The organism is Porphyrobacter sp. CACIAM 03H1 (assembly GCF_002215495.1).
GTDB lineage: Bacteria > Pseudomonadota > Alphaproteobacteria > Sphingomonadales > Sphingomonadaceae > Erythrobacter.
This window is the reverse complement of record NZ_CP021378.1, coordinates 3,178,659-3,234,785: the sequence shown is the minus strand read 5'-3', so window position 1 is coordinate 3,234,785 and position 56,127 is coordinate 3,178,659. Positions and strand designations below refer to the sequence as shown.

The 56,127-nt window shown below is 67.5% G+C and carries 50 protein-coding genes (1 of these 50 cut by a window edge); 28 read left to right on the top strand and 22 right to left on the bottom strand.

Going from position 1 to position 56,127, the window contains the following annotated elements; genetic code table 11:
• Positions 1 to 780, bottom strand: the 5' portion of a protein-coding gene (locus CBR61_RS15305; protein WP_088915661.1) for an IS110 family transposase. Its footprint begins 300 nt before the window's first position; the window shows 780 of its 1,080 coding nt (coding positions 1-780); its start codon is at positions 778 to 780; its stop codon lies off the left edge, out of view.
• A gap of 277 nt (positions 781 to 1,057) precedes the next feature.
• Here CBR61_RS15305 and CBR61_RS15300 point away from each other — a divergent pair, with 277 nt between their 5' ends.
• On the top strand, positions 1,058 to 1,624 hold the full coding sequence (locus CBR61_RS15300; protein ID WP_233996759.1) for a glycosyltransferase: 567 nt from the start codon (positions 1,058 to 1,060) through the stop codon (positions 1,622 to 1,624).
• A 58-nt stretch (positions 1,625 to 1,682) separates the two neighbouring features.
• On the opposite strand, the gene CBR61_RS15295 is transcribed toward CBR61_RS15300, so the two are convergent.
• Complete coding sequence (locus CBR61_RS15295; protein WP_157696634.1) at positions 1,683 to 2,162, bottom strand: hypothetical protein; 480 nt, start codon at positions 2,160 to 2,162, stop codon at positions 1,683 to 1,685.
• A 645-nt stretch (positions 2,163 to 2,807) separates the two neighbouring features.
• On the opposite strand from CBR61_RS15295, the gene CBR61_RS15290 reads away from it, so the two are divergent.
• From CBR61_RS15290 to CBR61_RS15270, 5 genes are all read left to right on the top strand, one after another.
• Positions 2,808 to 3,224, top strand: a complete 417-nt coding sequence (locus CBR61_RS15290) for a hypothetical protein (protein WP_088915154.1) — start codon at positions 2,808 to 2,810, stop codon at positions 3,222 to 3,224.
• Between the two features lie 35 nt (positions 3,225 to 3,259).
• Entirely contained in the window at positions 3,260 to 3,421 is a 162-nt protein-coding gene (locus tag CBR61_RS15285; RefSeq protein WP_157696633.1) for a hypothetical protein, read from the top strand.
• A 985-nt stretch (positions 3,422 to 4,406) separates the two neighbouring features.
• Positions 4,407 to 5,324, top strand: coding sequence for a sulfite exporter TauE/SafE family protein (locus CBR61_RS15280; protein WP_088915152.1), 918 nt, complete (start codon positions 4,407 to 4,409; stop codon positions 5,322 to 5,324).
• 23 nt (positions 5,325 to 5,347) lie between these two features.
• Complete coding sequence (locus tag CBR61_RS15275) at positions 5,348 to 6,103, top strand: TIGR02186 family protein (RefSeq protein WP_420705708.1); 756 nt, start codon at positions 5,348 to 5,350, stop codon at positions 6,101 to 6,103.
• Between the two features lie 93 nt (positions 6,104 to 6,196).
• Positions 6,197 to 7,894 carry an ATP-binding protein gene (locus tag CBR61_RS15270; RefSeq protein WP_088915150.1) on the top strand — a complete coding sequence of 566 codons (1,698 nt, stop codon included), beginning with the start codon at positions 6,197 to 6,199 and terminating at the stop codon, positions 7,892 to 7,894.
• Positions 7,895 to 8,011: 117 nt separating this feature from the next.
• On the opposite strand, the gene CBR61_RS15265 is transcribed toward CBR61_RS15270, so the two are convergent.
• The 3 genes from CBR61_RS15265 to CBR61_RS15255 form a co-directional block, all read right to left on the bottom strand.
• Positions 8,012 to 8,746 carry a 7-carboxy-7-deazaguanine synthase QueE gene (locus CBR61_RS15265; protein WP_088915149.1) on the bottom strand — a complete coding sequence of 245 codons (735 nt, stop codon included), beginning with the start codon at positions 8,744 to 8,746 and terminating at the stop codon, positions 8,012 to 8,014.
• A 46-nt stretch (positions 8,747 to 8,792) separates the two neighbouring features.
• Positions 8,793 to 9,419 carry a class I SAM-dependent methyltransferase gene (locus tag CBR61_RS15260; protein ID WP_088915148.1) on the bottom strand — a complete coding sequence of 209 codons (627 nt, stop codon included), beginning with the start codon at positions 9,417 to 9,419 and terminating at the stop codon, positions 8,793 to 8,795.
• Between the two features lie 111 nt (positions 9,420 to 9,530).
• Positions 9,531 to 12,359, bottom strand: a complete 2,829-nt coding sequence (locus CBR61_RS15255) for a valine--tRNA ligase (protein ID WP_420705671.1) — start codon at positions 12,357 to 12,359, stop codon at positions 9,531 to 9,533.
• A gap of 95 nt (positions 12,360 to 12,454) precedes the next feature.
• On the opposite strand from CBR61_RS15255, the gene CBR61_RS15250 reads away from it, so the two are divergent.
• Genes CBR61_RS15250 through CBR61_RS15235 form a run of 4 tightly spaced genes read left to right on the top strand, consistent with a single transcriptional unit; the run spans position 12,455 to position 16,012 of the window.
• Positions 12,455 to 13,567: an ABC transporter permease gene (locus tag CBR61_RS15250; protein WP_088915147.1), complete on the top strand. Its 1,113-nt coding sequence runs from the start codon at positions 12,455 to 12,457 to the stop codon at positions 13,565 to 13,567.
• A gap of 4 nt (positions 13,568 to 13,571) precedes the next feature.
• A complete protein-coding gene (locus CBR61_RS15245) occupies positions 13,572 to 14,381 on the top strand; it encodes an ABC transporter ATP-binding protein (RefSeq protein WP_088915146.1) in 810 nt (269 codons plus the stop codon).
• Positions 14,382 to 14,431: 50 nt separating this feature from the next.
• Positions 14,432 to 15,382, top strand: coding sequence for an MlaD family protein (locus tag CBR61_RS15240; protein WP_088915145.1), 951 nt, complete (start codon positions 14,432 to 14,434; stop codon positions 15,380 to 15,382).
• A 27-nt stretch (positions 15,383 to 15,409) separates the two neighbouring features.
• Entirely contained in the window at positions 15,410 to 16,012 is a 603-nt protein-coding gene (locus CBR61_RS15235) for an ABC-type transport auxiliary lipoprotein family protein (RefSeq protein ID WP_088915144.1), read from the top strand.
• On the opposite strand, the gene CBR61_RS15230 is transcribed toward CBR61_RS15235, so the two are convergent.
• From CBR61_RS15230 to crcB, 6 genes are read right to left on the bottom strand one after another with little or no spacing between them, the layout of a single operon-like run.
• Positions 16,009 to 16,713 (bottom strand): ATP12 family chaperone protein, encoded by a 705-nt coding sequence (locus tag CBR61_RS15230; protein WP_088915659.1) that lies wholly within the window; start codon positions 16,711 to 16,713, stop codon positions 16,009 to 16,011. The genes CBR61_RS15235 and CBR61_RS15230 overlap by 4 nt on opposite strands.
• Positions 16,713 to 16,952, bottom strand: coding sequence for a hypothetical protein (locus tag CBR61_RS15225; protein ID WP_088915143.1), 240 nt, complete (start codon positions 16,950 to 16,952; stop codon positions 16,713 to 16,715). The genes CBR61_RS15230 and CBR61_RS15225 overlap by 1 nt, the downstream gene beginning before the upstream one ends.
• On the bottom strand, positions 16,949 to 17,623 hold the full coding sequence (locus CBR61_RS15220; RefSeq protein WP_088915142.1) for an HAD-IA family hydrolase: 675 nt from the start codon (positions 17,621 to 17,623) through the stop codon (positions 16,949 to 16,951). The genes CBR61_RS15225 and CBR61_RS15220 overlap by 4 nt, the downstream gene beginning before the upstream one ends.
• Positions 17,620 to 18,219, bottom strand: coding sequence for an FMN-binding negative transcriptional regulator (locus tag CBR61_RS15215; protein WP_088915141.1), 600 nt, complete (start codon positions 18,217 to 18,219; stop codon positions 17,620 to 17,622). Before CBR61_RS15215 ends, CBR61_RS15220 begins: the two co-directional genes overlap by 4 nt.
• Entirely contained in the window at positions 18,219 to 19,430 is a 1,212-nt protein-coding gene (locus CBR61_RS15210; protein ID WP_088915140.1) for an RluA family pseudouridine synthase, read from the bottom strand. Before CBR61_RS15210 ends, CBR61_RS15215 begins: the two co-directional genes overlap by 1 nt.
• A complete protein-coding gene (crcB, locus tag CBR61_RS15205; protein ID WP_088915139.1) occupies positions 19,427 to 19,840 on the bottom strand; it encodes a fluoride efflux transporter CrcB in 414 nt (137 codons plus the stop codon). Before crcB ends, CBR61_RS15210 begins: the two co-directional genes overlap by 4 nt.
• Positions 19,841 to 20,060: 220 nt before the next feature.
• Between crcB and rpsU the strand changes: the two genes are divergently transcribed.
• From rpsU to CBR61_RS15165, 8 genes are all read left to right on the top strand, one after another.
• A complete protein-coding gene (gene rpsU, locus CBR61_RS15200; RefSeq protein ID WP_017664771.1) occupies positions 20,061 to 20,267 on the top strand; it encodes a 30S ribosomal protein S21 in 207 nt (68 codons plus the stop codon).
• 138 nt (positions 20,268 to 20,405) lie between these two features.
• The gene (locus CBR61_RS15195) at positions 20,406 to 21,005 is read left to right on the top strand and encodes an FKBP-type peptidyl-prolyl cis-trans isomerase (RefSeq protein WP_088915138.1); all 600 of its coding nucleotides are present in this window, start codon (positions 20,406 to 20,408) and stop codon (positions 21,003 to 21,005) included.
• A 14-nt stretch (positions 21,006 to 21,019) separates the two neighbouring features.
• Positions 21,020 to 21,322 carry an Asp-tRNA(Asn)/Glu-tRNA(Gln) amidotransferase subunit GatC gene (gene gatC, locus CBR61_RS15190; protein ID WP_088915137.1) on the top strand — a complete coding sequence of 101 codons (303 nt, stop codon included), beginning with the start codon at positions 21,020 to 21,022 and terminating at the stop codon, positions 21,320 to 21,322.
• Between the two features lie 120 nt (positions 21,323 to 21,442).
• Complete coding sequence (gene gatA, locus CBR61_RS15185) at positions 21,443 to 22,924, top strand: Asp-tRNA(Asn)/Glu-tRNA(Gln) amidotransferase subunit GatA (protein WP_088915136.1); 1,482 nt, start codon at positions 21,443 to 21,445, stop codon at positions 22,922 to 22,924.
• Positions 22,921 to 23,079: a glutamyl-tRNA amidotransferase gene (locus tag CBR61_RS15180; protein WP_233996758.1), complete on the top strand. Its 159-nt coding sequence runs from the start codon at positions 22,921 to 22,923 to the stop codon at positions 23,077 to 23,079. Before gatA ends, CBR61_RS15180 begins: the two co-directional genes overlap by 4 nt.
• Complete coding sequence (gene gatB / locus CBR61_RS15175) at positions 23,076 to 24,572, top strand: Asp-tRNA(Asn)/Glu-tRNA(Gln) amidotransferase subunit GatB (RefSeq protein WP_088915134.1); 1,497 nt, start codon at positions 23,076 to 23,078, stop codon at positions 24,570 to 24,572. The genes CBR61_RS15180 and gatB overlap by 4 nt, the downstream gene beginning before the upstream one ends.
• A gap of 73 nt (positions 24,573 to 24,645) precedes the next feature.
• Positions 24,646 to 25,296: a hypothetical protein gene (locus CBR61_RS15170; protein ID WP_088915133.1), complete on the top strand. Its 651-nt coding sequence runs from the start codon at positions 24,646 to 24,648 to the stop codon at positions 25,294 to 25,296.
• 13 nt (positions 25,297 to 25,309) lie between these two features.
• Positions 25,310 to 25,765 (top strand): tRNA (cytidine(34)-2'-O)-methyltransferase, encoded by a 456-nt coding sequence (locus CBR61_RS15165; RefSeq protein WP_088915132.1) that lies wholly within the window; start codon positions 25,310 to 25,312, stop codon positions 25,763 to 25,765.
• A gap of 7 nt (positions 25,766 to 25,772) precedes the next feature.
• Here CBR61_RS15165 and CBR61_RS15160 read toward each other — a convergent pair whose 3' ends face one another.
• The 3 genes from CBR61_RS15160 to CBR61_RS15150 are packed head-to-tail and all read right to left on the bottom strand — an operon-like array spanning position 25,773 to position 30,069.
• On the bottom strand, positions 25,773 to 27,284 hold the full coding sequence (locus CBR61_RS15160; RefSeq protein ID WP_088915131.1) for a TolC family protein: 1,512 nt from the start codon (positions 27,282 to 27,284) through the stop codon (positions 25,773 to 25,775).
• 2 nt (positions 27,285 to 27,286) lie between these two features.
• On the bottom strand, positions 27,287 to 28,321 hold the full coding sequence (locus CBR61_RS15155) for an HlyD family secretion protein (protein WP_172835979.1): 1,035 nt from the start codon (positions 28,319 to 28,321) through the stop codon (positions 27,287 to 27,289).
• Positions 28,322 to 28,323: 2 nt separating this feature from the next.
• Entirely contained in the window at positions 28,324 to 30,069 is a 1,746-nt protein-coding gene (locus CBR61_RS15150) for an ABC transporter transmembrane domain-containing protein (protein ID WP_088915129.1), read from the bottom strand.
• Between the two features lie 267 nt (positions 30,070 to 30,336).
• Between CBR61_RS15150 and CBR61_RS15145 the strand changes: the two genes are divergently transcribed.
• From CBR61_RS15145 to CBR61_RS15130, 4 genes are all read left to right on the top strand, one after another.
• Positions 30,337 to 31,473 (top strand): FAD-dependent oxidoreductase, encoded by a 1,137-nt coding sequence (locus CBR61_RS15145; protein ID WP_088915128.1) that lies wholly within the window; start codon positions 30,337 to 30,339, stop codon positions 31,471 to 31,473.
• A gap of 42 nt (positions 31,474 to 31,515) precedes the next feature.
• Positions 31,516 to 33,657 (top strand): FAD-dependent oxidoreductase, encoded by a 2,142-nt coding sequence (locus CBR61_RS15140; RefSeq protein WP_088915127.1) that lies wholly within the window; start codon positions 31,516 to 31,518, stop codon positions 33,655 to 33,657.
• 81 nt (positions 33,658 to 33,738) lie between these two features.
• Positions 33,739 to 35,010, top strand: a complete 1,272-nt coding sequence (locus CBR61_RS15135; RefSeq protein WP_088915126.1) for a NupC/NupG family nucleoside CNT transporter — start codon at positions 33,739 to 33,741, stop codon at positions 35,008 to 35,010.
• A gap of 10 nt (positions 35,011 to 35,020) precedes the next feature.
• Positions 35,021 to 35,626: a CDP-alcohol phosphatidyltransferase family protein gene (locus tag CBR61_RS15130; protein WP_088915125.1), complete on the top strand. Its 606-nt coding sequence runs from the start codon at positions 35,021 to 35,023 to the stop codon at positions 35,624 to 35,626.
• Here CBR61_RS15130 and CBR61_RS15125 read toward each other — a convergent pair.
• Positions 35,623 to 36,435, bottom strand: coding sequence for a DUF1499 domain-containing protein (locus tag CBR61_RS15125; protein ID WP_088915658.1), 813 nt, complete (start codon positions 36,433 to 36,435; stop codon positions 35,623 to 35,625). The two genes, CBR61_RS15130 and CBR61_RS15125, sit on opposite strands and share 4 nt — an antisense overlap.
• A 205-nt stretch (positions 36,436 to 36,640) precedes the next feature.
• Between CBR61_RS15125 and CBR61_RS15120 the strand changes: the two genes are divergently transcribed.
• Positions 36,641 to 37,150, top strand: coding sequence for a c-type cytochrome (locus CBR61_RS15120; protein ID WP_233996757.1), 510 nt, complete (start codon positions 36,641 to 36,643; stop codon positions 37,148 to 37,150).
• Between the two features lie 84 nt (positions 37,151 to 37,234).
• On the opposite strand, the gene CBR61_RS15115 is transcribed toward CBR61_RS15120, so the two are convergent.
• A complete protein-coding gene (locus CBR61_RS15115; protein WP_088915123.1) occupies positions 37,235 to 38,767 on the bottom strand; it encodes a tryptophan halogenase family protein in 1,533 nt (510 codons plus the stop codon).
• Positions 38,764 to 39,519 (bottom strand): DUF6445 family protein, encoded by a 756-nt coding sequence (locus CBR61_RS15110; protein WP_267890700.1) that lies wholly within the window; start codon positions 39,517 to 39,519, stop codon positions 38,764 to 38,766. Before CBR61_RS15110 ends, CBR61_RS15115 begins: the two co-directional genes overlap by 4 nt.
• Before the next feature lie 379 nt (positions 39,520 to 39,898).
• Here CBR61_RS15110 and CBR61_RS15105 point away from each other — a divergent pair, with 379 nt between their 5' ends.
• A complete protein-coding gene (locus CBR61_RS15105) occupies positions 39,899 to 42,670 on the top strand; it encodes a TonB-dependent receptor (RefSeq protein ID WP_088915121.1) in 2,772 nt (923 codons plus the stop codon).
• Between the two features lie 159 nt (positions 42,671 to 42,829).
• On the opposite strand, the gene CBR61_RS15100 is transcribed toward CBR61_RS15105, so the two are convergent.
• From CBR61_RS15100 to CBR61_RS15085, 4 genes are read right to left on the bottom strand one after another with little or no spacing between them, the layout of a single operon-like run.
• Complete coding sequence (locus CBR61_RS15100) at positions 42,830 to 44,350, bottom strand: tryptophan halogenase family protein (RefSeq protein ID WP_088915120.1); 1,521 nt, start codon at positions 44,348 to 44,350, stop codon at positions 42,830 to 42,832.
• Positions 44,347 to 45,378, bottom strand: coding sequence for a LacI family DNA-binding transcriptional regulator (locus tag CBR61_RS15095; protein WP_088915119.1), 1,032 nt, complete (start codon positions 45,376 to 45,378; stop codon positions 44,347 to 44,349). Before CBR61_RS15095 ends, CBR61_RS15100 begins: the two co-directional genes overlap by 4 nt.
• Before the next feature lie 10 nt (positions 45,379 to 45,388).
• A complete protein-coding gene (locus tag CBR61_RS15090) occupies positions 45,389 to 47,041 on the bottom strand; it encodes an alpha-glucosidase (RefSeq protein ID WP_088915118.1) in 1,653 nt (550 codons plus the stop codon).
• Entirely contained in the window at positions 47,041 to 48,882 is a 1,842-nt protein-coding gene (locus CBR61_RS15085) for an alpha-amylase family glycosyl hydrolase (protein WP_088915117.1), read from the bottom strand. Before CBR61_RS15085 ends, CBR61_RS15090 begins: the two co-directional genes overlap by 1 nt.
• A 310-nt stretch (positions 48,883 to 49,192) precedes the next feature.
• Between CBR61_RS15085 and CBR61_RS15080 the strand changes: the two genes are divergently transcribed.
• From CBR61_RS15080 to CBR61_RS15070, 3 genes are read left to right on the top strand one after another with little or no spacing between them, the layout of a single operon-like run.
• Positions 49,193 to 50,770: an MFS transporter gene (locus CBR61_RS15080; protein ID WP_088915116.1), complete on the top strand. Its 1,578-nt coding sequence runs from the start codon at positions 49,193 to 49,195 to the stop codon at positions 50,768 to 50,770.
• Entirely contained in the window at positions 50,770 to 52,131 is a 1,362-nt protein-coding gene (locus CBR61_RS15075) for an alpha-amylase family glycosyl hydrolase (protein WP_088915657.1), read from the top strand. The genes CBR61_RS15080 and CBR61_RS15075 overlap by 1 nt, the downstream gene beginning before the upstream one ends.
• A gap of 28 nt (positions 52,132 to 52,159) precedes the next feature.
• Positions 52,160 to 54,238: a glycoside hydrolase family 97 protein gene (locus tag CBR61_RS15070; RefSeq protein WP_088915115.1), complete on the top strand. Its 2,079-nt coding sequence runs from the start codon at positions 52,160 to 52,162 to the stop codon at positions 54,236 to 54,238.
• A gap of 449 nt (positions 54,239 to 54,687) precedes the next feature.
• Here the strand turns inward: CBR61_RS15070 and CBR61_RS15065 are convergent, their stop codons facing one another.
• A complete protein-coding gene (locus tag CBR61_RS15065) occupies positions 54,688 to 55,272 on the bottom strand; it encodes a hypothetical protein (RefSeq protein ID WP_088915114.1) in 585 nt (194 codons plus the stop codon).
• A 130-nt stretch (positions 55,273 to 55,402) separates the two neighbouring features.
• On the opposite strand from CBR61_RS15065, the gene CBR61_RS15060 reads away from it, so the two are divergent.
• On the top strand, positions 55,403 to 56,127 hold a 725-nt coding region (locus CBR61_RS15060), incomplete at its 3' end, for a transposase (RefSeq protein ID WP_172836020.1).

Below are 56,127 nucleotides of genomic sequence, written 5' to 3'. Positions count from 1 at the left end.
GTCGCGGCCTTTGCGGAACGTCTCGATCGGCGGCGCCAAGGCGATGATGGCAGTGGCTGCGATCGGACCGATGCCGGGGATCGCCATCAACCGCCGGGCAGCCTCGTCTTCCTTGGCCCGCCGCGCGATCTCGCGGTCGAGCGTGGCGATCTGCTCGTCGAGCTCAGCCAGCAGGTCGATCATCAGCTTGAACATCGGCCGCGCAGCTTCCGGCAAGCTTGATGCCATGTCGCCGTCTTCCAGAAGATCCGCCAGCATCGCCATGGACGCGGTGCCTCGCGGCGCGACCCAGCCATACTCGGCGAGGTGCCCACGGATCGCATTGATCAGCTGGGTGCGCTGGCGCACCACCAGATCGCGGGTGCGGAACACGAGGCCTGCAGCCTGCTGCTCCTCGGTCTTTACCGCAACGAAGCGCATGCCGGGGCGCTGTGCTGCCTCGCAGATCGCCTCGGCATCGACCGCATCATTCTTGTTCCGCTTCACGAACGGCTTCACGTAAGCTGGCGGGATCAGCCGGACATCATGCCCCAATGCCTGCAGCTGGCGTGCCCAGTGATGCGCGCCGCCGCAGGCTTCGAGTGCCACCGTGCACGGCGGCTGACCGGCGAAGAACTCGAGCAACTTGCCCCTGGTCAGCTTGCGACTGAACACCATCGCGCCGCGCTCATCAGCGCCGTGCGCATGAAAAACGTTCTTTGCGATATCCAGACCAATCGTGATAACCTTCGAGACGGACGCCTCCCTCAGAGGTGTTACAACACCTCCACTATGGCACATCGATGCCGTCGGGGGCGTCCACCCCATCAGCTTTACTGGGCGCCCGCAATTAAAACGATTTAAACCACTAAAAGAATCAAGAGTATTGGACTAAACGCCGTGTGAACGTAGGTTGACGCCTTACCTGGGGAAAGGGGTCGCCTAGTCCATCACAGAGCCTGGTCTGTGGCAGGGGCTTGCCCTGCTGCAGCACGAACTTCTGCTTTTCGCAGGCCTGTTCTTCCTGATCGGGGCGCTCGACGATCTGGCGGTCGATGCCGCTTACCTCTGGCTCAGAATGACGGTACGTGCGGTGACGCCGCGCCGCAGTCACGGGGCGTTGCTGCGCCGCCCGCTGTCGGGGCCGGTCGCGGTGCTGATCCCGGCCTGGCAGGAATCCGCGGTGATCGGCCAGACCATCCGCCATCTGCTCGAAACTTGGCCGCAGCCCGAGCTGCGCCTCTTCGTCGGCTGCTACCGCAACGATCCCGCCACACTCGGCGCGGCGATCGCCGGCGCGCGCGGCGACGTGCGCCTGCGGCTCGTGATCCACGGGCATGACGGGCCGACCACCAAGGCCGATTGCCTCAACCGCCTTCACGCCGCGATGGCGCTCGACGAGGCGCGCAGCGGCCGCAGCTTCGCGATGGTCGTCTTGCACGATGCCGAGGACATGGTCGACCCCGGCGCGCTCGGCCTGCTTGACGAGAGCGTGGCGGCGGGCGCGGATCTCGTGCAGCTCCCGGTCGAGCCGCTGGTGCCGCGCCATCGCCCGTGGCTCGCGCGGCACATCGGCGCGCATTACTGCGAAGAATTCGCCGAAGCGCCGCGATCTGCTTACCAGCCAGACCGCCCGTCACAATGATGGAGGCAGCTCCGCCCAAGTAACGGGAGTGGACATCCTGTCTCCTCCGCCAAACACGCTATGGCTGCATCGCAGGCGCTGAATCGGTGGCCACATCGATGAGATACCGACGCATCGTGGAGTGTCCTTGTGCAGACAAGGCAACGCCGATTTCCGGAACGTGTTCACTGTGATTGACAATCCTGACGATGCCTTCTTCGACAAGGACGTTCAGCCATCGCAGCGCTGTGCTCGGCGAGCAGTTCGCCGCGCCGGACAGCTCGCCGAGAGATGCGGAGCGAGCTTCGGCATCACCGATGAACAGGCACAGCAGGATGTCCCAACATAGATCGGTGAACATCGCTCTATTCGAGAAGTAGCTGAACCGCTTCTGCCGCTGCGCCTGTAGCATTTTGGCCGCCTCGAGGCAGGCGTCGTCGGCGTAGCTAGAATCGTTTACGGCCGCGTAGGAGCCAGAGCTTTGTGCTGCCCGGTGCAGATCGTTGATCATACCTGCAGAGAGATCATGATTTTCGGATGCCCTTTCCTGGTGTCCCATGCTAGGTCTCCCCCATTTTGAGCACCAAGTTCGTAGCGTGAACCTCCCCCTGTGCAATACTAAAGTATGATAGGAAAACACGACTCGACGCGTTTTCGCTCGTTGTCGCGGAACGGTTGCCTCCGCAAAGCGTTGGCAGCGACTAATCTTAGGGATCTGAGGGATCAGGATCTATGGGACGGGGCACCAACGACAATGGCGATTGCCGGCGCTTGCAGAAGATCGAAGCGGTGCTCCGCGAGCAGCTCGCTGCCCTCGACACGTGCGGAAGTTCCATAGCGGGCGCTCATCTCTCTCTGGCTCTCGAGGCCGTCAAGGAGGATCTGACCAACCGCTGCGGGACGCTGCCTGACGCGCGCTCGACGTCTCCAGGTCGTGTTACGCGCAAAATCTTCAGATTAAACTGACGACTGATCCTACGCAGCCAAAAACTCGGCTACCGCTCTCGGTGCGGTAATGGCGAGTGCGATGAGGCGCATGGAAAGGCGCTGGTGGTGCGCGATGCCCTGGGCGCGGCGATGACGGGCGGCTGATCGCCACCCGCGCCTTCTTTCCCCACTGCTTCGACACCGTGGTGCGGCAAAAGAGCCGCTGGGTGCTCGGCATCGCCTTGCAGGGCTGGGACTGCGTCGGCTGAGATGGGGGGTGAGCGAATACTGGATGCGCGCGCGAGACCGGCGCGGGCCGATGACGGCGCTGGTGCTGCTGGTGGGCTATGCGATGGTGGTGCTCACCGGCGCGATGGGGCTGATGGTGGTGACGGGCCTTGCCGAGCCGCTGCCGCTGATCCCGCTGCTGGCGACGGTGCTGGTCGCCAACGGGCTCGCCTTCGGCTGGCGGCTCGCGATGCGCTTTGCCTTCACCGCGCGCGAATACGGGTTCGGCGAGGGGCTGCGGGCGGTGCTGCGCCTGCCGCTCGTCAACGTCATTTCGATCATCGCCGGGCGGCGCGCGGTGATGGCCTACATCCGCACGCTGCGCGGAGCGGCGGCGGCCTCGGACAAAACCGAGCACGACTATCACCCGACCGAGGCGCGGCTGATCGGCCCGGTCCGTCGATGACCGGGGGCGGCCCGCCGCGCTCCGGGCCGCTGGTGATGCTCACGCTGCTGATCGGCGGCTGGGGCGCGGCGCGCGTGATGTGGTGGGAGCACCCCTTCGTGCCGGACGCAGGCGCGGTTGCCATCCCGGTCGCGAGGCGGCGCCCTGCGGCGGCATGGGACGGCTTGGTGTCGCCCCTGACGTCGCGGGAGACCTAGACCGGCATCCCGGGAGCCGGAGACCCGCCCCGCGAGCGGCGGGAGCCCCGCGCCGTCGCCGCGCCCGCGCACTCCACCCCGCGCGCACCCGCTGCCGCCGGGGGCCCGCCAAACGCCGCGGCGGCAGGCCTGCGACCGCCCGGATCCGCCCCGCTGCCCGCGCCTGCATCCGCGCCCTTTCTTCCCCCGCCCGCGCGCCGAGGCGCCGTCGCCGCCCCACCGCCGCAAGGCCGGGACGCTGGTCGCTCGATGCCTGAACCTTCTGGCGGCAGGGCTCCGACGCGGCTCCGGTCAGCCAGGGGCGCGTGCCGATCTACCGTGCGAGCCAGACGGGCGCGGTGCTGCAATACCGCCTCGCCCCATCCAGCCCGCGCGACCCGCGCCTACCGCACGCGGGTGCGGCGGGGGGAGAGCGAAGTCGCGGCCGGCGCCTCGCTTCGCCCGCGGCCGCGCGTGCCGGTACGGGTGGCGGGCGAGCTGCGCTACACCGACTCCGCCTTTTTCGAGGATCTGCGCCGGCCGCCTATGCCGTGACCGAGTTCCCCCCGCTGCCCCTGCCGCTCGGCGCGCGGCTCGAGGCCTGCGGGCAGGTGGGCTGGGTCGGCGGTCGGGGCGCGACCCCATTGCCGACGGCTTCGCCGCCATCACCCGCGAGGTGCCCAAGACGGCGCGGCTCGGCGACACGGCCCTGCGCGTCAGCCTCGGCCTTGCCGCATGGGGCGGGGCGCAGCGCGATGCGGAGCGGCTCGACATGGGCCCGACCCCCAGGCTCGACAACCGCATCGGCGAGGTGCCGGCGCGCCTCACGGTCGACTGGCGCGCGCGGGTGGCAGGGGATGCCTCCCCCGGGTCGGGCGTCGCAGCGACGCTTTCGGCGGGTTTCCGAAGGCCGGGCGGCCGGTCTTCAACAAGACGTCGGCGCGATCATGGAACAAGTGCCCGGCGCGGCTTTCAACGCCCCGCGGCCTCGGCTAGCCTGCCGCGCATGGACGTCTACCTGCCCATCGCGAATCTGTCGGTCAACGGGCTCTACATCGTCCTTCTGGGCGGGCTGACGGGCATCCTGTCGGGGCTGTTCGGCGTGGGCGGCGGGTTCCTGACGACCCCGCTGCTGATCTTCTACGGCATCCCGCCCACGGTCGCCGCCGCCTCTGCCGCCACGCAGGTGACGGGCGCGAGCGTTTCGGGCGTGCTCGCCCATTCGCGGCGCAAGGGGGTGGACTACCGCATGGGTGCGGTGATGGTCGGCGGCGGGATGATCGGCGCGCTGATCGGCGCGGCGCTGTTCAGCGCGCTTCAGGCGGTCGGCCAGATCGATGTGGTGATCTCGATCCTCTACGTGGTGATGCTCGGCTCGATCGGGACGCTGATGATGCGCGAGGCGATCGAGGCGCTGCGCCCCGGCCTGTTCGGCAAGAGCGGGCCGCAGGTCAGAAAGCGCCGCCACCATCCGCTCGTCGCCAGCCTGCCCTACCGCTGGCGCTTCTACGCCTCGGGGCTCTATATCTCGCCGCTCGCGCCGATGATCCTCGGCATGGCGGTGGGCGTGCTGACCATGCTGATGGGGGTGGGCGGCGGGTTCCTCCTCGTGCCGGCGATGCTCTACATCCTCGGCATGAGCGGCAACGTGGTGGTCGGCACCTCACTGTTCCAGATCCTGTTCGTGACGATGGTGACGACCATGACCCACGCGCTCACGACCAAGGCGGTCGATCTGGTGCTGGCGGCGCTGCTGCTGCTGGGATCGGTGCTGGGAGCGCAGTTCGGAACGCAGATCGCCCTCAAGGCGCGGCCCGAATACCTGCGCCTCGCTCTCGCCGCGCTGGTGCTCGTGATCGCGCTCCGGATGCTCTACGGCCTCGGCGTCCAGCCCGACGAGATCTACACCGTGGTGCCGCTTTGAGGCTCGCCGGGCGACTCGCCTGCCTGCTGCTCGTGTGGGGGGCGCTGACAGCCACCCCCGCGCTCGCCCAGCGCGAACCCGTCCTCGTGCCCGCCGTCAGCCAGTCGCGGATCGAGGTGCGGCAGGGCTTCACCGGGGCGCGGCTGCTGCTCTACGGCGCGGTGATCGACCCCGAGGGCACGGGCGGGCGCGGCACCGATTACGATATCGTGGTGGTGCTCAAGGGCCCGACCGAGCCGGTGCGGATCCGCGAGAAGGAGCGCATCGCCGGCATCTGGATGAACGCCGGATCGAGCGACTTCCGCTCCGCCCCGGCCTTCTTTGCGGTCGCCTCCTCGCGCCCCGTAGCCGATATCGTCGACGAGCGGACGGCGGCCATCTACGAACTAGGCACGGACTTCATCCAGCTCTCCCCCTCGGGCCAGATCGATCCCGAGGAACAGGCCCGTTTCGCGCAGGGGCTGGTTGCGCTGCGCCGCGGGCAGGGGCTCTATCAGGAGAACCCGCGCGGGGTGCGGATCGCCGAGAAAGTGCTCTACCAGGCGCGCATCGACCTGCCCTCCAACGTCACCACCGGGCGTTACACCGCCGAGACCTTCGCCATCGCCCGCGGCCGGGTGCTGGCGAGCGCGACCGCGCGGATCGAGGTGGTCAAGGCAGGCCTCGAGGGGCAGGTGGTCACCGCCGCCCAGCGATGGTCGTTCTTCTACGGCCTCGGCGCGATCGCGCTCTCGCTCGGCATGGGCTGGCTCGCCGGACGGCTGTTCGCGCGGGCCTGAAGCCCGCGGCCCGAAAAGGTTTGCGTTGACGCGATCTTAACCTCGTCGGCCCTATTTCCCCATGGCTTAGGGCCGCGCGAGGGAAGGGCGCCAATGACCGATCACCCGAGACAGGATTTCGAGCGTTTCACCGGGCCCGACCCGGTCGGCGCCGAGGAAGTGGCGACCGTCTATGCCCGCGGCACGCACGAGAATTCGCGCCTGCCGATCGGCGTGGTGCTGGAAATCTCGGGCTCGGGCTCGCAGATCGCGCTCGACCTGCAACGCATCAACGAATGCATGAAGGACGCCGATCCTTCGGTGCAGATGGCAGGGCAGGTCGGCAGCCAGATCAAGATCCGCGTCGGCGATGCCTGGCTGCTCGCCAACGTCCGCGACCAACGCAAGGACCGCCGCACCGAAGGCGGGATCATCTCCCATATCGACTTTCTCGGCGAGAGCGGCGAGGAGAAGCTGACGGGCCGCATCCACGGCTTCAAGCGCGGCGTCACCCGCTATCCGATCCCCGGCGCGATGATCTATCCCGCTACCACCCGCGACCTCGAACAGATCTACGCCAGCGACGGCCGGGCCAGCATCACCATCGGCAAGGTTTTCCCCACCAAGGACATCCGTGCCGGCCTCTACATCGACGCCATGCTCGGCAAGCACTTTGCGCTGCTCGGCTCGACCGGTACCGGCAAGTCGACCAGCGCCGCGCTGATCCTCCACCGCATCTGCGAGGCCGCGCCCAAGGGTCACATCGTGATGATCGACCCGCACGGCGAATATTCCGCCGCCTTCCGCACCACGGGGCAGATCCTCGACGTCTCGAACCTGCAGATGCCCTACTGGCTGATGAACTTCGAGGAACATTGCGAGGTTCTGCTCACCAGCAGCGGCAACGAACGCCAGGTCGATGCCGACATTCTCGCCAAGTGCCTGCTGGGCGCGCGTCAGAAGAACCGGCTGGCCCAGACGATGGGCAAGATCACGGTGGATTCGCCCATCCCCTATCTGCTGTCGGACTTCGGCAACATACTCCAGGACGAGATGGGCAAGCTCGACAAGGCAACCTCGAGCGCGCCCTACATGCGCATCAAGGGCAAGCTCGACGAGATCAAGGCCGATCCGCGCTACCAGTTCATGTTCTCGGGAATGCTGGTCGGCGACACGATGGCCGACTTCATCGGCAAGATCTTCCGCATGCCGGGCAACGGCAAGCCAATCTCGATCATCGACGTCTCGGGCGTGCCGTCCGACATCACCTCGACCGTGGTCGCGGTGCTGAGCCGGCTCGTGTTCGACTTCGCAATCTGGGGCCGCGAGGAAAAGACCCGGCCCGTGCTGCTGGTGTGCGAGGAAGCCCACCGCTACGTGCCCAACGAGAAGAACGCCGATGGCTCGTCGGTGGGCAAGATCCTGAGCCGCATCGCCAAGGAAGGCCGCAAGTACGGCATTTCGCTCGGCCTCATCACCCAGCGCCCCTCGGACCTTGCCGAAGGCGTGCTGTCGCAGTGCGGCACGATCATCTCAATGCGCCTCAACAACGACCGCGACCAGGCCTTCGTCAAGGCGGCCATGCCCGAAGGGGCGCGCGGGTTCCTCGATTCGATCCCGGCGCTGCGCAACCGCGAATGCATCATCTGCGGCGAGGGCGTAGCGATCCCGATCCGCGTCTGCTTCGACGCGCTCGAGGAACACAAGCGCCCGGCCTCGGAAGACCCGAGCTTCGTCGAACTGTGGAACACGGACGGCGGCGAGGAAGAACTGGTCGAGCGCGTGGTGATGCGCTGGCGGAGCCAAGGATAGAAGTTCGGCTTCGTCATCGCGAGCGAAGCGAAGCAATCCGTGAACAGAGCTAGCGGAGGACGCGGCGGCACACCATGGATTGTCGCGTCGCCTTCGGCTCCTCGCAATGACGAGAAGCTACGTACCCCGCGTATCCCCATAGAGATGGATGTGCATCCGGTCGCTCATCCGGAAGCCGTGCTTCAGGCACAGCTCAGACAGCCACACCTGCCGCGCGCGCAGGGTCGCGCTGTCGGTGCCTTCGGCCATCAGGAATACCCGCTCGGGGCGGAAGCGGTGGCGGCCGTGGAGCGCCAGCACCTCGTCCACATCCTCGGGTGAGGCCACCACGAACTTGAGGAAGGCGCGCGGGTCGCTCGCCCATGCGTCGAGCCGTTCGGGGATCAGCGCGCGGTCGGCCGGGTTGCCACTGTGCGCGAGCTTGGGGCTGACATTGTACTGATCGACCCGGACATCGAGCCGCACGAGGGGCGCGACGGTGCCGTTGGTCTCGATCTCGACCGCGATGTCGGGCAGATGCCCCAGCATCTCGGCGAGCGCAGGAGCCTGAAGCAATGGCTCGCCGCCGGTGATGACGAGGCGCTTCTGGCCCAGCGCCGCGATCCGCTCCGCCGTGTCGGCCGGCGAGAGCGTCACCTGATTGGCCTTGCGCTTGAAGGCAATGCCGTCACGGTGGGGCCGGTTGTCGCCCTCGAACCGCCACGTATAGGCCGTGTCGCACCACTGGCAGGCAAGATTGCAACGCGACAGGCGCACGAAGGCGACCGGCATTCCGGCGGAAGGCCCTTCGCCCTGAAGCGAGGCGAAGATCTCGGGCCCGCCGGTGTCGTCGGTGGCGAGGGTGAGGTTCATGGCGCGCCTATGCCACGAATGCGGCCCCTCGCAAATGCAACCTGCCTTAGGCCACCTTCCAGCCCCAGGTCAGCAGGCAGGGCGGGACGTTCAGGAGCGCAAGGCCCGTATCCACCGTTCCGAAACGCTGCGCTGTCAGTCGGCGTGCGGTCGCGCGGAACTGGTAGGTGAGGAAGGCCCCGCCTTCGCGCAGCATCCGGTAGGAGGCATCGACGATCTGTCGGCCCTGTTCGTCCGGCAAGGCGGAAAAGGGCAGACCCGACAGGATGTAGTCGGCCTTCTCGTGCCCGGCCGCACGGATGAAGACATCGACATCGGCGGCCGAGCCGAGCACCGCCTGGAACCGCTTGTCGTCGATCGATTGCTCGAGGAAGTCGATGAAGCGGGGATTGGTGTCGATCGCGAGGTACGTCCCCTCGGGGTGCAGCCGCTCGAGAATGGCAGCCGAGAAGGTGCCGACGCCCGGGCCATATTCGACGAAAAGGCGGCAGCTGTCCCAGTCGAGCCGTTCGAGCAGGGCATTGATCGTGCTGCGCGAGGACGGGACGATCGAGGCCACCATGCGCGGGTGATCGAGGAACCCCCGGAAGAAGACGGCAGCGGCACGGGCGAAGCCGGTGGCCGCCTTGCGTGATCTGCGGGAGGCGGTTGCGGCATTGGCGGGGTGGTTCATCGATCAGACCTTAGGGACTTCGCTTCTTTCGGCAATGTTCCGGAAGGGCAGGTCGGCAACCGCTCGCGGCCCCGGAGCCACGCTTCGCCGCTTCGCCCCTCCGTGCAGAGCCTAGCCGAGCCGCGCCAGCGCCGCCGTCAGCCGCTCGACCTCACCCGCGTGGTGGGCGAGATCGGCGCGGGCCTTCTCGACCGCTTCGGGCTTGGCCTTCTCGGCAAAGGCGGGGTTGGCGAGGCGGCCTTCGAGGCTCTTGGCTTCCTTGGTGCTGGTCGCCAGCGCCTTTTCGAGCCGGGCTTTCTCCGCCGCGATGTCGACGATCCCTTCGAGCGGGATGACGAATACGTCCTCGCCCGCGGTCACCTGCATCGCCGGGCCTGCGGGTGCCTTGCCGATGGTGACAGGGGTGAGCCGCGCGAGGCGTTCGATCGCGGCGCTGGAGCGCTCGATGGTGCGCGCGGCAACGTCAGACGGGGCCGCCAGCCACGCCGCCAGCTTTGCGCCGGGCGCGATGCCGAGTTCGTTCTTCGCGCTGCGGGTGTTGGTGGTGAGGTCGATCACCCAGTCGATGGCGTCGGTCGCTTCCTTGCTGACCTCGGCTTCCGGGTTCGGCCACTGCGCGAGGATCAGCTCGTAGGGACGCTCACCCAGCTTGTGCCACAGCTCTTCGGTGATGAAGGGCATGAAGGGGTGGAGCATGACGAGGATCTGGTCGAGCGCCCAGCCGGCAACGGCGCGGGTCTCGACCGCGGGCGGGCTGTCGGCGTCACCGGCGAAGACCGGCTTGATCAGCTCCAGATACCAGTCGCAGAACTTCGACCAGGTGAACTGGTAGATCGCGTTCGCGGCCGCGTCGAAGCGCAGGTCCGCCATCGCCTTGTCGATCTCGGCAACGCATTGCTGCACCTCGCCGATGATCCACTGGTTGGCCGCAAGCCGCGCAATCGGGGCCTTGATCGTGTCCGACGCGCCAATCCCGTTCGACTGGCAGAAGCGCGCGGCGTTCCACAGCTTCGTGGCGAAGTTGCGGTATCCCTCCACCCGCTTCTCGTCCATCTTGATGTCGCGGCCCTGGCTTTCCATCGCCGCCATGAAGAAGCGCAGCGCATCCGCACCGTACTGGTCGATCAGGCCGAGCGGATCGACGACGTTGCCCTTGGACTTCGACATCTTCGCCCCGTCCGCGGCGCGCACGAGGCCGTGGAGGTAGAGCCTGTCCCAGGGCTTCTGGCCCATGTTGTAGAAGCCCATCATCATCATCCGCGCATCCCAGAAGAACAGGATGTCGAAGCCGGAGATGAGGAGGCTGTTGGGGAAGTGCTTTTGCAAAAGACCCGTTCGGGCTGAGCTTGTCGAAGCCCCGTCCTTCACTTCCGAAGAGAAGTGCGGCCCTTCGACAGGCTCAGGGCGAACGGAGGTGGTTTCATCCGGCCACCCCAGCGTGGCGAAAGGCCACAGGGCGGAGGAGAACCACGTGTCGAGCACGTCCTCGTCCTGCGTCAGGGCAACGCCCTCTCCCGCCATCGCCTGCGCGGCCTCGGCGGTTTCCGCCACGAAGCAGCGGCCATCGTCCGCAAACCACGCCGGAATGCGGTGCCCCCACCACAGCTGGCGCGAGACGCACCACGGCTGGATGTTCTCCATCCAGTTGAAGAAGGTCTTTTCCCAGGTCTTGGGCACGATCTGGATGTCGCCCGAACGCACGGCTTCGATCGGCTTCTTCGCCAGTTCCGCGGCGTTCACATACCACTGGTCGGTCAGCCACGGCTCGATCACCACGCCGCCGCGGTCGCCGAAGGGGGTGGCGATCTGGCGCGGTTCGGCGTCGTGTTCGATCTCGTTGCCGTCCTTGTCCTTGGTCACGTGCGGGATGAGCAGCCCGAGCTCCTTCATCCGCTTGACGACCAACTCGCGGGCGCCGTCCGCGCCGTCGCGGCGGAAGCGGTGGAGGCCGAGGAACTCCTCCGGCACCAGCCCGTCCGCCGTCTGGCACACGTTCGCCTCGGCATCGAGCATGTTGAGCATCTCGCCCGCAGCGAAGCCTGCGCGCTTGCCGACCTCGAAGTCGTTGAAATCATGCCCCGGCGTGATCTTGACGCAGCCGCTCCCCAGTTCGGGATCGGCGTGTTCGTCGGCGATCACGGGGATGCGGCGGCCGGTGATCGGCAGGATCACGTGCTTGCCGACCACGCTGGCATAGCGTTCGTCCGCCGGGTTCACCGCTACGGCCATATCCGCGAGCATGGTTTCGGGACGGGTGGTGGCGACTTCGAGATAGTCGCGGCCATCCGGCAGGGTCACACCGTCCGCGAGCGGATATTTGAGGTGCCAGAAGCTCCCCGCAATCGTCTGCGTCTCGACTTCGAGATCGGAAATCGCGGTCTTGAGCTTGGGATCCCAGTTCACCAGCCGCTTGTCGCGGTAGATCAACCCGTCGTTGTAGAGATCGACGAAGGTCTTGATCACCGCCTTGGTGAAGTGCGGGTCCATCGTGAACTGCTCGCGGCTCCAGTCCATCGAACAGCCGAGGCGGCGCAGCTGGTGGGTGATGGTGCCGCCGCTTTCGGCCTTCCACTCCCACACCTTCGCCACGAAATCCTCGCGCGAGTAGTTGGTGCGCTTGTCCTGCCGCGCCTCCATCTGGCGCTCGACCACCATCTGAGTCGCGATCCCGGCATGGTCGGTGCCGACCACCCACAAGGCGTCCTTGCCGCGTAGCCGTTCATACCGGATCACCACGTCCTGCAGCGTGTTGTCGAGCGCGTGGCCGATGTGGAGGCTCCCCGTCACGTTCGGCGGCGGGTTGACGATGGTGAAGGCCTCGGCGTCGGGGCGCTCCGGGCGGAAGCAGCCGTTCGCTTCCCAATGCTGATACCAGCGCGCCTCGATGTCGGCGGGGTCGAAAGTGGTGGGCAAAGTCTCGCTCATGATGCAGCGCGCCATGCCAGCACCTATGTTGCGATGCAATGATGCAAGGCACCCGCGCTTCGCCGCGAGAGCCTTGCGAGGCGGGAAAATTCGCCCCATAGCCTAGGCCGATGCAGAGCGCCGCCCAACATTCGCTGGAGGAAGCAGGCGCGGATGGCACCCGGCTGGTGCTTTCGGGGCAGCTCATCCTTTCCAAAATCGGCCCGCTCGAACGCGAGCTCAAGCACATCGCCGGCCCGGTCGGCAGCGTCGATCTGGCGGGGGTGGACGAAATCGACACCGTCGGCGCCTGGGTGGTGTGCCGCTTCGCGCGCGAGCACGGCAGCGAGATCACCGGCGCCAGCCCCGAGGCCCAGCGCCTGCTGGCGGCGATGCGCGACATCGACGCCGGCGGCCACATCCATGCTCACCGCCTGCCGGTGTGGGAGCGCGTGCCGCTGGCGGTGGGCGAGAAGGTGTTCGGCGCGCGCGGCGGCATCTACGGCGTGGTCGGCTTCTTCGGGCAGATCCTGATCGGCATCGCCAGCCTGCTGCGCCATCCCACCCGCTTCCCGATCCGCGCGCTGGTGCACCAGATGGAGCTGGTGGGCGTATCGGCCCTGCCGATCATCGGGCTGATGAGCTTTCTCATCGGCATCGTCATCGCCCAGCAGGGCTCGGTGCAGCTCGAACAGTTCGGGGCCGAGGCGCTGACGGTGAACCTCGTCGGGCGCATCACCCTGCGCGAACTGGGCGTGCTGATGACCGCGATCATGGTGGCGGGCCGATCTGGCAGCGCCTTCGCCGCACAGCTCGGCACGATGAAGCTGACCGAGGAGATCGACGCGATGCGCACCATCGGCATCTCGCCGATCGAGGTGCTGGTGATCCCCCGGATCGTCGCGGCGACCTTCATGATGATCCTGCTCGGATTCTTCGCCGCGCTGATGGCGATCATCGGCGGGGCGGTGGTCGGGCAGTTCGCGCTCGGCATCCCGTTCTTCACCTTCCTGCTGCGCATCCAGGAGGTGGTCCCCACGCACGACCTGTGGGTGGGCCTGATCAAGGCGCCGGTGTTCGGCCTGATCGTCGCGCTCGCCGGGTGCTATCACGGGATGCAGGTGCACGGGAATTCCGAGGAAGTCGGCCGCCGCACCACGATGGCGGTGGTCTCGGCGATCTTCGCGGTGATCGTGCTCGATGCCTTCTTCGCGGTGTTCTTCACCGAGATCGGATGGGGATGAGGCGATGAAGATGAACGCGCATCCCGATGACGGCCAGCCGGTGATCGTGGTCGAGGGTCTGGTCAACCGGTTCGGCGACTTCGCCGTTCACGACGGGCTCGACCTGACGGTGCGGCGGGGCGAGATCCTCGGTATGGTCGGCGGGTCGGGCACGGGCAAGTCGGTGCTGATGCGCTCGATCATCGGGCTCCAGTCCCCCGCCAAGGGGCGGATCCGGGTGCTCGGCCACAACCTGTGCGGCGAGGATGCCGAGAACGACCTTGCCGTGCGCAGCCGCTGGGGGGTGCTGTTCCAGGGCGGCGCGCTGTTCTCGACCCTGACGGTGGGCGAGAACGTCGAGGTGCCGATCAAGCAGTTCTTCCCCGATCTCGATCCCGCCTTCCGCGCCGAGATCGCGCGCTACAAGGTGATGCTCACCGGCCTGCCCGAGGATGCGGTGCAGAAATATCCCAGCGAATTGTCGGGCGGGATGAAGAAGCGCGCCGGGCTCGCGCGGGCGCTGGCGCTCGATCCGGAGCTGCTGTTCCTCGACGAGCCCACCGCCGGGCTCGACCCGATCGGCGCGGCCAAGTTCGACCGGCTGACCCGCGAATTGCAGGAAACGCTGGGCCTTACGGTGTTTCTCATAACCCATGATCTCGATACGCTCTACGAGATCTGCGACCGCGTGGCGGTGATCGCCGACAAGAAGATCATCGCGGTCGGCACCATCCCCGAACTGATCGCGACGGGGCATCCGTGGATCGAGGAATATTTCAACGGCCCGCGCGGCCGCAGCGCCCATGACGCCCACCTCAGGGGTGAGCCGGCATGAGCGAGAGAATATTGGACAAGCCGCCCGCACGGGCCGCATAGGGAACGCGCATGGAAACCAGAGCCAATCATCTGTGGGTCGGTGCGGTGACGCTGGTGCTGCTGGCGGCGCTGGCGGCGTTCATCGTCTGGATCGCGCGGCTCAACGAGGGCGCGCAGGACGAATACGACATCTTCTACAACCAGTCGGTCTCGGGTCTCGCGCAGGGCAGCCAGGTTACCTTCGCGGGCGTGCCAGTCGGCCAGGTGACCGAGATCGCGCTCGCCAAGGACAATCCCGAATTCGTGCGGGTGCGCGTCAAGGTGAAGGACGACGTGCCGATCCTAGTGGGCACCCAGGCGACCATCCAGGCGAGCTTCACGGGCGTGTCGACGATCCTCCTTGACGGTGCGCGCAAGGACAACCCGCCGATCACCTGCGAGACCACGGCCTGCCCCGAAGGCCGCCCGGTGATCCCCCCGGGGCGCGGCGGCTTCGGCGAAATCGTCGCCAACGCGCCGCTGCTGCTGGAGCGGCTGGCGACGCTTACCGAACAGTTGAACCAGATCCTCGGGCCGGAGAACCAGGAGGAGCTGGCGGGCATCCTCAGGAACTCCAACCGCCTGACGGGCGGGCTCGCCGACGCGACCCCCGAACTGACCCAGAACCTCAAGGAATTCCGCACCACGATGCAGGAATTCAACCAGACCCTCGATGCGGTCGAGAAGCTGGCGCTGAGCACCGACGGTCTCCTCAACAAGCAGGGCGAGCCGCTGGCGCAGGAACTGCGCGCGACGCTCAAGAGCGCCAATGCCGCGCTCGCCTCGCTCGCTGCCACGCTCGAGGACACGCGCCCGGCCGCGCGCCAGCTGCGTACCACCACGCTGCCCAACGCCGAAGCCACGCTTGAGGACCTGCGCGCCACGAGCCGCGCGCTGCGCTCGGTCACCGAGAAGCTCGAAAGCGAGGGCGCGGGCGCGCTGGTGGGCGGCAAGTCGCTGCCCGATTACAAGCCCGAATGATCCGGCCCGCGTAGAAGGACCCATGCCATGACCCTCCGCCTCAGGCCCCTCCTTGTCGCCGCGCCGCTCCTGCTGGCGCTCCCCGGCTGCATCAGCCTGGGCGGCGAGCCGCCCGAGAGCCTGCTGACCCTGAGCGCCGAAGCGCGCGCCCCGGCAGGCCCCGGAGCCGGCGGGGGCGGCAGCGAACAGCCGGTGATCGCGGTGCTGAGTTTCGACACCCCCGCCAAGCTCGACGTGCTGCGCGTGCCGGTGGCGGTGTCGAACACCGAACTGGCCTATCTTCAGGAAGCCTTCTGGGTCGAAAAGCCCGCGCGCCTGTTCCGGCGGCTGGTGGGCGAGACGATCCGCGCGCGCGGCGGCGCCATGGTGGTCGACGGTGACGACACCGCAACCCTCGCCACGGTGACGATGCGCGGGACGCTGATCGACATGGGCTACGAAGTCGCGACGAGGTCGGCGGTGGTGCGCTTCGATGCGGTGCGGATCGACCGCGAGGGCAAGGTCACGACCCGCCGCTTCGAGGCGCGCGAGGAAGGCATCCCGGCAGAGGCCCGCGCGGTCGGCGCAGGGCTCAACACGGCGGCGAACCGGGTGGCGGCGGATGTCGCCGCGTGGGTGACGGGGGGCTAGGCGCCCCGCGCCAGCCGCGCGAAAGCACAGGCGCGCAGGAAATCCGCCTCACGCCGCGCCCGGCGCTCCTCGGCCTCCTCGTCGCGGCCCCATAGTTCCGCCTGCCATTCCTCCTCCAGACACACCGCCCGCCACAGCGCGAGCGGCTCGTCCTCATGCGCCGCATCGAGTGCGGCGAGGGCGGTGACGAGCGAGGCGGCGAGCTTCGTCATCGCCTCCACCCCGGCGAGAGTGAAGGGATCGAGCGAGAGCAGCCGCGCCTTCAGCACGGCGAGCGTCTCGGGCGGTTGCGGGCGGTGGAGCACGCCGCTCACCCTTGTGAAGGTGATGCCATGCGCGGCCTCGAAGGCGGCGAGCAGCGGCTCCCATTCGGCCTGCTGGCGCGCATGGAGCGGCTCGTCCGGGTCGGCGCGGTAGCACAGGGTGTCGGTCTCGGCATAGGCGAGGAGACCCTGCGCCACGGCGGCCGGATCGGCGGCGACCACGTCGATCGCGTAATCGGCCATGTCGCGAAGAGGGAGGCTGGCGGGATCGATCCGCTCGCCCTGCCGCGCCCATTCCGCCGCCAGCGCCTCGCCGAGCGCCTCGGTCGGCACGATCTGGGGCGCGCCGCCCACGGTCTTCACCCCGCGCGCGTCGAGCATGACCTGCGACCCGCCCGGTTGCTGCGCGAGCGTGACATCCTTGTAGAAGCGCCGGATCATCTCTCGCGTCCGTCTCCGGCCTTGAAGCGGCGAGCGATGAAGCGCGGCAGGAAGAACATCTCGATGAAGCCCGCCACGGCGATCACCGCGCCCACCGCATAGGGCAGGTCGATGATGCCGCGCACGATGGCAAAGCCGAGCATCACCATTGCCACCCCGCCGAACCGGACGGCGGTGATGATGATGAAGCCGGTGCGCGCGCGTGCGTGCTCCAGTTCCCGCTGCGAACGGCTCATGGCAGGGTCTCCTCCAGTGCGACGGCAAGCGCGGCGGCGGTCTCGACCACCTGCGCAGCCCCGCTCGCGAGCAGTTCGGCAGCGCCGTGATAGCCCCAGCCAACCCCGATCGCGGCGACCCCGATGCTGCGCGCCATGACCATGTCGAAGCTGGTGTCGCCGATCATCACTGTCTCCTCGCGCGCCGCGCCGGCCTCGAACAGGGCGGCCTCGAGCATCGCCGGATGGGGCTTGGAGGGGTGGCGGTCGGCGGTCTGGAGCGAGATGAAGAGGTCGGCGATGCCGTGGCCCGCAAGGCAGGCGGCAAGCCCGCGGTCGGACTTGCCGGTGGCGACGGCGAGCTGCCAGCCGCCCGCGTGCAGATCGCGCAGCAGGTCGGCGATGCCCTCGTAGAGCGGTTCGTCGAGCAGGCCTTCCTCGCGCCGGGCGCGAAAGCTTGATCGGTAGAATTCGGTGACGGCGCGGTTCTCGTCCTCGCTCAGGGCCGGTGCGAGGGCGCGGACAGCGGCGGGCAGGCTCAGGCCGACGATGCGGCGCACGGCGTGATTGTCGGGCGCTTCAAGGCCGGCGCGAGTGAAGGCGCGCTCCATTGCCCAGCACACGTCCGCCTGCCCGTCGACCAGCGTGCCGTCGCAATCGAACACGGCCAAGCGCTTGGGGAGCCGGGTCATTCGGGCAGCTCCCGCACGAGATGGGCGAGGGCGGCATGGCCGGCAGCCTCCAGCCCCTCGGCGATCCGGGCGCGTTCATTTGCCGACTTGTTCTGCGAGAGCTTGAGTGTGGGGCGCCAGGCCAGCACCTCCATCTCGAAGCCTGTGATCCCCCGGAACAGGCCGGACCAGACCTTCTCGGACGATTCCTCCGCGCGCCACGGCTCGCCCTCCAGCCGCCCTTCGTGTTTGGCGATGGCGGCGTGAAGGAAAGCCTCCAGCCCCTCGTCCGCCATGCGCCGCACCCGGCCCTCGAGCTCGAGCGCGACGTAGTTCCAGGTCGGCACCGTGTCGCGGTTGTCGTACCAGCGGGGGGAGACATAGGCGTCGGGCCCGTTGACCACGATCAGTGCCGTTCCGCCGTCGAGGTGCCGCGTCAGGGCGTTGCCCCGGGCGAGGTGGAACTGCACTGCGCCGTCCGCGGTCGAGAGCAGCGGCGTGTGCGCCACGCGCGGCCCGTCGGGGGTCTGGGCGAAGACCATGCCGAAGCCGATCTCGGCGATTAGGCTTTCGAGGAGCGCATGGTCGTCGCTGCGGAAAAGCGGGTTTGGGTGCATCAGCGGCGCGGGCTCTTGCCGGGCCCCTTGGGCTTGGCCGGTCTGGCGGGCTTGCCCTTGCCCTTGCCCTTGGGCTTGGGTTTCGCCTTGGCGTTGGCGCTCCCGCGCGCACGGCGGGGGGCGCGCTCTTCCTTGCGCGCCTGCTTGAAGTGGCGGCGGGCGGCCTGCTTCTTTTCCTCAGGCGTCTTCTCGGGCACCTCCTCGCGCAAGGGGGCGGCATCGGAAAGGGCCGGGTCGAAGCCGAGCACCTCCATGCTGGCGGCGAAGTGCGGGGGTAGTTCGGCGGTGACGTCGAGCTTGCCGCCGCTGCCTTCACCCGCTTTGGGCTCGGTGATGATGAGGCGGCGGGCGTGGAGGTGCATCTTGCGGCTCACCGCGCCGGTCAGGAAGGCGTCCTGCCCGCCATACTTGCCATCGCCCACGATCGGGTGCCCGATCGCGGCCATGTGGACGCGCAGCTGGTGGGTGCGGCCGGTGAGCGGTTCGAGCTCGACCCACGCCGCGCGCTGGCCCGCCCGGTCGACCACGCGGTAACGGGTCTTGGCCGCCGCGCCGTTCTCCTCGTCGATATGCATCTTCTCGCCGCCCGTGCCCGGCTGCTTGCCGAGCGGGGCGTCGATCACGCCTTCGGCAAGCTGCGGCACGCCGACCACCAGCGCCCAGTAGACCTTGCGCGCCGAGCGGCTGGCGAACCGCTTGGAGAAGCTCGCGGCGCTGCCCGGGGTGCGGGCGATCAGGAGGACGCCCGAGGTGTCCTTGTCGAGCCGGTGGACGAGGCGCGGGCGCGGCGCGTTCCCTTCCACGAAGGCATCGAGCAGCCCGTCGACATGCTTGGTCGTCTTGCTCCCGCCCTGCGTGGCGAGGCCGGGAGGCTTGTTGAGGACGATCGCGGTGGGTGTCTCGCGGATCACCATCTCGCGCGCCTCGGCGATCTGTTCGGGGCTGAGCGGGCGGGCGCGGGGCTTGGCTGCCTCGCGCGCGGGTTCTTCCCCGCCCGGCGGCACGCGCAGGACCTGCCCTGCCGTGAGGCGATCCTCGGGCTTGGCGCGCTTGCCGTCGACCCGGATCTGCCCGGTCCGCGCCCAGCGCGACACCGTGGCGAAGCCGACCTGCGGCAGGTTGCGCTTGAACCAGCGGTCGAGCCGGATGCCGTCGTCGTCCGGGCCGACGGTGAACTGGCGGACGTTGTCGTTGGTGGGGGCAGCGGTCATCGGACGTTCTGCGCTGCGACGAGGCCGACGATCATCGCCGCCATTCCGGCGATAAGCGAGGCGGCGGCATAGCCTGCCGCAAGCCCGGCCTGTCCGCGATGGACCATGGTGACCAGCTCGGACGAAAAGGCGCTGAAGGTGGTGAAGCCGCCCAGCAGGCCGACACCCAGCAGCAGGCGCGCGACCTCGGCGGTTTGCTCGCCGGGAGCCGAGCGGGCGAACCACCCGACCAGCGCGCCCATCGCAAGGCTGCCGAGGATATTGACCGCCAGCGTCCCCCACGGGAAGGCGTTGCCCGCTCCGGCAAGATCGCGGACCCAGCGCCCCGCATGATAGCGCAGCACCGAGCCCGCCGCGCCGCCGGCGGCGACGAACAGGCTGGCCTTGAGAGGGGAGATGACACCGTCCATGGGGAGCCTTTAGCGGGCGACTGGCGCTCTGCCTAGCTCGGCTCGGCACGCGAATCCGTTCTGGCGGCTTGCCATTTTGCCGGTGTTGGACTATCGGGGCGCGGTTTGGAGGGCGGCTCCCCTTGGGAATCGTCCGCATTTCATTGGAAATTCACCGCGCAACCCCGCGCAGAATCACATGCGGGGCTCTGGGCGTTTGGACATGAGGTAGTCGTCGTTTATGCAAATCATGGTTCGCGATAACAATGTCGATCAGGCCCTGCGCGCGCTCAAGAAGAAGCTGCAGCGCGAAGGCGTTTATCGCGAAATGAAGCTGCGTCGCCACTACGAGAAGCCGTCGGAAAAGCGCGCCCGCGAAAAGGCCGCCGCCGTGCGCCGCGCTCGCAAGATGGAGCGCAAGCGGATGGAGCGCGACGGGAGCAAGTAATTCCCGTCGTCAGGCGCGCTTCGGCAACCGGAACCGCTTGAAACCCCCTTTCCGATCAGCCATCAGGGCGCGGCTTATCCCCGCGCCCTTTTGCCGTCGTCACGCGGCGCGAAGGTGCCGCTCATCAGGATCGTTACAATGACCGAGATTACGCGCGTTCCGATCAAGCCGCTCGCCAAGGGCTCGCTGACCAAGCTGTGGATCGGGGTGATCCTTGCGGTGCTGGTGGGCGCAGGCCTCGCTTGGGCCGCCGTGCCGCGCGGCCTCAACGTCGACACCGAGGTGGCGGGCACCGGCCCCAATCCCAAGGTCGGCGAGGTCGTGTGGGTCAAGTACAAGGGCAAGCTCGCCTCGGACGGCACGGTGTTCGACGAATCGCAGGACATCCCCCTCCCGGTGCAGGGCCTGTTCCCCGAGGGCACGCCCTTCCCGCTCGAGGACGGGGCGACCGTTCCGGGCTTCTTCCAGGGCCTCCAGCAGATGCAGAAGGGGGGCAAGTACACGCTCTTCATCCCCGCCGACCTGGCTTATGGCGCGACCCCGCCCCCGGGCGCCCCGATCCCGCCGAACGCCGACCTGATCTTCGAGATCGAGGTGATCGACATCATGAGCCGCGCGACCTTCGACCGCAATCTCCAGATCCTGCAGCAGACCATGCAGCAGCAGATGGGCGGCGCGGCTCCGGGCGGTCCGGGCGGGGCGCCGCAGGGTGCGCCCCAGGGCACTCCGGGCCAGTAAGGGCGGGGGCGCGCATGTCGGTCGACAAGGCAACCGTCGCCAAGATCGCCAGCCTCGCGCGCATCCGCATGGATGACGCGGCGCTCGAGCGGATGGTCCCGGAACTCAACGGCATCCTCCAGTGGGTCGAACAGCTCGGCGAGGTGGATGTCACGGGAATCGAGCCGATGGCGGCGGTGATCCCCAACACGCTGCGCCTGCGCGAGGACGTGGTCGATGCCGATCCGCTGACCGGCGGCGGCAAGCGCGACGACGTGCTCGCCAATGCGCCCGCGGCCGAGCACGGCTTTTTCGGGGTTCCGAAGGTGATCGAGTAGGGAAGGGGTTACGCCCATTTCCGTTCGGGCTGAGCTTGTCGAAGCCCCGCTTTTCTTTTCATTCCCTGCGCCTCAAGAAGGACAGCCCTTCGACAGGCTCAGGGCGAACGGTTGGAAACAATGACTGACCTCACCTCTCTCGGCGTAAAGGACATCCGCGACGGCGTGGCAAATGGCGACTTCACCGCGCGTGAAGTGGCCGAAGCCTTCAACGCCGCCGTGGCCGAGGCCGCCAGCCTCAACGCCTTCATCGTCACCACTCCCGACCACGCGCTCGCCGCCGCCGACAAGGTCGATGCTGCGCGCGCCGCGGGCGAGGAACTGGGCAAGATGGCCGGCGTGCCGATCGGCATGAAGGACCTCTTCGCCACCCACGGTGTGCAGACCACCGCTGCCAGCCACATCCTCGAAGGTTTCACGCCTCGCTACGAAAGCACCGTCTCGCAGAAGCTGTGGGACGCGGGCGCGGGGATGCTCGGCAAGCTCAATCTCGACCAGTTCGCGATGGGCTCGTCCAACGAGACCTCCTATTTCGGCAACGTGTCCTCGCCGTGGCGCAAGGCTGGGTCGAACCAGCCGATGAGCCCCGGCGGCTCCTCGGGCGGCTCCTCCGCCGCCGTCGCCGCGCGCATCGCGCCTGCCGCGACCGGCACCGACACCGGCGGCTCTATCCGCCAGCCCGCCGCCTTCACCGGCATCTGCGGGATCAAGCCGACCTATGGCCGTTGCTCGCGCTGGGGCATCGTCGCCTTCGCCTCGAGCCTCGATCAGGCCGGCCCGATGGCCCGCTCGGTCGAGGATTGCGCGATCATGCTCGGCGCGATGGCCGGCTTCGATCCCAAGGACGCGACCAGCCTCCAGATGGACGTGCCCGACTGGGAAGCGGCGCTGAACAGCGACCTCAGGGGCAAGAAGGTCGGCATCCCGCGCGAATACCGCATGGAGGGCACCGATCAGGCGATCCTCGACAGCTGGGAGCAGGGCAAGGCGTGGCTGAAGGACGCGGGCGCCGAGATCGTCGACGTCTCGCTGCCGCACACCAAATATGCGCTGCCCGCCTATTACATCGTCGCCCCCGCCGAAGCCTCCTCCAACCTCGCCCGCTATGACGGGGTGCGCTACGGGTTGCGCGACCTGCCGGACGGCGTGGGCCTTCAGGACATGTACGCCGCCACCCGCGCCGCCGGGTTCGGCGACGAGGTCAAGCGCCGCATCCTGATCGGCACCTACGTGCTCTCGGCCGGCTTCTACGACGCCTATTACACCCAGGCGCAGAAGGTCCGCGCGTTGGTCGCCCGCGACTTCGAGCGCGCCTTCGCCGAATGCGACGTGATCCTCGCGCCGACCACGCCGACCGCGAGCTTCCCGCTGGGTTCGATGACCGACGACCCGCTGACGATGTATCTCAACGACGTCTTCGCCGTCCCCGCCAGCCTCGCCGGCCTGCCCGCGATGAGCGTCCCCGCGACGATCAACGCCGACGGCCTGCCGCTCGGCCTCCAGCTGGTTGGCAAGCCCTTCGACGAGCAGGGCGTGCTGAACGCCGGCCTCGCGATCCAGCAGCGCGCGGGCTTCACTGCGAAGCCGGAGAAGTGGTGGTGACCCCCGACCTTCCGCTGTGGCTTGCCGGGATCGGCATCGCCCTAGCGGTGCCGGTGACGTTCATGGTCGCCAACTGGGTGAGAAAGAACGTCGATCACGGCGAGATGCGCTTCGGGCCGGATGGCAAGGTGATCGAGGACGAGGACAGGAAATGAGCAACTACCGCATTCAGGGCGCAACCGGCGAATGGGAGGTCGTGATCGGCCTCGAGGTCCACGCGCAGGTCACCTCCAACGCCAAGCTGTTCAGCGGCGCCGCGACCGCCTTCGGCGCGGAGCCGAATGCGCAGGTCTCCCTCGTTGACGCGGCGATGCCGGGGATGCTGCCCGTGCCCAACAAGGAATGCATCCGGCAGGCGGTGCGCACCGGCATGGCGATCGAGGCTGAGATCAACGCGTGGAGCCGGTTCGACCGCAAGAACTACTTCTATGCCGACCTCCCGCAGGGCTACCAGATCAGCCAGCTTTATCATCCGATTGTGGGCGAAGGTTCACTCCTGATCGAGGCGGACGAGAAGGCCGGTATTGCGGAAGACAAGATCATCGGCATCGAGCGCATCCACATCGAGCAGGATGCGGGCAAGCTGATGCACGACCAGCACCCGACCATGTCCTATGTCGACTTGAACCGCAGCGGCGTGGCGCTGATGGAGATCGTCTCCAAGCCCGACATGCGTTCGCCAGCCGAAGCAGGGGCTTACCTCAGGAAGCTGCGGGCGATCCTGCGCTATGTCGGCTCGTGCGACGGGAACATGGAAGAAGGCTCGATGCGCGCCGACGTCAACGTCAGCGTGCGCAAGGTGGGCGAGCCCTTCGGCACCCGTACCGAGACCAAGAACGTCAACTCCGTGCGCTTCGTCATGCAGGCGATCGAGCACGAGGCGATGCGCCAGGTCGATGTGCTGGAAGCAGGCGGCACGGTCGTGCAGGAAACCCGCCTGTTCGATCCCGGCACCGGCACCACGCGCACGATGCGCAGCAAGGAAGACGCGCACGATTACCGCTACTTCCCCGATCCCGACCTGCTGCCGCTGGTGCTGGAGGACGACTTCCTCGCCGAATGCCGCGCCTCGCTGCCCGAGCTGCCGGATGCCAAGCGCAAGCGTTATGTCGAGGTGCTGGGCCTCACCCCCTACAACGCGCGCGAGCTGACTGCCGAGGTCGAGACCTTCGCGCGCTTCGAAACCCTGCTGGCCGAAACCGCCCGGGCGATCGGCAAGGATGAACCCGCGGTCGCCACGCAGGTCGCCAACTGGTCGCTGTCGGTCGCGCCGGGGGTGATGAAGGCGCTGGGCGACGAGGCCGATCCCGCCAACGCCACGGCGAGCGCACAGGCGAGCATCCTCGCCATGCAGGACAAGGGCGAGATCAGCGGCGGGCAGGCCAAGGAAATCTTCGAGATCGTCCTCAAGACCGGCCGCGATCCCGCTGAAATCGCTGAAGCCGAGGGGCTGAAGCAGGTCTCCGACACCGGCGCCATCGAGGCTGCCGTGGACGCGATCATCGCCGCCAATGCCGACAAGGTCGAACAATACCGCGCCGGCAAGGAAGCGCTGTTCGGCTTCTTCGTCGGCCAGACGATGAAGGCGATGCAGGGCAAGGCCAATCCGCAGCTGGTGAACCAGCTTCTGAAGAGCAAGCTGGGGTGAATCCGGCTTGACGTCCGGTCCGGTGACCAGACCTGTCCGTCGGCAAGGGCTTGTCCGCCGGGCGGCGCTGGCGTTGGCCATTCTGCATGCCGCCGGGTGCGGCGCGGTGCCTCCCAAAGAGGATGCCGCGCTCGGCGTTCCGCTCGGTGAAGCGTCGGTCGAGCCGGGCCAGTACTTCCCGTCCTATCTCTCGACAATGAAGGAGGTCTGCGGCTTCCCGGATACTCCAGCCTCGACTGTTCTAAACGATCTGAAGACCGAGTGGTATTCCTCCACCCTCGCCCAAGCCGGTGAGCGGCCGCTCGCGGAGCTTGCCGCGGCAGAGCCGGAGCGGTTTCACATCCGCCTCCTATGGCTTCGCACCTTTCACCACCCGATGATCGTGAGGATCGAAGCTGAGGCGAGTGGGAAAGCGGTGCTGGAAGCCAAGCTCCTGTCAGGGGAAGGCGGGTTCAAGGTCGGCGAGGTCGCCCGGAGCCTTCGCCGCGAGCTTTCCCCCGCAGAGATCCGAGCCATCCGGAATACGCTGGAGCGCTTCAGCCTTGCAGCGGAACCGGCGGGGACCTGCGAGCTAGGCACAGATGGTGCGCAGTGGATCGTCGAACTGGCCGACGGCGGACGTTATGCCTTCTATGACCGCTGGACGCCGGAGAAAGGGGCAGTCCGGGAGGTGGGGCTCGCAATGCTCCGCCTGACCGGCTTCGACCTTGAGCCGATTTACTGAGCCGCGATCGCCCATGACCGCCATCGTCCTCGTCCAGCCCGAGATCCCCGGCAACACCGGGGCGGTGGGGCGCACCTGCGTCGCGCTCGACATGGAGCTGATCCTGATCCACCCCTTGGGCTTCGAGATCAGCGACAAGCGGGTGAAGCGGTCGGGCCTCGATTACTGGCCGCACGTGCGGCTGACCGAATATGCGAGCTGGGATGCCTTCCTCGCAGTCCGCGAGCCCCGCCCCGATCAGCTGTTCCTCTTCGAGGAATTCGGTGCGCGGTCCTTCTACGAGCCCGATTATCCGGAGGATGCCTTCCTCGTCTTCGGGCAGGAGACGAAGGGCATCCCCAAGGCGATCATCGAGCGCCACCCCGACCGGCTGTTCAAGCTGCCGATGCGCTCCGAGGTGATCCGCTCGCTGAATCTCGCCAACACCGTCTCGGCGGCGGCCTATCAGGCTTTGCGCGGTCGGATCTGACTGCCCGCTACTCCAGTCCCAGCGCCTTCAGGTTCATCGTCGCCGCGTTGTAGCTGGCCTCGGCGAGGCGGCCGGCGAGGTCGGCGCGGATGGCGCTCACCTGGGCGTTGGCGGCGTCCTCCTCGCGCTGGTTGACCAGGAAGAACTCGCCTGCCCCGAGCCGGAAGCGCGTGCGCTCGGCCTGGACCATCGCGTTGGCCTGCTTGACCTCGGCCTCGGCCAGATCGGCGATCTTGAGCGCGGCGGTGAGGTTCTCGATGATATTGCCGAGCTCCATCGTGATCTGGTCGGCGATGCGACGCTGGCGCAGCTCGGTCTCGCGCAGTTCGGCCTCGGCGCGCTGGAGGCGACCGCGCGCTTCGCGACGCTGGAGCGGCACCGAAAAGGTCAGGCCGACCACCGTGTCGGTCGAATCGAACCCCGGTCCGCCCGGCCCGAGCTGGCCGAAATCGCGCGACAGCTCGACGCTGGCATTGAGCGAGGGTTGCAGGTCGTTGCGGCGCAGCGCGATGCGGTTGTTGGCGCGCTCGATCGCGACCTTGAAGACGGTGAGTTCGGGCCGGCTCTGGATCACCTCGCTCATCGGATTGGCCACCAGCGTATCGACCGGGGCGATACCGTTCATCCGCGACAGGTCCGGCAGCTGCTCGCGGGTCGGAACGATCATCTGCCCGTTCGACCCGCGCAGATAGAAGGCAAGGCTGTTGGCAGCGGTCGCGAAGTTGCGCTTGGCCTCCTCCAGCCGCGCGCGGCGGTTGAGCAGGTTGCGCTCGTTCTCCGTCAGGGCGATGCGCGCCCGCGCGCCTTCGCCGACCTCGCGGGCGAGGCCGATCTGGCGCGCCTCGGCGATCTCGAGCAGTTCCTCGAAGACGCGGATCTCCTCGCCGGCTGCGACCCAGCGCCAATAGGCGCGCAGCGCCTCGTGCTGGACGTTGAGGCGCACCAGCATCACGTCAATCTGCGCCTGGGCGGCGGCGAGGCGGGTGTCCTCGATCGCGAAGCGGCGGCTGTCGATGTCGCGGTTGCGCAGCAGCGAGAACAGCGCGCCGACCTTCGCCTCGCCGAGAGCGTTGGTGTAGTTGTAGTTCTCGTAGGTCGGGAAATCGCCGTTGGAGACGCGGTACGAGCCGTAGACTTCCGCGCCATAGGGCCTGAGCGGCTGGCGCGCCTCGACCTTGCCGAAGCCGCCGGAATAGAAGCCGGTCAGGCGGTCGTAATACTCGCCCTTCAGCATCAGGTCGAAGGCCCCGTCGGCGGCGAGCTGGTCGGAGCGGGCCGCGGCCTCGCGCTCGAAGGCCTCGAGGATCGACGGGAAGGTCAGCGCGGAGGAGCGCAGCACTTCCTCGGGCAGCAGCGGTCCGGTGGTGATCGCCACCTCGATCGGATCGCCGACGGGCGCGATATCCTGCGCGGTAACCGGCACAGGGACAAGCGCGAGCGCCAGCGCCAGCGCCGCCGCGCCGATCAATCGGGGGCCGGGCAGCGCGCCCGGCCGCGGCAAGGCGGGACTTCGCACCATCGTCAGTTCGCCGACCCCCCGCTTGACGGCGGTGCCGTCAGTTCGGGCGGGAAGTTGTTGAGCTGGCGCCAGATCTCGTAGCCCACCGGCACGGTCTCGAGCAGCACCCAAGCCTGCACCGCCGCGCCGAAGCGGACGTAGCGTTCCTCGGGCCAGCCATAGCCGTCGAGCTTGTCCTCGGCGATCAGCACGCGGAAGCGGCCGTTGGACTGCGCCGACTGGTCGACAGTGATCACGCGGCCCCCGAAGGTGCCGACCGCGACCGAGGGCCAGCCGGAGAACTGCACCGCGGGCCAGCCTTCGAACTGGATGCGGGTCTTGTCGCCCGGGCGCACCAGCGCGACGTCGCGCCCGTCGATGAAGATCTCGATTACGCGCACCGCGCCGTCGGGCACGAAGGTGGCGAGCACGTCGCCCGCCTTCACCACCGTCGCCGCATCGCCCGCGTTGAGGCTCTGGATGAAGCCGTCGCGCGGTGCGCGCACGATCTGCACCGACTGGCGCGAGATGTTGACATCGGCGCGGTTGAGATCGGCCTGGGCGGCGGCGACGCGGCCCTGCATGTCGGCCACCTTGATCTGCGCCAGTTCGTAATCGCGCCGCGCCGCAAGCCCGGCCTGGAACAGCTCGCGCGAGCGCCGCTCGTCGATCTGGGCGGTCGCGAGCGCCGACTGGGCGGCGGCCAGCTGCAGCTCGATCTGGCGGCGTTCGGCCTGGAGGCGCTCGATCAGGTTGGGGTCGATGTCGGCGATGCGGACGATCGGATCGCCCTTCTTCACCGACGAGCCGTCACGCACGTACCATTCCTCGATCCGGCCCGGCACCAGGGCGTTGATGTCCTGCTTGCGCTCGTTGGGGCTGAGCGTCGTCACCACCCCGCGGCCCGAGGTGGTCTGCACCCAGGGGACGTAGATCAGGAAGGCGACGGTGATCACCAGCGCCGCCAGCAGCATGAAGAACACCACACGCATGACCCGCGGCGTGCGGATCGATTCGAGCGTGGTGAAGTGCGCCATGTCCTCCTTGAGCGTCGCCATGGTCACGCGTCTCCCTTGCTGAGCGGCTCGCCCGGCGGCGGCGCGGAGCGGGTCTTGGCCGCGGTGAATTCCTCGAAGCTGCCGAAATAGCGCTGCTGCCTCGCCTCGAGATAGAGGAAGCGGTCGAAACCGAGATCGATGCGGCGGCCCGAGAAGTAGATCACGGTCGAATAGGCCTGCGACCGCAGTTCGGCGACGGCACGGGCGATGGGTTCGGGCTCGAGCAGGTCGAACAACCGGCTAAGCACAAGGATGCGCGGGCGTTCGAGCAGGGCGTTGGCGAGCTTCAGCTGCTGGAGTTCGACCGCCGAGAGCGGAAAGCCGGTTGCCGCGAGCGGGGTGTCGAGGCCCTTTTCCAGCGTCGCGATGGTGCCGGCGAGACCCACCGTCTCGAGCGCGCCGAGCATCCGCTGCGGCGCGGTGTCGGGGCAGGACAGGGCGAGATATTCGCGGATCGTCATCTCGACGATGCTGGGCCGGTCAAGCACGTGGACGTTCTTGCGCAGGTGGTGCGCCTCGATCGCCTTCATGTCGATGTCGCCGAGCGTCGCGATCCCGCCCTTCGGCAGTTCGTGCATCTTCAGCAGGTTGGTGAACAGCCGCTGCACCCCGTGATGGCTGGCCGAGGCCATGATGATCGCGCCCGAGGGAATCTCGAGGTCGAACTGCACTTCCTCGTGCCGCGCCTTTCCGCGCACGCCGTTCATGACGATGGTGTGGTCCGGCCCGTCGAAGGGATCGGCGCCCTTGGGCTGTTCCTGCTCGACATCGTAGAAGTGCGAGATTTCCTCGACCGCGGCGAAGAGGTCGTAGAAATAGCCGAGATAGCTGCCGAGCTGCGAGACGCCCAGGAAGGCGGCCGAGAGCACCAGCTCGGCGGCAACCAGCTGGCCGAGGGTCAGCTCGTTCTCGATCACCAGCCAGCCGCCCAGTCCGAGCAGTGCCGCGCTCGCCGCGGCATACATCACCAGGAAGGCGATGGTCTGCGAGAACAGGTGGCGGAAGTGGCGCTTGCGCTGGACGATGTAGTCGCGGGTGTGATCGTCGGTCTTGTCGAGCGCGTAGTCGATGCGGCGCTGCGACTTGAAGAAGCCGTTGGAGCCGCCGATGCTCTCCAGCCAGGCGGCGGTGGCGTGCTTGGCGTGGCTGACATCCACCCCGGTGCGCAGCGCGCGGGCACCCCATGCCAGCCAGACGATCCAGATCAGCGCGATCATCACCAGCGTGAAGCCGAGGAAATAGGGGTGGTAGAGGCTCACCAGCACGAAGCCGACCGCGATCTGCAGCAGCGTGGTGAAGCCGCCGATGAACAGGATCGGGATCGCGGTCTGGACATAGACCACGTCGAAATAGCGGTTGAACAGCGGGCCCTTCTTCACGTCGGAGAAGAAGGGGTTCTGGGCATAGACCGAGATCAGCGAGATCTCGGCCACCATCCGCGCATAGAAGCGGCGGGCGAAGATCTCCATCAGGTGGACGCGCAGGGCATAGAGCAAGCTCGAGATCAGCAGCAGGCCGAACAGCGTCAGCGTCAGCACCACCAGCGGCGCGCGCATGGCGGTGTTGGCGATGGTGTTGATCAGCATCTGCACCGAGATCGGGGTCGCCAGCGAAAGCAGGCTGATGCCAATCCCGTAGACGGCGGCGAGCCAGTAGAAGTTCGCCTCGGGCTTCAGGATATCGAGGAAGATCCTGAAGAACTTCACCAGCGATAGCTTGGAGCCGTAACTTTGGCCTTCACCTGCCATGGCAGCCTTTCCGTCCGAAACCTGTGTTCAAGCGATCCGATGCCCGGCCGGATGGCGCGTGCAGGAGCAATTTTGCATCTATTGCAACCACGCCGCGCCGCAAGCGATCAATCGTCGAGCGCGCCCGCGGTTCCGCTGCGGGGATAATGTTCAAATTCCTGAAGATATATGTCTGCAAGAAGCGATGAGAGGTAATAAAGTATCAGTCACGCCCGTTAGCGCGCAAAGCTTGCGGGTTGCTGAACCACGGGCAATGATACGCAGGTGATGGCAGGAAAACAGGCAGGCGAGGCAGGCACGGTGCTGCTGGTGGGCGGGGGCCATGCCCATGTCGCGGTGCTGGCCGACTGGGTCCGCCGCGGCCCGCCCGCCGCGGCGCGCCGGGTGCTGCTCACCCCGGAGCCGGCCTTGCGCTATTCGGGGATGGTCCCCGGCTGGCTTGCGGGCCAGCACGCGGAGGACGAGGGGGTGGTCGACCTTGGCGCGCTCGCGGCGCGCGCCGGGGCGGAGCTGGTGCTCGATCGCTTCGCGGCGCTTGATCCCGACGCGCGGGTGGTGACCACGGCGGCGGGCGGGCGGATCGCCTTCGATATCGCCTCCTTCGACACCGGCGGCGAGGGGCAGGGGGCGGCGCTGCTCGGCGCGGACCCGCGCCTTCTGGAGGTGCGCCCTATCGGTGCCTTCGTGCAGCGCCTCGCCGACCTGCGCGCCTCGGGGCAGATCCCTGCCCGCATCATCGTGGCGGGTGGCGGGGCGGGGGGCGTGGAGATCGCCTTCGGGCTGCGCAACATGGCTGACGCCGACCTCCGGCCCGACGTGGTGCTGGTGACCGGCGCGGGCGGGCTGCTCCCCGGCTTTGCCGACAGGGTCCGCAGGCGGGTCGCCACCGCCCTTGCACGCCAGGGGATCACGGTGATCGCCGCCGAGGCGCGCTTTACGGACGGGGCGCTGGTCGCGGACGGGCAATCGCTCGAACCAGCGCAGCTCGTCATCGCTGCCACCGGCAGCGCCGCGCCCGCCTGGGTGCGCGCGAGCGGTATCGCCACAGATGGAAGCGGCTTCATCGCGGTCGACGCCCACCAGCGATCAACCTCGCACTCGCACATTCTCGCCGCCGGGGACGCCGCCGCGCGCACCGACCGGCCGCTTGCCCGATCGGGCGTCCATGCCGTCTTCGCCGGACCCGTGATCGCCGCCAACCTGCGAAGCCTCCTCGCAGGCGAGCCGCCGCGCGCCGCCTACCGCCCGCGCCGCCACAGCCTCTACCTCATGAACACCGGCGACGGGCGCGCGATTGCGAGCTACGGTCCTCTCGTTGCCGAGGGGCGCTGGGTGCTCGCCTGGAAGCACAGGATAGATAAAGGCTGGATCGCGGAATACGCCGCCCTCGCAAGAGGCGTGTAACCGGCGCGGGAAGGGCCGCGAACCGGGCCGAAAGGGGACCAAGTGAAGAAGCTTGCCATCATCGCCGTTCTGGCCGCGCTTGCCGCCGCCTATTTCGCCTTCGACCTCGGGCAATACCTGACGCTCGAGGGCGTGAAGGCGCTTGCTGCCGGCACGGCCGCCTTCCAGCGCGACAATCCGCTGGTGGTGGTCGCCGGGTTCTTCCTCGCCTATGTCGTCGTCACCGCCGCGTCCTTCCCCGGCGCGGCGATCATGACGCTGGCGGCGGGCGCCCTGTTCGGCGTGGTGTGGGGCACGGTGATCGTCTCCTTCGCCTCGACCATCGGGGCGACGCTCGCCTTCCTGTCCTCGCGCTACGTGCTGCGCGACAGCATCGAGGCGCGCTTCGGCGAGCGGCTGAAGGCGATCAACGCCGGGCTGGAGCGCGACGGGGCGTTCTACCTTTTCTCGCTACGGATGATCCCGGTCTTCCCCTTCTTCATGGTCAACCTCGTCATGGGCCTGACCCGCATCCGCACGCTTACCTTCATGTGGGTGAGCCAGATCGGCATGCTGCTCGGCACCATCGTCTACGTCAACGCGGGCACCCAGCTGGCGCGGATCGACAGCCTGTCGGGCATCGCCTCGCCGGCGGTGCTGGGGAGCTTCGTGTTGCTCGGCATCGTGCCGTGGATCGCCAAGGGGATCATCGGGCTGATCAAGCGGCGCAAGGTCTATGCCGGGTTCCGGCGCCCCAGGAAATTCGACCGCAATCTGGTGGTGATCGGCGCGGGTTCGGCGGGCCTCGTCTCGGCCTATATCGCCGCGACGGTGAAGGCCAAGGTGACGCTGGTCGAGGCGCACGAAATGGGCGGGGACTGCCTCAACACCGGATGCGTGCCGTCGAAGGCGATCATCAAGAGCGCCAAGGTCGCCGCCACGATGCGCCATGCCGACCGCTACGGGCTGGCGGCGGTGGAGCCGGAGGTGCCCTTCAAGGCGGTGATCGCGCGGGTGCTGGACACCATCAAGGCGATCGAGCCGCACGACAGCGTCGAACGCTACACCGGTCTCGGGGTCGACGTGGTCAAGGGCTATGCGAAGATCATAGACCCGTGGACGGTCGAGATCGCGCTCAATGACGGCGGCACGCAAAGGCTGACGACGCGCAGCATCATCATCGCCAGCGGGGCCGAGCCGGTCGTGCCGCCGATCCCGGGGATCGAGGAGAGCGGATACCTCACCAGCGAGACCATGTGGCAGGCCTTCGCGCAAATGGACGCGGCACCGCAGCGGGTCGCGGTGCTGGGCGGCGGGCCGATCGGGTGCGAATTGTCGCAGGCGCTGGCGCGGCTCGGCTCCGAGGTGACGCAGGTCGAGATGGCCGACAGCCTGCTCGGGCGCGAGGATGCCGACGTTTCGGCGCTCGCGCGCGAGGTGCTGGAGGCGGACGGGGTCCGCGTCCTCACCGGCCACAAGGCGGTGCGGATCGAGCAGCGGGAGTTGGTCGCGGAGCATGACGGGGGCGAGGTTCGGATCGCTTTCGACGCGCTGATCGTCGCCATCGGCAGAAAGGCGCGGCTGACCGGCTTCGGGCTCGAGGACATCGGCGTCGACACGGGCAAGACCGTGACCACCGACGAATTCCTCGCGACCAAATTCCCCAACATCTTCGCTGCCGGCGATGTGGCGGGCCCCTACCAGTTCACCCACACCGCCAGCCACCAGGCATGGTATGCCAGCGTCAACGCGCTGTTCGGCACCTTCCGCAAGTTCAAGGCCGATTACCGCGTGGTCCCCGCCGTCACCTTCCTCGACCCCGAGGTCGCGCGCGTCGGGCTGAACGAGCGCGAGGCGGCAGAGCAGGGCATCGCGGTCGAGGTGACGCGCTACGAACTCGACGATCTCGACCGCGCCATCGCCGAGAGCGAGACCAAGGGCTTCGTCAAGGTGCTCACCCCGGCAGGCGGCAAGGACAAGATCCTCGGCGCCACCATCGTCGGCGCCCACGCGGGCGAATTGCTGGCCGAATACGTCCTGGCGATGAAGCACGGTATCGGCCTCAACAAGATCCTCGGCACGATCCACTCCTACCCGACCATGGCCGAGGCCAACAAGTTCGCCGCCGGCAACTGGAAGCGCGCCAACAAGCCCGAGGGCCTGCTGAGGTGGGTCGAGAAGTACCACACCTGGATGCGCGGCTGACCGGCGGGCTGCGCCGGGCAGGCTGGCGTTGGGCCGCGTCTTCGGCAAGAAGGGCGGGGCTGACCGCATGAGGGGGATGTCTTGGAACTGTTCGACCAGCTGCGCGGGATCATCGGCCTTGCCGCGCTGATGGGCCTTGCCTGGGCTTTCAGCGAGAACCGCGCGCGCCTGCCCGGCTGGCGCTGGATGGCGGGCGCGCTGGCGCTTCAGGGCGTGTTGGCGGTGCTGATCGTGCGCGTGCCGGCGATCTGGGCGGCGGTCGGCCTCGCCAACGATGCGGTCGCCGCGGTGGAGCAGGCGACGCTCAAGGGTTCGTCCTACATGTTCGGCTATCTCGGCGGGGCGGAGCTGCCCTTCGCCCTCAGGGAGGGCGCGCAGCCGCCGCTGGTGATCGCCTTCCAGATCCTGCCGCTGGTGATCGTCTTCTCGGCGCTGGCCGCGCTGCTGTGGCACTGGGGGGTGCTGCGCTGGATCGTGAACTGCCTCTCCTTCCTCCTGCGGCGCTCGCTCGGCGTATCGGGCGTGGTCGGCCTGTCGGGCGGGGCGAGCGTCTTTCTCGGCGTGGTCGAGGCGCCGCTCGTCACCCGCGCGTGGTTCGGCAGGGTCAGCCGCGCCGAGCTGTTCCAGATCATGACCCTGACGATGGCGACCATCTCGGGCGCGATCCTGGTGCTCTATGCCACCACCCTGCGCGCCGTGGTGCCCGATGCGACCGGGCACATGATCGCCGCCTCGCTGATCTCGCTGCCGGCGGCGCTGCTCGTCGCCCGGCTGATGGTGCCGGGCACCCCCGATGAGAGCGCGACCGAGGTCGACGGCGAGGCTTCGGACCTCGGCTATGCGAGCAGCATCGATGCGGTCATCAAGGGCACGATGGACGGGATGCAGCTGTTCCTCGCGGTGATCGCCGTCATCATCACCGTCTTCGCCCTCGTCGCGCTGGTCGACATGGCGCTGGCGTTGCTGCCGCTGGTCGAGGGCGAGGCTCTGACGCTGAAGCGCATCTTCGGCTGGGCGCTGGCCCCGCTGATGTGGCTGATCGGCGTCCCCTGGGCCGAGGCGCAGGCGGCAGGCGCATTGATGGGGACCAAGGCGGTGCTCAACGAATATGTCGCCTATCTCGAACTTGCGGCCCTGCCGGCAGGAACGCTGGGGCCGCGCAGTCAGCTGATCGTCACCTATGCCCTGTGCGGCGTCGCCAACCTCGCCAGCGTCGGCCTGCTGGTCTCGACCATCGGCACGCTCTGCCCGGAGCGCCGCGCCGAGGCGGCGGGGCTGGGCATGAAGAGCTGGATCGGCGGCAACCTCGCCACCGCCATGACCGGCGCGTGGATCGGGCTGGTGACGTGGTGAGGGGGACGCGATGTTCGACGCGAAGCTCCGCCCGCTGATCGACCCTCCTCTCAACGCCGCCGGGCGTGCGCTGGCGGCGGCGGGCGTCACCGCCAACGGGCTGACCTTTACCGGTCTCGCGCTGGGGCTCGCGGGCGCGGCGGCCATCGCCTTCGGCCAGATCGGCTGGGGCCTTGCGCTGATCCTCGCCAACCGCCTCGCCGACGGGCTCGACGGGGCGGTGGCCCGGGCGCGCGGGCCGAGCGATCTCGGCGGCTATTTTGACATCGTCGCTGATTTCGCCTTCTACGTGAGCGTGCCGGTCGGCTTCGGGGTGCTGGCGCCCGCCAATGCCGTGCCCGCGCTGGTCTTGGTCGCAAGCTTCGTGCTGACGGGGGTGAGCTTCCTCGCCTTTGCGGTCATCGCCGCCAAGCGCGGGGCCGAGACCGAGGCGCACGGGAAGAAGAGCTTCTTCTATTCGACCGGCCTTGCCGAAGGGGCCGAGACCATCGCGGTGTTCATCGCCATGTGCCTCGCGCCCGCGTGGTTCCCGGTGCTGGCGCTCGGCTATGCGGGGCTTTGCGCCCTCACCGTCGTGCAGCGCAGCGCGATGGCGGTGCGGGCCTTCGTGGGTTAGCGGCTCGCCGCGCCCAGCAGCGCCTCGGTGCGCTGGCGCAGTTCGGCGATGCGCGCGGTGTTGGCGCCGAGATCGCTGATCCCGACCCGGCTGACCGAGCGGAAATCGATCTGCGCATCGCCCACGCGCGCCACGACATCGTCCTTGAAGCCGAACCAGAAGCTTTCCGCCACGCCCTCGACCGTGCCGGTGGCGGCGTCCTGGCGGATCTCGGTCAGCCCCATCGCCGCCATCGCCGCCGCAACCGCCGCCGTGCCTTCCGCCTTGCTCGCGCCGCCCAGCGGCAGCGGGGCGGGGCGGTCGGGACGGGCGGTGATGATCTGCGCGTGGCTCTTGACCGCCAGTTCGGGCGGGGTGCGCTCGGCATAGAGCGGCAGCTGGCTGAGCGGCACCTGGTAGTCGCTCAGCGGATTGGCCCCCGCCGCCTCGCGCGCGGCCATCGTGCTTTCGGAAAAGGCCGGCGGGTTGCCGGTGTCGGTGGAAATGTCGTGGATCGGGTTGCCGGCCGCCTTGCCGCCCATGCCGAGGAACACCGCCAGCGCGGCGGCGGGCACCAGCAGGCCGATGATCGCCGCCGCCAGCACCCCGTTGCGCCGCGGCTTGGCGCGCACGCCCAGGACCAGCGAGACCAGCGCCGCCAGCGCAGCGATCCCTAGGAGGATCATCCCGCCGCCCAGCGTCAGGGTCATCAGCCCGAGCTTCCAGTCCCATATCCCGATCTTGGTGCCGAGCGCGGCGATCATGAAATAGAGCGGGACGAACGCCATGAGGGCGAGGACGAGCTTGGTGTGCCAGGGCAGGTTTTTCATGCGCGCGAACATAGCGCCCCCGGAGCCCAAGGCAACTTTCCCGCAACGCGGCGGGAAACCCTTTGCCCGGCCGTGCGTTGGGGTCTTTGCGGTGTCTGGGGAGAGGGCCTTGTGCGCAGGTGAAGTCCCGCTTTCCATGCCCGAAATTCTGGGTTAAGCCCCGCTGGGATGCGGGAGGAACATCTTGTTCAGAGGACAAACGACCATGAAGCGTAATTTCCTGATGGGCGCGGCCGCGCTGGCGAGCCTTGCCACCCTTTCGGCTTGCGGCGGCAAGCAGGCCGAGGAAGCCGAAGCTCCGGCAGCGACCGAGATGGCTCCGGCCGAGACTCCGGCTGCGACCGAAACCCCGGCCGATGCCGCCGCTGCGGCGCCTGCCGGCGGCGCGGTGACCTATGCCAGCTTCACCGGCGATCCGGCTTCGGGCGAGAAGGTCTTCGCCGCGTGCCGCACCTGCCACGTGTTCGACGAAGGCGTGAACCGCGTGGGCCCGTCGCTGCACAAGGTCGTGGGCCGCAAGGCCGGCACGGTCGCCGGCTTCTCCTACTCGGACGCCAACAAGAACAGCGGCATCACCTGGACGCCGGACGTGCTGTTCGACTACCTCAAGGACCCGAAGGCCTACGTGCCGGGCACCAAGATGGCCTTCCCGGGCGTCAAGGACGACCAGAAGCGCGCGGACCTCGTCGCCTACCTCGAGCAGCAGTCGAAGTAATCGGCGGGCCCTCGCGGCCACAGGAAAAACGGGCGGTGCAGGTGTCTGCGCCGCCCTTTTTCTTTGCCTGCCCGGTGCGCGGCGTCACGCCGCCAGAAGGCTCGCGTCGGCGGGGCAGTGGCGCGCGAGATATTCCTCGTGGGTCGGCAGCGTACCGACGGCGCGGGCGATCAGCATCCTGAGGTTGGCGAGGAACTCAGCGAGCTGCGCTTCGCTCAGCTGGTCGGCCATCGGATCGTAATCCGCCGGCACGATCCCCTGGCCGAGCATCACCTGCACCCAGCTCGCATCGCGGAACAGATCGTCCACGTCGCGCCCTACCCGGCCCGAGGAGGCGAACAGCGCGATCTTGTGGGTGAGGCTGTCGGGCACATCCATGTGCTTGCAAAAGCGCCAGAACTCCGTGTCCTCGCGGTCGGTCCGGTGGTAGTGCAGGATCAGGAAATCGCGGATCTGCGCGAATTCCTCCTCGCAGCGCCGGTTGTATTCGGCGCGCATCGCGGACGGGTCGCCGGCGCGGGGGAAGAGCTGGATCAGCCGGCTGACATGCGACTGGATCAGGTGAATCGAGGTCGATTCGAGCGGTTCGAGGAAGCCGCTCGACAGGCCGATCGCGGCGCAGTTGTGCGCCCAGAAGGCCTCGCGCCGTCCGGTGGTGAAGCGGATCGGGCGCGGATCGCCGAGCGCCCGGGTGTCGAGCCCTGCCATCAGCAGGTCGGCCGCCGCATCGTCGGTGGCGAAGCCCGAGGAATAAACGTGCCCGTTGCCGGTGCGGTGCTGCAAGGGGATGCGCCACTGCCAGCCCGCGTCCCTCGCGGTCGCGCGGGTATAGGGCACCAGCACCGGCAACCGTTCTGACGGCACGGCGAGCGCGCGGTCGCAGGGGAGCCATTTCGACCAGTCGCGGTAGCCCACCCCCAGCGTCTCGCCCAAGAGCAGCGCTCGGAAGCCGGTGCAGTCGATGAAGAAGTCGCCCGCGACCTCCTTGCCGCCCTTCAGCGTGATCGAGCGGATGTCGCCGCTCTCCCCGTCGCGCGCGACGCTCTCGACGATGCTCTCGGTGCGGGTCACGCCGCGCCCTTCGGCATAGTCGCGCAGGAACAGGGCATAGCGGCTGGCATCGAAGTGGTAGGCATAGGCAAGGCCGGTCATCGCGGTGTTGCCGACCCGGTCGAGCTTCCCGAAGCGCGCCTGGTCCGCCGCCAGCTGGTGGAGCGAGAAGTCCCACAGCCCCTTCGGATCGGGGGCGGTCCCGGCGCTGCGGCGCCAGTGGTGGTGGAAGGCGACATTGGCGAGGGTCATCCCCGTGTCGCCGAAGGTGTGGAGATAGCGGCTGCCCTTGCGGCCCCAGTCGACGAACTCGATCCCGAGCTTGAAGGTGCCCGATGTGGCGGAGAGAAAGGCGTTCTCGTCGAGCCCGAGGATCGCGTTCAGCCGGATGATCTGCGGGATCGTCGCCTCGCCCACGCCCACCGTGCCGATCGCCTCGCTCTCGACCAGCTCGATCTGCAAACGCTGGCCCAGCAGCCGCGCGAAGGCCGCCGCGGTGATCCACCCGGCGGTGCCCCCGCCGACGATCACCAGTTTCCTCACCTCGGGCCGGTCCATGGCATTCATCCCGTTGCTTGTGCCTCTCGGCCCGGAACAGGGCGGAAGAAGGCGTTGATCGTCAGCCGGCCCTCGCGGGGGTCGGCGCTCAGGGGGGCGGAGTTGTCGATCACCCCACTGTGGAGGATGTTGCCGCGATAGAAGATCGCGCTGTTGAAGGTCCCCACGGCGACATGGATGCGCTCGAAATTGGGGGCACCGTCGGTCGGGTAGGCGGCGGACGGCAGGCCCGCGCGCGCCACCTCGTCCTGCACCGCGGCGGCATAGCGCAGATAGGTTTCGGCGGTGAGCGACTCGAAGCCCGTCGCCCGGTGGCGGAAGAAGGCCGTCCCCCCGTGCCCGGTGCGGTGGAGGTAGAGCATCATCGCGATCTGCTGCGGATCGGTGCCGTCGACATGGGGCAGGCGCTGGATCGGGGCGAGGGCGGCGGGCGGGGTCGTCACCAGCGAATACCACGCCTGCATCGCCCAGGGCCGCCCGTCGCCGCCAAACCACTGATCGAGCAGGGGAGAGAGCACTCCGAGCCAAGCCCGGCACACCGCCGGATCGAGCGCGGCGCGCACGCCCGGGTACTGGGGCGTGATTTTTGCAAATTTTTGCAAACAGGCCTGCAAGATCGCGTGCTCCGGGTTCTCCAGAAAGTTCTCGACGCTGATAAGTGGTTGATTGCCGGATGCAAAAACGCCGACCTGCGGCACGGCAGGTGCGATTGCCCATCCTTGCGGAGGTCTATGCCGGGGCGGGGCGGGCTGTGTGGCCATGTCGCGGAGCCTAACAAAGTCGGGACGTCACTCCAAGGTTGTTGCACAAGCATCTGTTAATGTGAGGGAAAATGCGGGTTCGGAAGGCAGGTGCCTCCACCGCCGCCTGGCGCGGGCGCTCCGGAAATCATGCTGCGATGCGGCAAATGCGAAAACTGTGTCCATAGGGCAACATTTGCGCTCGCTCAAACGCGGCCACGGCCAGAAGTCGTGCGGGCAGGCGCAGACAAGCACTTGAAATAAAATTATAAATAGGCCAATCCACGGCCGCGTCACACTACTGCCATTTGGCGATTTACCTGCGCTCCGGCATGGGCTATGAAAAAACCTGCAAAAGCGCACGAACAGCGGCGCTAGCGGGAGGGGACTTCTGATGAGAATGAACGGGATCAATCGTAGCGCGCGCCTGCTTTGCGGGGCCGCGACCTTTCTTGCGCTGACCGCCACCGGTGCGCCGGTGATGGCGCAGGAGACCGACGAGGAAAAGGCGGCCGTCGCCGAGGGCCAGGGTGAAGACGCGATCGTCGTCACCGGTATCCGCGGGTCGATCCAGTCCTCGCTCGATGCCAAGCGCAACGCCACCTCGATCGTCGAAGTGATCGCGGCCGAAGACATCGGCCTGCTACCCGACCAGTCGATCGCCGACACCCTCGCCCGCCTGCCCGGCGTGACCGCCCAGCGCGTGCGCGGCCGCTCGCAGCAGATCTCGATCCGCGGCCTCGGCCCGGACTTCTCGCTCTCGCTTCTCAACGGCCGCGAGATTGTCTCGGCGGGCAACAACCGCGGCATCGAATTCGACCAGTTCCCCTCGGAACTGATCGGCCAGGGCGTGGTCTACAAGACCGGTGACGCCCAGCTCGCCGCGATCGGCATCGCCGGCGCGGTCGACCTGCGCACCATCCGTCCGCTGGATTCGAACAAGCGCCAGATCACCGTGTCGGGCACCTACACGATCAACGACAGCGGCTCGCTCAACCCCGATTTCGCCTCGGACGGCTACCGCTTCTTCGGCAGCTACATCGACCAGAACGCCGACGGCACCATCGGCTGGTCGCTGGGTGCCACGATCCAGTCGATCCCGACCCAGTTCATCAGCCGCGAGCTGAAGACCAACCAGTTCCAGATCGCCCGCACCCCGGGCGGCGTGATCTACCCCGCCGACAACCCGCGTCAGGGTGTCGTCAGCCGCAACTTCGAACGCACCTCGGTCGCGGGCAGCCTGCAGTTCGAGCCGAGCGACAGCTTCTCGCTGACCCTCGACGGCTTCTACACCAACACCACCGACAGCGGCATCTTCCGCGGGACCGAAACCCCGATCGCCTCGTGGAGCGGCGCGAGCTTCGTCGGCGCGCAGGGCAGCGGGCCCTTCGCCGACAGCGCCACCTACAGCGCGGTCGTGCCGATCCTGCGCACCGACACCGAGGGTGCCGACAGCGAGATCTTCGCGCTGGGCGGCAACATGGAGTGGAAGGCGACCGACAACCTCGGCTTCGTGCTCGACTACGGCTACTCGACCCTCGACCGCAACGACATCGACTACGAAAGCTATGCCGGCACCGGCCGCGCGCGTTCGGGCCTGCAGGATCGCCTGACCTTCACCTTCCCGGATGACGGCCAGTACACCATCGCCAGCCAGGTCGATTACACCAACCCGGCCAACGTCCTGCTCACCGATCCGGGCGGCTGGGGCCAGGTCGGCTTCATCAAGCAGCCGATCATCGAGGACGAGCTGCACCAGCTGCGCGCCGAGACCTACTGGGAGTTCGACGGCGGCTTCATCGACCGCATCACCGTCGGCTGGCTCTACACCGACCGCCAGAAGAGCTTCGATTCGAACGAGAGCTTCCTGCGTCCCACCCCCGCCTTCGGCAACGGGCTGCGGGTGCCGACCGGCGCCATCGTCGGCTCGACCGACACCAAGAGCCTGGGCATGGACATCCTTGCCTATGACCCGTCGAGCTTCCTGACCGACGGCACCTACCTCGTCGAGAAGGCCACCTTTGACACCCAGTGGGTGGTCGAGGAGAAGATTCACAACTTCTACATCCAAGCCAACATCGACGGCGATCTGGGTTCGGTTCCGGTGCGCGGCAATATCGGCTTGCGCTATGCCGACACCGAGCAGGGTTCGACCGGCACGATCGCGGGCGGGATCAACACCGTCGAGGCGAGCTACGACAACTGGCTGCCGAGCATGAACCTCGCCTTCGAGATCATGCCCGACACCTTCATCCGTCTCGCCGCGGCCAAGACTATCACCCGCGCTCGGCTCGACCAGATGACGGCGAACCAGAACATCGGGTTCAACCCGCTGAGCTGCATCGACACCAACAACGACCAGCGCCCCGACCGGGTGATCGCCTTCAACCCGCCCTCGGTGGTCTGCTTCAACCTCGGCGGCGGCAACCCGGCGCTCCAGCCCTATTCGTCGACCTCCTACGACATCTCCTTCGAGAAGTACTTCTCGCCGGGCACCGCGATCATCCTCGCGGCGTTCCACAAGGACCTGTCGGACTGGGTCATCGACTTCAGCGAGCTGACCGATCTCAGCCAGTCGATCCAGAACTTCGGCGCGGGCGCCTTCCTGCAGGCCAACCCGCAGGTCGCGACCGGGATCTTCAACGGCCCGGTCAACTTCGCCGACGGCACGATCACCGGCGTGGAAGGCACGGTTCGCCTGAACTTCGGCGACTTCAGCGACACGCTCGACGGGTTCGGCGGCTTCGCCAGCGTCACCTATGCCGATGCCGAGGTGCAGAACCAGAACTTCAACCCGATCGCCATTCCCGGCTATTCGGACGTGACCTGGTCGGCTGACGTGTTCTACGAAAAGTACGGCTTCCGCGCCAAGCTGGCGGCCCGCTACCGCAACGGCTTCCTGTCCGAGGTGCAGAACTTCGACGGTTCGCTCTCGGGTGCGCAGGCCCAGCCGGAAACCATCCTCGATGCGCAGATCGGCTACACCTTCTCGAACGAGGGCAGCTTCCTCAACGGGGTGCAGATCCTCGCGGAAGTGTTCAACCTGACCAACGAGCCCTTCGTGACCGAGAACGACCTGTTCAACGCGGGCGGCCAGCAGGTGGGCACCTTCCCGAGCCGCCACGAGCTCTACGGGCGGACCTTCAACCTGACGATACGCAAGAACTTCTGATACGAACCCCTCGGGTCGCACGAGGGTTTCAGGGAGGGCCCGCCAGCAATGGCGGGCCCTTTCGTTTTCGGGGAGGGGCGAGGCGCTGTCTTCGTACGGTCATCGCGCAGCCGTCGCCCTGCCGTTGTCACGGCATGCGCGCGTGCTCGGGGGGTGAAATCAGGCGGCGAGCGGCGGGGCGGGGCAGTGGCGGGCGATGAAATCGCCGTGCGACGGCATGGCGGCGACCGCCTCGTCCATCGCCTGCCGGATCTGCCTGAAGCGCTCCGCGACCGGCACCCCGGTCCGCATCGCGGCCAGCGCCGGGGCCTGACGGGGGACGATTCCCTGGCCGAGATAGACGGCGATCCAGCTCGGGTTCGCGAACAGTTCCTGCCCGTCGGCGACCAGCATCCCGGCCTCGCGGAAATGGTCGATCTTGTATTGCAGGCTGTCGGGGATCGGCATGGCCGCGCAGTAGCGCCACAGCTCGGAATCGTCGCGGGTGGTGGCCTTGTAGTGCAGGATAAGGAAATCCCGGATCAGCTCGTATTCCCTAGACGTTTGGGCATTGTATTCACGCGCCAGCAGGGGCGATATGGCGGCGTCGGGCAGCAGCGCGATGAGCCGCAGGATGCCGTACTGGATGAGGTGGAGGCTGGTCGATTCCAGCGGCTCCATGAACCCCGCCGACAGCCCGATGGCGACGCAGTTCTTCTCCCAGAACTTGCGGCGCTTACCCGTCACGAAGCGCAGGGGCCGCGGGTCGGCCAGCGCCATTCCGTCGAGGTTGGCGAGCAGGGTCGCGGCCGCCTCGTCCTCGGAGATAAACTCGCAGCAATGGACGTAGCCGTTGCCGGTGCGGTGCTGGAGCGGGATGCGCCATTGCCACCCCGCCTCGCGCGCGGTGGAACGGGTGTAGGGGGTGAACTCGCCGCGCTCGCACGGGACGGCCACAGCGCGGTCGCAGGGCAGCCAGGCCTGCCAGTTGTCGTAGCCGGCGTGCAGCGCATCTTCGATCAACAGGCCGCGGAAGCCGCTGCAATCGATGAAGAACTGGCCTGCGATCTGCTCGCCATTGTCGAGCGTCACGCTCTCGATGAACCCGTCCTCGCCGCGCAGGGCAACGTCGACGACCTTGCCCTCGATGCGCGTCACGCCCCGGCTTTCCGCATAACGCCGCAGGAAGGCGGCGTAGAGCCCCGCGTCGAAGTGGTAGGCATAGTCGAAGGTCGACTGGATCAACCGCCGATCGGGCGAGGGGTGGCTGAACTTCCCCGCCTTCGCCATCGCCCAGCACATCGAGAAATCGTCGATCGGGCCATCCACCCGCCCCGCCAGATGCTCGTGCATCCAGTGGTGGTAGAAGGGCACGCTGTCGAATTCGGCGCCATACTGGCCGAAGGGGTGGAAGTAGCGGTGTCCCTGCCGCCCCCAGTCGATGAACTCGATCCCGAGTTTGTAGGACCCTTGCGTCTCGCGCACGAAGGTCGCCTCGTCGATGCCGAGGCGCTTGTTGAAGTGGCGGATGGGGGGGATGGTCGCCTCGCCTACGCCCACGGTGCCGATCGCCTCGCTTTCGATCAGGGTGATCGCGCAGGAACGCCCCACCGCGTCCGCGAGCGCGGCGGCTGTCATCCACCCGGCGCTGCCGCCGCCGACGATGACGATGCTCGATAGGGGCGCGCTCTGTCCGGTCATCCGCCGCAACTCTCGCGGATCAGGAGGCTCGTTTCAAGCCGCTGCGAGATCGCCGGGCCGTCGCCCTTGTCGATCAGCTTGGAGACCAGCATCCGCCCGGCCAGGTTCGCGTCCTGATCGATGGTGGTGAGCTGCGGGGTGACGAGGCGGGCGGCGGGGATGTTGTCGTAGCCGACCACCGAGACATCCTCGGGCACGCGCATCCCCGAGCGGGTCAACGCCCGGATCGCGCCGATGGCGATGAGGTCGGAAGCCGCAAAGATCGCGTCGAACCTGAGGCCCCTTGCCAGCGCGCTCCGGACCGCGGCCTCGGCGGAGTGGACCTCGAAATGGGCGGGCAGGATGAGATCGTCGTCGGGCGCGATCCCCGCCTGTTCGAGCGCCTGGCGATAGCCGCGGATGCGTTGTTCGGCCTCGGGCGCCTCGGTGTCGCCCAGGAACAGGATGCGCCGCCGTCCGAGCCGCGCGAGGTGCGCCGTCGCGCGCCGGCCGCCGGCGAGGTTGTCCGACCCGATCACGCAATATTGCGCGTCGGGGAATTCCGCCCCCCACACCACGAAGCGGTTGTCGCGCGCCGCCAGCGCGTTGAATTCGTGGTGGAGCGAGGACTGGCCGATGAAGATCACGCCCGTCGCGCGGCTGGTGCTCATCGCATAGTCGAGATCGCCGCCGGCGCGGGGGGAAAGGTGGCTGATGATCAGGTCGGCGTTGCGCTCGCGCGCGGCCTCGGCGATCCCCGCCAGCAGCTCGAGGAAGAAGGGGTCCGCCACCCGGCTGTCGCGCGCCTGCGGGGCGGGGACGACCACCGCGAGCGTCGCGTCGGCACCGATCGGGCCGCTCGGCATCGAGGCGCGGAACTCGTAGTCGTGGGCGCGGGCGATCTGCCAGATCTGCTGCTTGGTGCGCCGCTTGACCGAGGGGCTGTCGTTCAATGCGCGGCTGACGGTCGAGATCGACACCCCGGCCTCGCGCGCGATGTCCTCGAGCGTGGCGCTGCGCCGCGAGGAGAGGGGCGGATTGTCGGCCATCCCCCGTCCCTCAGCCGCCCGCCACCCGCGCCCAGTAGCCGGTGCCCGGGGCGAGGGCCTCGGGCACGGCGCCGGGGCCGACATGGCTTTCGGTCGCGATCAAGGCGAGCGGGCCGAGCCCGGCGGGCGGGCTCCAGTCGCCGGGTGCCTCGCCGAGGTTGAAGACGCACAGCACGCGGCCCTGTTCGTCCTCGCGCAGGAAGGCGAGGATGTCCGCCGGGCTGTCGAGCAGCGTGATCCCGCCGATGGCGAGCGCCGGATGCTCCCGCCGCGCCGCCAGCAGGCGCTGCGCATAGGCGAGGGTCGAGGCTGGGTCGGCCGCCTGCCGGTCGACGGCGAAGCCGGTGTGGACGGGATCGAGCTTCAGCCAGGTGCGGTTGGCGTTCGAGAAGCCCGCCTGCGGCGCGCCCGCCTGCCACGGCATCGGCGTGCGCGCGCCGTCGCGGCCGAGGGTATGCGGCCAGTTGGCGATCGCCTCGGGGTCCTGCAGGTCCTCGAAGGCGACCTCGCCCTGCGGCAGGCCCAGTTCCTCGCCCTGGTAGATGATCGGATTGCCGCGAAGGCTGAGCAGCAACAGCAGGTTGAGCCGGCTCGCGCGCGCCATGTCGCCGTCCAGCGTCCAGCGGGTCACCGCGCGCGGCGCATCGTGGTTCGAGAAGGCCCAGGAGGGCCAGCCCTCGCCGTCCTCGCCGCTCCACTGCTGGAGCGAGGCGCGCACCAGCGGCGCGGTGAGGCGCGGGGCATAGAGGAAGTCGAAGTTGTAGGCGGAATCGAGCCGCTTGCCGCCTTCGGTGAAGGCCTTCATCTCCGCCAGCGGCTCCGGCCCGCCGACCTCGGCGACGGTGAAGCGGCCGGGGAATTCGTCGAGCGTCTGGCGGATGCGCTCGAGGAAGGCGACGATGTCGGGGTGCGACTGGTTGTAGCGCTTGACCTGCATGTCGAAGGGCCGCGTCACCAGCTCCATCGGCAGGCCCGAGGGCGGATTGTCGCGCAGGTCGGGGTCATGCATCGAGAAGTTGAGCGCATCGAGCCGGAACCCGTCGACGCCCCGCGCGAGCCAGAACCGCGCCACATCGAGCAGCGCGTCCTGTACGTCGCGGTTGTGGACGTTGAGATCGGGCTGCGAGGTCAGGAAGTTGTGCAGGTAATACTGCTTCCGCGGCCCGTCCCACTGCCACGCCGAGCCGCCGAACACCGATTGCCAGTTCGACGGCGGCGAGCCGTCGGGCTTGGGATCGGCCCAGACATACCAGTCGGCCTTGGGGTTGGTGCGGTCCTGCCGGCTCTCCTTGAACCAGGCGTGTTCGTCCGAGGTGTGCGAATAGACCTGGTCGATGATGACCTTGAGGCCGAGGGCATGGGCCTTCTCCACCACCCGGTCGAAATCGGCGAAGGTGCCGAAGCTCGGGTCGATCCCGCAGTAATCGGCCACGTCGTAGCCGAAATCCTTCATCGGCGAGGTGAAGAAGGGGCTGATCCAGATGCCGTCCACGCCGAGGCCGGCGATGTAGTCGAGCCCCTCGGCGATGCCGGCAAGGTCGCCGATCCCGTCGCCGTTGGTGTCGCGGAAGGAGCGCGGGTAGATCTGGTAGATGACCGCGCCGCGCCACCAGGCGAGCGGGCTGGCGGCGGTTGCGGCATCGGCGGCAATTGCGGTCGCCATCAGTCGTCGGTCTCCAGAATGCAGGCGGCAAAGCCGAAGGGGGGCAGCGTCACCTTGACCGCGCCCGGCGCGGCGAGCGCGGCGGGGCACTGACCGACGAGCGGCGTCACGCCGCGCGCCGCGTAGCTGACCTCGATGCTTTGCGAAAGTGGCCTTTCGCCGGTGTTGAACACCGTCAGAACACGCTGTCCGGTTTCGGGATCGTGGCGCTCGACTGCGAGCAGGCCGGAGGCCTCCTCCGCGAAGGCGCGCACCTCGCTCAGCCCCCGACGCAGCGCCGGGCTGGCGGTGCGGGCGGCGGAAAGCTCGGCGATCAGGCGGTAGAGCGGATGGGCGGGATCGAAATTGTCCTCGGCAGTGGTCGCCTTCGTCCCGATCAGCCGGTTGTCGTTGTAGACCGCGACCTTGCTCGGGAACATGTCCTCGCGCGCAAGCTGGTCGTTGCCGTCGGAGATGAAACCCTGCTCGTCGCCGTAATAGACGGTCGGCACCCCGCGCAGCAGGAACATCATCGCATGGCCGAGCCTGACCCGGGCGAGGAGCTTTGCCGGATCGTCCGCTCCGCTCATCTGCCGCACGAACATCGAAAAGCGCCCGAAATCGTGGTTGCCGAGGAAGGTCGGCAGGCCGGTCGCGGTTTTCGCCCCGCCGGGATAGATCGCGTCCTGCTGGAGGAACTCGGCCATCAGCCGCGGCGGGCTCTTGCCGCTGGCGACCATCTGCGCCGCCTTGGCGAAGCCCATGTCGAGCGCGTAGGGCAGGCCGCTTTCGGCCATCACCTGCGCGGCGAGGGTGGCGGTGGGCTCCTCGTAGGCGATCTCGCCGAAGATGTGGAAGTGATCGATCCCCTTGGCCTTGGCGCGCGCCAGCATGGCGGGGACGAAGGCCTGCCAGAACCCGGGGTTCACGTGCTTGGCGGTGTCGATGCGGAAACCGTCGATCCCGTAATTGTCGATCCAGTCGCCGAACACCTCGATCATGCCCGCAACGACGCGGGGATGCTCGGTGGCGAGATCGTCGAGGCCCGAGAAATCGCCGTAGACGCTGCTCTCGCCGATCCAGTGCGAATTGCCGCGGTTGTGGTAGAGCGTGACGTCATTGAGCCACGCCGGGACCTTCACGTTCTTCTCGGCCTCGGGCACCACCGGCGTATAGGCGAAGGTCGGATCGGTGAGCTTGGCCCAGTTGGCCGGATCGGGGTTGTCGTCGCCCGCGAAGCCTGCGTTGATCGGCGCGCCATCGGGGCCGCCGCGGCGCGAGAAGGGGTATTCGCCCTTGCTGCGATAGCGGTAGCCGTTCGCTTCGCCTTCGGCATAGCCGATCACGTCGGCGGTGTGGTTGGTGATGATGTCCATGTAGACCTTCATCCCGCGCGCGTGGGCGGCATCGACGAAGGCCTTGAACTCGGCATTGGTGCCGAAATGCGGGTCGACGCTGGTGAAATCGGTCACCCAGTAGCCGTGATAGCCCGCGCTTTCCTCGCCCGGTTTGCCCTGCACGGGCTTGTTCTTGAAGATCGGCGCGAACCAGATCGCGGTGACGCCCATGCCCTGGATGTAGTCGAGCTTGGCGGTCAGGCCCTTGAGGTCGCCGCCGTGGTAGAAGCCCTTGTGGGTAGGATCGAAGCCGTGCTGGAAGGGGCCGCCCGAAAGGCCGCCCTTGTCATTCGCCGGATCGCCGTTGGCGAAACGGTCGGGCAGGACGAAATAGATGATCTCGTCTTCCAGCTGGCGATCGGCGATCGGCGCCGGTGCCGCCGGTGTCTCGGCCCGTGCCGGTGCGCCCGTTAGGGCGGTCTGCGCACACAGCACAGCCGCCAGGCTCACGAAGATTCGCGTCATGACCCAACTCCCTCTCGCGGCGGTTGTGACATCTCGGGAGAGTTTTTGCAAATCTTTGTGACGCGCTTTGCGACCATCCGAAATGTGACACAATGCCCTCTAATTTATCGGGAAAAGTGCGTCAGTGTGCTGCCTCAGACGATTTTTGCGGCCAATTGAGGGAAAGTTTCTTGCAAATTTTTGCAGCGCGTCCAGACTGTCACCGACAGCGCGCAGCATCACCGGCCGGCAGAGCCGCGAAGCATAGGCGCTGTCGCAAGCCGCGTCACGCGCCAGTGGCCGCAGCGGCGGGGAGAGGGATGGGACGACCATGATCGAAAGCGGTCACAAGCCGGCGCTGAACGCGGGCCAGATCTGGAACATGAGCTTCGGATTCCTCGGGATCCAGATCGGATTCGAGCTCCAGAACGGCAATGTCAGCCGCATCTTCCAGACCCTGGGAGCCGATGTCGGCGAGCTTGCGATCCTGTGGATCGCGGCGCCGATGACGGGCCTGATCGTGCAGCCGATCATCGGGCACCTTTCGGACAAGACCTGGGGCCCGCTCGGTCGCCGCCGTCCCTATTTCCTCGTCGGCGCGATCCTCGCCAGTCTCGCGCTTTTCGTCATGCCCAACGCGCCCGCATTGTGGGTCGCGGCGGGAATGCTGTGGGTGATGGACGCCTCGCTCAACATCACGATGGAGCCGTTCCGCGCCTTCGTCGGCGACAACCTGCCCGACCGGCAACGGACGATGGGCTATGCGATGCAGAGCTTTTTCATCGGTACCGGCGCAGTGATCGCAGGCGCGCTGCCGTGGGTGATGACCAACTGGCTGGGCCTCGCCAACACCGCGCCCGAGGGCATGATCCCCGAGACGGTGCAATGGGCCTTCTACATCGGCGGCGCGGCGCTGCTGGCGGCGGTGTGCTGGACGGTGTTCACGACGAAGGAATACTCACCGGAGGAGCTCGCCCGGTTCGAGGCGGCGCGCGGGGCCGGGCGCAGCGCAGTGCATCACGCGGTGCAGCGCAGCGCCGCGCAGTTCGCCCGCGGCGGGGTCGTGTGGGTGATCGCGGGCGCGATCCTCGCCGCGCTGGTTGCCTTCGCCCGTTCGGAGCCGCGCCCGGCCTTCCTCGGCACGATTGAGGTCGCCAAGGACATCTACGTTCTCGCCGCGCTGGTCGCCGGCTTCGGCGTGATCCAGCTGGTCGCAAGCGTGCTGCGCGGTCAGGGGCGCGAGAGCAGCGGGTTCATGGAGGTGGTGAGCGACCTTTTCGCCATGCCCCGCACCATGCGCCAGCTTGCCGTGGTGCAGTTCTTCAGCTGGTTCGGGATGTTCGCCCTGTGGATCTACGGGACCCCGGGCGTCACCGAGTATCACTTCGGCGCGGCCGACGCGGCGAGCGCCGCCTATCAGGACGGGGCCGACTGGTGGAGCCTGATGGGATCGGTGCGGAACGGCCTTGCCGCCGCCGCAGCGCTCGGCTTCGTGCTGATCGCCGCGCGGATCGACCGCTGCCGCCTCCACGCGATCAACCTGCTGCTGGGTGCGGCGGGGTTTGCCGCGGTGCTGCTGGTGCGCGAGCCGGCGCTGCTGTGGGTCCCGCAGATCGGGATCGGCATCGCCTGGGCCTCGATCGTGTCGATGCCCTATGCGATCCTTGCAGGCTGCGTGCCGCAAGAAAAAATGGGCATCTACATGGGGGTGTTCAACATCTTCATCGTGGTGCCGCAGCTGCTCGCCTCGACGCTGCTCGGGTTCCTGCTGATCAACCTGTTCGGCGGCGGAGCGATCTACGCAATGGCAATCGCGGCGGCGAGCTTCGTGCTGGCGGCGGTGGCGACGCTGTTCGTGGCCGATGGCGATGCGGCGGGCGCTCCGGCGCTGCAGGCGGAGGCGGCGTGATGCGGCTGGCTCTTGCTCTTGCGGCCTGCGCGCTGGCCGCCCCGGCGCTGGCCGAGCCGGACTACACCCCCCGCGATGTGGTCGCGGTGGAGAACGCCGAGTGGACCCGCGATGCGGTTCTCTACCAGATGAACACCCGCCAGTTCACGACGGAAGGGACCTTCAAGGCGGCGCAAAAGCAGCTTCCGCGTCTCGCCGCGATGGGGGTCGACATCATCTGGCTGATGCCGATCCACCCGATCGGCGAGGTCAACCGCAAGGGCAGCCTCGGCAGCCCCTATGCGGTGCGCGACTACCGCGCAGTCAATCCCGAGCTCGGCACCGAGGCCGAGTTCCGCGCCTTTGTCGCCGAAGCCCACCGGCTGGGCCTCAAGGTGATCCTCGACTGGGTCGCCAACCATTCGGCCTACGACAATCCGCTCACGGTGAGCCACCCCGAATGGTACACCCGCACCCCCGAAGGCGCGCTGATGAGCCCCGCGGGCACCGACTGGTCGGACGTCGCGGACTTCGACTACAGCCAGCCCGGCCTGCGCCGCTACATGACCGAGAGCCTCGTCCACTGGGTGCGCGAATTCGGGATCGACGGCTACCGGGCGGACGTTGCGGGCTATGTCCCGACCGACTTCTGGGAAACCGCCCGCGCCGAACTCGAAAAGGTGAAGCCCGTCTTCATGCTCGCCGAATGGGAGCAGCGCGATCTCCACGCCCGCGCCTTCGATGCGACCTATGGCTGGGGCTGGAAGGAGGCGATGCAGCGCCTCGTGAAAAGCGGCGAGGGCGCGGGGCCGATGCGCGGCTACTACGCGGGCAAGTCCGAAACGTGGCCCCATGCCGCGATGCGCATGGTCTATACCGAGAACCACGACCAGAATTCGTGGGACGGGGTCGCGGCCCAGATCTACGGCCCGGCCTATGAAGCCGCCATCGCGCTCTCCTTCGTGGGCCCGGGCCTCCCGCTGATCTACAACGGGCAGGAGGCGGACAACGACCGCCAGCTGGAGTTCTTCGAGCGTGATCCGATCGTGTGGAAGGAAGGCCGGCACGCGGACCTGTTCCGCAAGCTCGTCGCGCTCAAGACCGCGCATCCGGCGCTCCATAACGGGCGCTTCGGGGCGCCGCTCGTCGAGGTGCCGACCAGCACGAGCGCCGATGTCTTCGCCTTCACCCGCGGGGCGGCAGGCGAGCGGGTGTTCGCCGTCTTCAACCTCAGCCCGCGCGGCCACACTCTGACCTTCGACAAGGCGCGCCACCACGGCCGCTACATCGACGCGCTGACCGGCGCGCCCGCGAGCTTCGCGGGCGGCGAGAGCCTCGATCTGCCCGCATGGGGCTACCGCATCTACACCGAGACCAAGTGAGGCGCCGCCACGGCGCGGGAGAGGACGCATGACGAAGCACTGGAAACCCCTCGTGGCGCTGGCCGCCATCGCCTGGGCGGCGGCCGCCCCGGCACAGGCCGAGACCCTGACGCTCGCCTCGCCCGACGGGAAGATCACCGTCACCGTCAGCGACGACGGGGGCCAGGCGACCTATGCCGTCGCCTTCGAAGGCAAGCAGGTGATCGCGCCTTCCAAGCTCGGGATGCTGTTCGCCGAACACCACGGGTTCGAGCGCGGCCTCGCTATCGCCGGGCAGACCCGCGCCAGCAAGGACACGACCTGGGAGCAGCCCTGGGGCGAGCGCCGTCTGGTGCGCGACCAGCACAACGAACTCGCGGTGACCTTCCGCACCGAAACCGATGGCCCCGCGCGCGACATCACCGTGCGCTTCCGCGCTTTCGATACCGGCATCGGCTTCCGCTACGAGCTGGCCGAACAGCCCGCCTTGCAGGGGGATATCGCCATCGTCGAGGAGCTGACCCAGTTCGCGGTCGGCGACAAGACGACCATGTGGTACACTCCCTCGGACGAATTCAACCGCAACGAATACATCTACCGCATCGCCCCCGCCGGCGAGGTCGACGATGCGCACACGCCGTCCACCTTCCGCACCCCCGACGGCATTCACATGGCGATCCACGAGGCGGCGCTGATCGACTATTCCTCGATGTCGCTCGACCAGCTGCGCCCGGGCAATTTCCAGGCGAACCTGAGGAACTGGGCGGGCGGGCCGAAGGTGAAGACCAAGGCCCCCTTCAAGTCCCCCTGGCGCACCATCCAGGTCGCGCGGGATGCGGTCGGCCTGATCAACTCCGACATCATCCTCAACCTGAACGAGCCCAACGCGCTCGGCGATGTCTCCTATGCCAAGCCCGGCAAGTATATCGGCATCTGGTGGGCGATGCACATCAACGACCGCACCTGGGCGTCCGACCGCTATCACGGCGCCACGACCGAGGAGACGAAGCGCTATATCGACTTTGCGGCCAAGCACGGCTTTTCCGGCGTGCTGGTCGAAGGCTGGAACAAGGGCTGGGACGGCGACTGGTTCAACAACGGCGACCTCTTCAGCTTCACCGAGCCCTATCCCGATTACGATATCGAGGCCCTCAGCAAGTATGCCGCCGCCAAGGGCGTGCAGATCATCGTCCACCACGAGACCTCGGCCAACCTCACGAACTACGAGAAGCAGCTCGAAGCCGGGCTCGATCTCGTCCGGAAGATCGGCTCGAACTACGTGAAGTCGGGCTATGTCTCGGACGCAGGCGATGCGGTGTGGGTCGATGACAAGGGCATCCGCCACTACGAATACTACGACAGCCAGCGGATGATCGACCACCACATGACGGTGATCAAGGCGGCGGCCGAACGGCGGATCGCGATGGACACGCACGAGCCGGTCAAGGACACGGGCCTGCGCCGCACCTATCCCAACTGGATGACCCGCGAGGGCGCCCGCGGCATGGAGTTCAACGCCTGGGGCTCGCCGCCCAACCCGCCGAGCCACGAGGCGATGCTGGCCTTCACCGCGCTGCTGGCGGGGCCCTTCGACTACACGCCGGGGATTTTCGACCTCAGGCCCAACGAGCGCCCGCCGGTGCGCCCCGACATGCCGCGCGGCGACCCCAAGAACCGCCCGCAGACGACGCTCGCCAAGCAGCTCGCTACCTATGTGACGATCTACTCGCCGCTCCAGATGGCCGCCGACCTTCCCGAGAACTACGAGAAGCGCATGGACGCCTTCCAGTTCATCAAGGATGTCGAAGCCGACTGGGAACAGTCGATCGCGCTCCAGGGCGAAGTCGGGCAGTTCGTGGCGATGGCGCGGCAGGGCCAGAAGTCGAAGGAATGGTTCCTCGGCGCGGTGACGGACGAGAACCCGCGCGACCTGTCGCTGCCGCTCTCCTTCCTCGAAAAGGGCAAGCGGTACCGCGCGCAGGTCTACCGCGACGGGGCGCACGCCCACTGGGACTACAATCCCTATGACATCGTGATCGAGGAGAAGGTCGTGACCGGGGGCGAGACCTTCGATGTGCGGCTTGCGGCCTCGGGCGGCGTCGCGGTGCGCTTCATCCCGGTGAAGTGACCCTCCCCTCAAGGGGAGGGGACCACGCAGTGGTGGAGGGGCGGACAAGGCCTGCAAAGCGGACAAAGCGGACACCCTGTCCGCTTTGCGCCTTCCATTATTCGATATGATTTACAGGCAGATTATCCCTGGTTTCCGAAGCGGACGGACAGGGGAACGGGGCCTTGCTTCGCGCCCCGGCCGCCCAAGGGCCTCGAAGGCCGGACAGAACAATGGGAAAGAGCCGGGCGCGTTGTAGCGGCGGGCAGGGGTGTAGGAAACTTGGCCAGACACCCCGCCTTCCCGGGCCTAACCCGGGATCCCTCTTTCATTTCTTACGGACCGGGAAGAAGGCAGCGTCTCCCCGGATCAAGTCCGGGGAGACGCGTAAGCGAACGGAAGCTTGAGCCTTCTCGCGGACGAAAGCAGACATTCGGGAAACGACCCCATTGTGGACAGATCACGAACCCTTAGGAGGCGACAGTCGGCACCCAACCCGTTGGTAGCTGATGCCAAGGCGCTTCAGGGTTCCGCCTCGCCAGTTCCTCCTTTACCTTTCGCTCTCTCCAGACGGAACCGCCCACGTGCCATTCCGCCACCTCTTGCCCGAAGTCAGCTGTTAGTCGGGAAGGGATGTGCTGTTCGGCGTCCCAGCCAGCCATGACTTCCAGGTCCTGAATAGCAGGATCATCTACGCGGGTTTCGGTGCCCGTGCCCCCCTGATCCCAGATCGTAACCGTAAGTGTTCCTACAGGCCATTGCACCACACGCCGACCTCTCTGGAGATCGGGCACAAGCTCACAACGTCCAAGCTTCTGCCATCGACCGGAGCGAAGAGCTCGGGTGATCGATGGATAAAGCACTGACACGATCGACATAATCGGTGAGGTGACAATCGTTTCAATGACAGCGACTTCACGATCCCTGCGCCGGAAGAAGCCTACGGCTTTGTCCGTCGTGACTTGGCCGTAGTAGACCCACTCCTGTTCACCGAGGAGGGCATAAAGGGTGCCCGGCTTCAGGTCGGCACGGGCCTTCGGATTGGCTTCGAGCATCGGCACATACTTCCCGCCTGCATCGAATGGGTCAATGGCAGCAATCCACCCGATTGTGTTGAAAAACTCGACCTTGCAATGGCGCTAAAGTATTGATTCTATGTCTCTGCAGGCAAGCGGAGATGTCGGGATGATGGGCGAGCGGACGGTGGCGCAGGAGGCGCTGTTCTACAGCTTCAACCTGGAACGGCATGTGCCGGCGGATCACCTGCTGCGCTCGATCGACCGGTTCGTTGACCTGTCGGGCATTCGCGAACATTTGCGGCCTTTCTATAGTGCGACCGGTCGGCCCTCGGTCGATCCCGAGCTGATGATCCGGATGCTGATCATCGGCTATTGCATGGGCATCCGCTCCGAGCGGCGGCTGTGCGAGGAGGTCCATGCCAACCTCGCCTATCGCTGGTTCTGCCGCCTTGGGCTGGAAGGGGATGTGCCCGATCACTCGACCTTCTCGAAGAACCGGCACGGGCGCTTCCGCGACAGTGATCTGCTGCGCCAGCTGTTCGAGACGACCGTGGCGCGCTGCATTGCCGAGGGGCTGGTCGGCGGCGAAGGCTTCGCGGTCGATGGCAGCCTCGTGCGCGCCGATGTGAACCGCCAGCATGCCGTCGATAAGGCCGATGGACTGCCCGATCCAGCCACCAGCCATGCCGTTCGCGAGTACATGGCCGTGCTTGATGATGCCGCCTTCGGCGGAGCAACCCCAGTCCCGCCCAAGCAGTTGGCGGTGGCCGATCCGGCCGCGCGCTGGACTGCGGCAAGCCGCGAGCGCGCCTTCTTCGCCTATGCCACCAACTACCTTATCGATCTCCAGAACGCGGTGATCGTTGATGTCGAGGCGACCACCGCCATCCT

What these genes read in the sequence shown, in the direction of transcription:
- CBR61_RS15300 (WP_233996759.1), top strand. Translation starts at nt 1,058, where the DNA reads ATGACGGTACGTGCGGTGACGCCGCGCCGCAGTCACGGGGCGTTGCTG.
- CBR61_RS15295 (WP_157696634.1), bottom strand. Translation starts at nt 2,162, where the DNA reads ATGGGACACCAGGAAAGGGCATCCGAAAATCATGATCTCTCTGCAGGT.
- CBR61_RS15285 (WP_157696633.1), top strand. Translation starts at nt 3,260, where the DNA reads ATGCTCACGCTGCTGATCGGCGGCTGGGGCGCGGCGCGCGTGATGTGG.
- CBR61_RS15280 (WP_088915152.1), top strand. Translation starts at nt 4,407, where the DNA reads ATGGACGTCTACCTGCCCATCGCGAATCTGTCGGTCAACGGGCTCTAC.
- CBR61_RS15270 (WP_088915150.1), top strand. Translation starts at nt 6,197, where the DNA reads ATGACCGATCACCCGAGACAGGATTTCGAGCGTTTCACCGGGCCCGAC.
- CBR61_RS15265 (WP_088915149.1), bottom strand. Translation starts at nt 8,746, where the DNA reads ATGAACCTCACCCTCGCCACCGACGACACCGGCGGGCCCGAGATCTTC.
- CBR61_RS15260 (WP_088915148.1), bottom strand. Translation starts at nt 9,419, where the DNA reads ATGAACCACCCCGCCAATGCCGCAACCGCCTCCCGCAGATCACGCAAG.
- CBR61_RS15255 (WP_420705671.1), bottom strand. Translation starts at nt 12,359, where the DNA reads ATGGCGCGCTGCATCATGAGCGAGACTTTGCCCACCACTTTCGACCCC.
- CBR61_RS15250 (WP_088915147.1), top strand. Translation starts at nt 12,455, where the DNA reads ATGCAGAGCGCCGCCCAACATTCGCTGGAGGAAGCAGGCGCGGATGGC.
- CBR61_RS15245 (WP_088915146.1), top strand. Translation starts at nt 13,572, where the DNA reads ATGAAGATGAACGCGCATCCCGATGACGGCCAGCCGGTGATCGTGGTC.
- CBR61_RS15240 (WP_088915145.1), top strand. Translation starts at nt 14,432, where the DNA reads ATGGAAACCAGAGCCAATCATCTGTGGGTCGGTGCGGTGACGCTGGTG.
- CBR61_RS15235 (WP_088915144.1), top strand. Translation starts at nt 15,410, where the DNA reads ATGACCCTCCGCCTCAGGCCCCTCCTTGTCGCCGCGCCGCTCCTGCTG.
- CBR61_RS15225 (WP_088915143.1), bottom strand. Translation starts at nt 16,952, where the DNA reads ATGAGCCGTTCGCAGCGGGAACTGGAGCACGCACGCGCGCGCACCGGC.
- CBR61_RS15220 (WP_088915142.1), bottom strand. Translation starts at nt 17,623, where the DNA reads ATGACCCGGCTCCCCAAGCGCTTGGCCGTGTTCGATTGCGACGGCACG.
- CBR61_RS15215 (WP_088915141.1), bottom strand. Translation starts at nt 18,219, where the DNA reads ATGCACCCAAACCCGCTTTTCCGCAGCGACGACCATGCGCTCCTCGAA.
- CBR61_RS15210 (WP_088915140.1), bottom strand. Translation starts at nt 19,430, where the DNA reads ATGACCGCTGCCCCCACCAACGACAACGTCCGCCAGTTCACCGTCGGC.
- crcB (WP_088915139.1), bottom strand. Translation starts at nt 19,840, where the DNA reads ATGGACGGTGTCATCTCCCCTCTCAAGGCCAGCCTGTTCGTCGCCGCC.
- rpsU (WP_017664771.1), top strand. Translation starts at nt 20,061, where the DNA reads ATGCAAATCATGGTTCGCGATAACAATGTCGATCAGGCCCTGCGCGCG.
- CBR61_RS15195 (WP_088915138.1), top strand. Translation starts at nt 20,406, where the DNA reads ATGACCGAGATTACGCGCGTTCCGATCAAGCCGCTCGCCAAGGGCTCG.
- gatC (WP_088915137.1), top strand. Translation starts at nt 21,020, where the DNA reads ATGTCGGTCGACAAGGCAACCGTCGCCAAGATCGCCAGCCTCGCGCGC.
- gatA (WP_088915136.1), top strand. Translation starts at nt 21,443, where the DNA reads ATGACTGACCTCACCTCTCTCGGCGTAAAGGACATCCGCGACGGCGTG.
- gatB (WP_088915134.1), top strand. Translation starts at nt 23,076, where the DNA reads ATGAGCAACTACCGCATTCAGGGCGCAACCGGCGAATGGGAGGTCGTG.
- CBR61_RS15165 (WP_088915132.1), top strand. Translation starts at nt 25,310, where the DNA reads ATGACCGCCATCGTCCTCGTCCAGCCCGAGATCCCCGGCAACACCGGG.
- CBR61_RS15160 (WP_088915131.1), bottom strand. Translation starts at nt 27,284, where the DNA reads ATGGTGCGAAGTCCCGCCTTGCCGCGGCCGGGCGCGCTGCCCGGCCCC.
- CBR61_RS15155 (WP_172835979.1), bottom strand. Translation starts at nt 28,321, where the DNA reads ATGGCGACGCTCAAGGAGGACATGGCGCACTTCACCACGCTCGAATCG.
- CBR61_RS15150 (WP_088915129.1), bottom strand. Translation starts at nt 30,069, where the DNA reads ATGGCAGGTGAAGGCCAAAGTTACGGCTCCAAGCTATCGCTGGTGAAG.
- CBR61_RS15145 (WP_088915128.1), top strand. Translation starts at nt 30,337, where the DNA reads ATGGCAGGAAAACAGGCAGGCGAGGCAGGCACGGTGCTGCTGGTGGGC.
- CBR61_RS15130 (WP_088915125.1), top strand. Translation starts at nt 35,021, where the DNA reads ATGTTCGACGCGAAGCTCCGCCCGCTGATCGACCCTCCTCTCAACGCC.
- CBR61_RS15125 (WP_088915658.1), bottom strand. Translation starts at nt 36,435, where the DNA reads ATGAAAAACCTGCCCTGGCACACCAAGCTCGTCCTCGCCCTCATGGCG.
- CBR61_RS15120 (WP_233996757.1), top strand. Translation starts at nt 36,641, where the DNA reads ATGAAGCGTAATTTCCTGATGGGCGCGGCCGCGCTGGCGAGCCTTGCC.
- CBR61_RS15115 (WP_088915123.1), bottom strand. Translation starts at nt 38,767, where the DNA reads ATGAATGCCATGGACCGGCCCGAGGTGAGGAAACTGGTGATCGTCGGC.
- CBR61_RS15110 (WP_267890700.1), bottom strand. Translation starts at nt 39,519, where the DNA reads ATGGCCACACAGCCCGCCCCGCCCCGGCATAGACCTCCGCAAGGATGG.
- CBR61_RS15105 (WP_088915121.1), top strand. Translation starts at nt 39,899, where the DNA reads ATGAACGGGATCAATCGTAGCGCGCGCCTGCTTTGCGGGGCCGCGACC.
- CBR61_RS15100 (WP_088915120.1), bottom strand. Translation starts at nt 44,350, where the DNA reads ATGACCGGACAGAGCGCGCCCCTATCGAGCATCGTCATCGTCGGCGGC.
- CBR61_RS15095 (WP_088915119.1), bottom strand. Translation starts at nt 45,378, where the DNA reads ATGGCCGACAATCCGCCCCTCTCCTCGCGGCGCAGCGCCACGCTCGAG.
- CBR61_RS15090 (WP_088915118.1), bottom strand. Translation starts at nt 47,041, where the DNA reads ATGGCGACCGCAATTGCCGCCGATGCCGCAACCGCCGCCAGCCCGCTC.
- CBR61_RS15085 (WP_088915117.1), bottom strand. Translation starts at nt 48,882, where the DNA reads ATGACGCGAATCTTCGTGAGCCTGGCGGCTGTGCTGTGTGCGCAGACC.
- CBR61_RS15080 (WP_088915116.1), top strand. Translation starts at nt 49,193, where the DNA reads ATGATCGAAAGCGGTCACAAGCCGGCGCTGAACGCGGGCCAGATCTGG.
- CBR61_RS15075 (WP_088915657.1), top strand. Translation starts at nt 50,770, where the DNA reads ATGCGGCTGGCTCTTGCTCTTGCGGCCTGCGCGCTGGCCGCCCCGGCG.
- CBR61_RS15070 (WP_088915115.1), top strand. Translation starts at nt 52,160, where the DNA reads ATGACGAAGCACTGGAAACCCCTCGTGGCGCTGGCCGCCATCGCCTGG.
- CBR61_RS15065 (WP_088915114.1), bottom strand. Translation starts at nt 55,272, where the DNA reads ATGCTCGAAGCCAATCCGAAGGCCCGTGCCGACCTGAAGCCGGGCACC.